The sequence below is a fragment of the Acidovorax sp. 1608163 genome (assembly GCF_003669015.1).
Taxonomy (GTDB): Bacteria; Pseudomonadota; Gammaproteobacteria; order Burkholderiales; family Burkholderiaceae_C; genus Acidovorax.
Genome location: NZ_CP033069.1, coordinates 4556957 through 4613054, shown reverse-complemented (window position 1 = coordinate 4613054; position 56098 = coordinate 4556957). Strand labels below are relative to the sequence as shown.

Below are 56098 nucleotides of genomic sequence, written 5' to 3'. Positions count from 1 at the left end.
CGATGGGGTGGGGCGCTTGTGCGCCGGGTGGCAGGGCGCTGGCCGCGCTGGCAATGGCCTGCAGCTGGTGCAGGATGCTGCGCACATCGTTGGGCGCGTGCTCGCCGTCCACCAGCAGCCAGTCGTAGCCGGTGCCCGCGAGGATTTCTGCGCTGTAGGCGTCGGCCAACCCGAGCCACAGACCGATCTGCGCCTGGCCTTGGGCCATGGCCTGTTTGAAACGGTTGATGGGTGTCTGCAATGTCAACTCCATGCGGTGCCAAGCCCGCCATCGTACGGGCTGTGGCGGTTGCGTGCAGGCGCGGCCGCTATAGTCGGCTGCCCCCGCTTGGGGCTCCTTACCGATACCTTCCATGGCCAAAGACAAAACCACCTTCACCTGCTCCGAATGCGGCGGCACCAGCCCGCGCTGGCTGGGCAAATGCCCGTCCTGCGGCGCCTGGAACACGCTGGTGGAAACCGTGGCGGAAGCGGGCGCTGGCAAAAACCGCCTGAGTACGCCGCAAGGCTACGCCGGTCTGGCCAACGCGCAGGCTGTGACGCCACTGGCCGCCATCGAGGCCCAGGACGTGGCGCGCACCCCCAGCGGCATCGACGAGCTGGACCGTGTGCTGGGCGGCGGCATCGTGGAGGGCGGCGTGGTGCTCATCGGGGGCGATCCGGGCATTGGCAAATCGACCCTGCTGTTGCAGGCCATGGACGCGCTGCAGCGCGCAGGCCTGCCCACCCTGTATGTGACGGGTGAGGAAAGCGGCGCCCAGGTGGCGCTGCGCTCGCGGCGCCTGGGCATTGAGGGCAGCCAGGTGCAGCTGCTGGCCGAGATCCAGCTCGAAAAAATTCTGGCGACGGTCGAGGCCACGCAACCGTCCGTGGTCGTCATCGACTCCATCCAGACGACCTATTCCGACCAGCTCACCAGCGCACCGGGCTCGGTCGCCCAGGTGCGCGAATGCGCGGCGCACCTCACGCGCATGGCCAAAGGCACGGGCATTGCGGTCATTCTGGTCGGCCACGTCACTAAAGAAGGCGCGCTGGCTGGGCCGCGCGTGCTGGAGCACATGGTGGACACGGTGCTGTACTTCGAAGGCGACACGCACAGCCAGTTCCGCCTGGTGCGCGCCATCAAGAACCGCTTTGGCGCTGTGAACGAGATCGGCGTGTTCGCCATGACCGAAAAGGGCCTCAAGGGCGTGAGCAACCCGAGCGCCATCTTTTTGAGCCAGCACAGCGATCCCGTACCGGGCAGCTGCGTGATGGTGACGCTGGAAGGCACGCGCCCCATGCTGGTCGAGATCCAGGCGCTGGTGGACAGCGGCGGGCCCAGCCCGCGCCGCCTGTCGGTGGGCCTGGACAAGGACCGCCTGGCCATGCTGCTGGCCGTGCTGCACCGCCACGCGGGCGTGGCCTGCATGGACCAGGATGTGTTTGTGAACGCGGTGGGCGGCGTGCGCATCAGCGAGCCTGCAGCCGACCTCGCGGTCATGCTGTCCATCACGAGCAGCCTGCGGGGCAAGGCGCTGCCCCGGGGCTTTTTGGCCTTTGGTGAAGTGGGGCTGGCCGGTGAAGTGCGCCCCGCCCCGCGTGGGCAAGAGCGCTTGAAGGAGGCCGCCAAACTGGGCTTCAGCGTGGCCGTGGTGCCCAAGGCCAACGCGCCCAAGAAGCCCATCGAGGGTCTCACCATCCACGCCGTGGAGCGGGTGGAAGAGGCCATGAACGTGGTGCGTGGCCTGGTCTGACTGGGGCGAGGGCGAGCGGCGGAGCAACCGCGACCAGGGAGCGACATGGTCGCGGCGCCCTGTACGCACTCTCCGCAGCAGGGGCATGGCCTGGGCATACGACAATGGCGCCCATGAATTTGCGCAATATTTTTGTCCCCATCGGGGTGATCGGATTGGTGCTGGTGGGTTATGCCTCTGCAGGCTGGCCCGGTGTGGCGGCTGTGGTGGGCGGCTTGGTCATGTGGGCGCTGCTGCATTTCACCCGGTTGATGAATGTGATGCGCAAGGCCGCCAAGCGCCCTATTGGGTATGTGGGCAGTGCGGTCATGCTCAATGCCCGGCTCAAGTCCGGCGTGAACCTGATGCACGTGATGGCGATGACCCAGTCGCTGGGCGAGCGCCTCTCGCCCGCGGACACCGATCCGGAGATCTACCGCTGGACCGACGGCACGCAGTCGCATGTGACCTGTGAATTTGCCAAGGGCCGCCTGCAAAAGTGGACGCTGGAGCGGCCGCAAGCGCAGGAACCCACCGCCGCTGAATAAGGCCCTGGCCGGGGTGGGCTGGTTTTGCGTGCGCGGCCCCTGCTGCCGCCCGTAAAATCAGGGGCTTGCTCAACCACAGCAACCCACAAAGGACACCCATGAGCCCCGTAGTTCCCTCGATGGCCGACCGTGACGGCAAAATCTGGATGGACGGCCAAATGGTCGATTGGCGCGACGCCAAGATCCATGTGCTGACCCACACCCTGCACTACGGCTGCGGCGCCTTTGAAGGCGTGCGCGCCTACAACACCGTCAATGGCCCGGCGATTTTCCGCCTGCAGGAGCACACCGAGCGCCTGTTCAACAGCGCCAAGATCCTGCGCATGAAGATCCCGTTCACCCAGGAAGAGGTGAACGAGGCGCAAAAAGCGGTCATCCGCGAAAACAAGCTCGAATCCGGCTACATCCGCCCCCTGACCTGGATTGGCGACAAAAAGCTGGGCGTCAGCCCCAAGGGCAACACCATCCACCTGATGGTGGCCGCCTGGGCCTGGGGCGCATACCTGGGCGAAGAGGGCATGAAGCGCGGTATCCGCGTCAAGACCAGCAGCTACACGCGCCACCACGTCAATATCACCATGACGCAGGCCAAGGCGGTGAGCAACTACACCAACTCCATCCTGGCCAACATGGAAGCCACCGATGAGGGCTACGACGAAGCGCTGCTGCTCGACAGCTCGGGCTTCGTGTCCGAAGGTGCGGGCGAGAACATCTTTGTGGTCAAGAACGGCGTGATCTACACGCCCGACCTGTCGGCTGGGGCTCTGAACGGCATCACCCGCAACACCGTCTTCCACATCGCCAAGGACCTGGGCCTGGAGATCGTGCAAAAGCGCATCACGCGCGACGAGGTGTACATCGCCGATGAAGCCTTCTTCACCGGCACGGCGGCCGAAGTCACGCCCATCCGCGAGCTGGACCGCATTGAGCTGGGCAAGGGCAGCTACGTGGGCAGCCGTGGCCCCATCACCGAAAAAATCCAAACTGCGTTCTTTGACATCGTCAACGGCCGCAACCCCCAATACGCCCACTGGCTCACCAAGGTTTGATCATGTCGCAAGCAGTTATTGAAGTTCTGGCCAAGGATCTGAACGCCCAAGGCGGCGTGTTCTGCCCCAACCCCAAGGCCGACATGAAGCTCTGGAACAGCCACCCCAAGGTGTACCTGGACGTGGCCCACCACGGCGAGGGCAAGTGCCCCTATTGCGGCACGGTGTACCGCCTGAAGGCGGGCGAAGTCGTCCGCGCAGGGCACTGAGCTTGCAGCGGCGCAGCCGGCTGCCGGGGGCGCCATGCGGGTGATGCATTTCGTCACCGGGGGGTTCTCTGGCGCCACCCAGGTGGCGGTAGACCTGTGCCTGGCCGCCCGCAGTGCGGGGCAGGACGTGGTGCTGGTGCTGCGCCGCAAACGCCGCACCACGCTGCCGGACAAGGTGGACGCCTTGCGCGTCCAGGGCCTGGATGTGCGCGTGGTGCCCGGCTGGACCCATTTCGCCACGGTGTGGGCCCTGCGCGCGCTGGCGCTGCAGTGGCGCCCTGACATCCTGGTTACCCATGGCTACAGCGAGCACCTGTGGGGCCGCTATGCAGGCCTGTGGGCCAAGGTGCCCCGCATGGTGCATGTAGAGCACAACTCGCGCGAGCGCTACACGCGCTGGCGCCTCAAGCAGGCACTGTGGCTGGCGGGCCGCACGGCGGCCACGGTGGGCGTGTCTGAAGGCGTGCGCGAGCAACTGGTGGCGCGCGGGTTTCCGGCAGAGCGCTGTGTGGCCATTCCCAACGGCATTGACCTGGATCGGTTCCCCGAGTCGGCCCTGGTGCCCTTTGCCCAGCGCGCGCCCGGCATCGTGATGGCGGCCCGCTTTGCCCGCCAGAAGGACCATGCCACCCTGATTGAAGCTGCGGCCTTGCTCAAGGCCCAGGGCGTGACTGCCCCCGTGTACCTGGCCGGCGGCGGCAAGGCAGGCATTCAAAAGCGCATGCGCGCCCTGGCCGAGCAGCGTGGGGTGGCCGATCAGGTGCACTTTTTGGGACCCGTGGCCGACCTGCCCCAGCGCCTGATGCAAAACCAGATTTTTGTGCTTGCCACCCACTACGAGGGCATGCCCCTGGCCTTGGTCGAAGGTATGGCCGCAGGCTGCGCCTGTGTGGCCTCGGATGTGGTGGGGGTGCGTGGCGTGATGCAGTCCGGCCGCACCGGCCTGCTGGTGCCTGAGGGCGATGCCCCCGCCTTGGCGCTGGCGCTGGCGGGCTTGCTGGCCGACCCGGCCCGCGCAGCCCGCCTGGGTGAAGCGGCACGGTCGCAGGCCGTGCAGGAGTACAGCCTGGCAAAGATGCACACCCGCTACCAGCAACTGCTGGAGCGCGTGCATGCGCTTGGGACTCCCTGAGGCAGGTTCTCAGAGCTTGGGCAAACGACGGCGGTGCCAGGCATTGCCCACGGTCAGTGCCAGCTTCATCGTGAACTTGCGCCAGCGCTGGCCGGGGGTGAGGGTGTCGCGGGTGTCCCAGATGCTGCTGACCTCGCTGGTGTCGTCCAGGGCAATGGCCGAGGGCGAAACGCCCAGGATGCGCAGCTGATCGCATTCCCACCAAAAGCGCAGGTCCACATCGATCGGCCTGCCAAAGGGCTGGCGGTGGGCCAGCAGCTTGGCGGCCCCGGCGCGGCTGACCACATAGCCCGCCGTCATGCTGGGCACGCGGCTGTAGTCCACCAGCGTGGTGCCTGGCACCAGGGGGCGTTCAGACCGCACCTTCTCGCGGTCGCGGCCCAGCAGTTTCACCATGTCCCAGGGCTCCGGCAGGGCAGCGATGGCGTTCACTACTTCGGCAAACTGGGGTGTCAGGCGCACGTCGTCTTCCAGCACCACCAGCGCGGGCGCGTCGCTGGCCAGCAGCTGTTGCCAGGCGCCGATGTGGCTGGCGTAGCAGCCCTTTTCGCCATTGCGCAGGGGCTTGTAGTACTGGCGTGCATTCAAGGCGTCGCTGTACCAGCGGCTGGTTTGTTCGGGGGGCACGTCTGCCCACCACACCGCAGGAAAGCGCTCGCTGGGCATGTCGATGGACTGCAATGCGGCCAGCAGCCGCGTGCGGCGCTCGGCGTCGCGGTCCAGGTTGATGAAGACGATGGGCAGGCTCATGGGTGCGCTCAACCCAGCAGGCGGCGCCACCAGCGGCGCTTCTTTTTGACCGGGGTGCCTTGTTGCAGGGCAATGGCAGCCTCCAGGTAGCAGGCAAACTGCAAGGGGCGCTGCGCGATGGCGTCGTCGGCCACGGCCACCAGCAATTGCTCGTACGCGGGCTCGCGCGACTCGAACAGGTGAAAGAAGTCGTTGTCGCCGTAGAAGGTGCCAATGCCAAACACCCCTTCGTTGCCCAGGGCAAACTTGGAAATCAGCGTGGAGGTGGGTTTGTGCAGCACCAGCGGCACGCCTTGCTGGCGCGCCAGGGCCGACAGGCCTTCGGCCGCGTCAAAGGCCGACGATGATTTGAGGTCGGGGCTCCCCAGCCGCTCCCACACGCTTTTGCGAAACGCCATGAACATGGGGCCCGCATAGGTTTCAGTGGTTTTCTTGTGGTTGGAAAACTGCGACAGGCCGAAGATGGCGCCTTGCTCTGCGTGGGCCACGGCCAGGTCGTAGGCCGAGCGCTTGAGCGGGAAGGCGTCAATGTCGCAAAAGATGACGATGTCGTCGGATGCCATGCGCTCCACCACGCTGTTCATCCAGGTGCCATGGGGGATGCGGTGCGCAGATTCCTGCTGCAGCGGAACGTCCAGGGCGGCAAAAACTTCACGCTGCTTTTGCAGGATGACACTGGGGATGTTGTCCCAGTGCATGGTGTGAACGATAGGTTGGGGCATGGGCGCGAAGCACGCAGGCGCAGGGGCTGCCGCCGTGCAATGGATAATGTGAGGCTCTAATTATCGCGGCCTGGGCACCAGTGATGTGCTGGCCTGGTGTCAATGTTGTTGCCGTTGTGGCGACAAGGTCTATGCAGTATCCCCACGTTTTCCTGCGCTCGGCGGCTGTTTTCAGTGCCATCGCAGCCTTCTTTTCCATCCCGTGGACGCTTGCGGGGGCCAACATCTCGCTGCTGTGCCTGGTGCTTGCCTGGTTGCTGGCGGGCGACTGGCGCCAGCGTTGGGATGCTGCCCGCGGCAATGCCGTCTCCCTCCCATTGCTGGTCCTGTACGCCATCATTTTGCTGGGGGCTGTGTACACCACCGCCCCCTGGCGCGTGGTGCTGGACCACTGGCTCAAGTACGACAAACTGTTGCTCATGGTCATCGCCATCTCGCTGCTGGCGCAGGATGAGAAAACCCGCGAGCGCTGCTGGACGGCTTTCACCATCGCTGCCCTGTTCACGTTGGCCAGCAGCTACCTCAGCATCTGGTGGCGGCTGCCCTGGTCGCGCGCCCAGACGCTGGGCTGGGGCGGCGACCATTCTGTGTTCAAGGACTACATCACCCAAAGCGTGCTGATGGCCCTGCTGATGCTGCGCGGCCTGTACTTGGCGCTACGCGCCAACGTGGCTTGGCAGCGGGGTGCCTGGCTGGCCGTGGCAGCGTTGGCTTTTGTGTGCAACACCCAGCTGCTCTACGGGCGCACGGGCTATGTGGCCACGGCGGTGGCCGTGCTGGCCTTTGTCTTGGCGCTGGTGCCGGTGCGCCGGTGGTGGATGGCCCTGGCACTGGTCGCGGTGCTGCTGGCGGGCGCCGTGCTGTTGTCGCCCACCATTGTTCCGCGTGTGGCACTGGGCCTGAAAGAGCTGGGCGAGGTGCCCGAGACCACGACCTCCATCGGGCCGCGCCTGTATTTCTTGCACTATGGGCTGGATCTGTTCTGGCAAAAGCCCTGGTTGGGTTGGGGCACCGGGGCTTACCACGGCGAGTTTTGCCGCATTGCCACTACGCCCGAGTGGTGCGCGGCGGGCTCGTTCCATCCGCACAACCAGTTCTTGTTTTTCATGATCGAGCACGGGATTCCGGGGCTGCTGGCCTTTGCGGCCGTGTTTGCTGCCGCCCTGTGGCAAGCCGCACGCATGGAGCGGCTGGACCGCGCCGTGGCTTTTGCCTTCGTGGGGGTGGCCTGCGTGGGCAGCCTCACGCACAGCGGCATCTGGCTGGCCAACGAAGGGCTGGCCTACAGCTTTGGCCTGGTGCTGGTGCTGACGGCGCCGCTGCGGCCGTGCGCCAAGGCGCAGGCTGGTGTGCTGGCCTGATTGGCCCGTCAGGCCCGCGCTGGGTCCGTGATGTGGTCGAACTGCTGCACCCAGTGTGCAAAGTCGTACGGCTGCAAGTCCCCAGGGGGCAGCGGCGGCATGGGGGCTTGCAAGAACGCAGGGAGGGCCTGGGGGTCATCCTGCCCCAGGATGAAAAAGCGCGCGGGGTTGTAAAACGGCAGCGTGCGCACGCATGGGTTGTTGGTGATGAGCTTTTTGTCAAAGAACAGCGCCTCCAGGCAGCGCACCGTCAGCCCGCTCTGGTTGGCCTGGGTGATCTCCAGCAGGCAGCGGGCGTGGTTGATGCTGTCGATGTTGCTGAGGTAGTCGATGCTGTGCGCCAGCACTTCCAGGCCGGGCACCGGAGCGTAGTTTTGGCCCGGCTCGGGCACCATGCGCAGGCAGGTGCGCAGGCCCAGGCTGTGCCATTGCTCGGCCAGCGTGCGCAGGGTCTCGAAACGGTGCTTGTCCTGCCCCAGAAAGTAGATGTCAAACGCCTCGGGCAGGGGTTGGCGCAAACCCTCGACAGACCGGTACACCTGCTGCGTGAGCGTGAGGCCGTAGCGCTGCGCATCGCCCGGGTCGAACGTGAAGATGTGAAACCCCAGCCCCTTGAGCTGCTGGATGTGCAACTGCCGCACCCGGTGGTTTTGCTGGTAGTCGATGACCGGATTCCAGGTGAACACCGCGATGCGCCGGGTGCGCAGGTACTTGCGCAGAATGCGCAGGTCCTTGATGTTCTCGATCCCGAAAATCAGCACCGGCGCTTGCTCAGGAATGGCCTGCAGCGCCTGCAGGTAAGCCTCAGGAAACGGGCGAAACCCCGGCAGCCGAAACGGGCACCACGCGTCCAGCGCCTTCAGCAGTGAATAGGCCACGCCCTTGATGCGCTTGGGGTGCGTCAGCACACCGGCCCGTTGCGCGGGGGGCAGGCTGTCGAGCAAAAACTCCGTCAGCGTGAAAGGGTTGGCGATGATGTGGGGCATGGGCAATCGGGGTTCGGGCCGATTGTAGGCAGGGGCACGCAGGCTGCGGCCTTGCACCCCGTGCGCCCTCGGGCTTTCGCTCGGCAGCGTGCTCAGTGCGCGGTGGCCGCGCTGAGCTGCCTGCAAGCCGCCCGCCATTCCTCGGCCAGTGCTGCCACCAGCTGGGCTGCAGGCTGGGGCCGTACGGCTGCCACCCCCTGGCCAGCCCACAGCGACAAATGGCTGGAGCGGCCCTGGGCGGCTGCGGCGCGGCGCAGGGCGCCGGTCAGCGCGTTTTGCACGGGGTAGGCCGGCACATTCGCCTCGTCGGCCGCCATGGCTTGCATCATGGGGTTGACGATGCCGCGCGCGGGGCGGCCTGAGAAGATGCGGGTCAGCCGCGTGTCGGTGTCCTTGGCCTGCACCAGGGCCTGGCGGTAGGCGGGGCTGATGCTGGACTCGGGGCAGGTCAAAAAGGCCGTGCCCATCTGCACTGCTTGCGCGCCCAGGGCCTGGGCGGCGGCAATGCCGCGCCCGTCCATGATGCCGCCCGCTGCAATCACCGGGATGTCCAGCGCATCCACGCACTGGGGCACCAGCGCCAGGGTGCCCACCAGGCTTGACCGGAAATCGCCCAAAAACGTGCCCCGGTGGCCCCCGGCTTCCATGCCGCTGGCGCACACCGCATCGGCCCCCACTGCAGCCCAGGCCTGGGCCTCGGCCACCGTGGTGGCGGTGCCCACCACCAGGCTGCCCACTGCTTGCAGGCGCGCCACTTGCGCGGCGGTCAGGATGCCAAAGGTGAAGCTGGCCACCGCCGGGCGCAGCGCCACCAGGGCGTCCAGCTGGGCGCCAAAGTCTTCGCACCACTGCGCGGGCACCTCGGGCGTGAGGCCCAGCTCGGCATACAACGGCGCCAGGCGCTGCAGCGCGGCCTGCACCGTGGCCGCATCGGGGGTGGGGGTGGCTTGCACAAAGAGGTTCATGCCAAAGGGCCGGTCCGTCAACTGCCGTACGGCGGCCGCAGCCTCGGCCATGGCGGCGGGCGAGCGCATGCCGCAGCCCAGCATGCCCAACCCGCCCGCAGCCGAGACGGCGGCGGCCAGCGCGGGGCTGTCAGCCCCCGTCATGGGGCCCTGGACAATGGGCAGGGTGATGAGCAGGCGCTGCAAAAGTGAATAGCTCATGGGTGCGGGCTCCATTTCAGGTCGAGGAAATCCAGGTGGGCACGGCGGGGCCGTGGCCCTGCCGCAGGCTGAACAAGGTGTCCAGCAGGGCATCGAGCGCGGGCGACTGGTAGCCGCGCCGGCGCACCAGCACGGTGTCGCAGTGCTGCAGCGGCACCAGGCGCAGTGCGGGGGGATCACGCATCAGGTCCCACACGGCCTGGGGCACTACGCCCGCGCAGCGGCCTGCGGCCACGCAGGCCAGGATGGCGTGGTACGACGCCAGCTCGAGCACCTTGGGGGGCTTGCCTGTGCCTATGGATTGGGCCGTGCCAGGGGCCTGCTGCATCCAGGCCTCGCCCAGGTGGCGGTAGGTGCAGCCGGTGCCGAAGGCTGCCAGCGTGTGCAACTGCAGATCGGCCGGGCTGTGCACCGGCGGGTGGTCGGCGGGCAGGGCCAGCAGCAAAGATTCCTGGTACACCGTGGTGCGTTCCAGCGGGGCATCGGGCGCTAACCCCTGCAAAGGCCAGGCCACCAGGGCGGCGTCCAGGGTGTGGGCCAGCACCTGCTCTGCCAGGGGGCAGAGGCGCCGGTGGTCAGCTCCAGCTCCACCTCGGGCCACTGCGCATGCAGCCGTGCTAGGGGCTGCGGCAGGCGTGCGGCGGCGGTGCTTTCCATGGCGCCCAGGCGCAGGCGCCCGCTGGGGTGGGTGGGGTGCACCGCCTGGCGGGCCTCTTCGGCCAGCGCCAGCAGGCGGTCGGCATAGCCGCGCAGCGATTCACCCGCGGGCGTCAGCAGCATGCGCCGCCCTTCGCGCAAAAACAGCGGAGCGCCCAGTTGCTCCTCCAGTTGCTGAACGCGCGTGGTCACGTTGGACTGCACGCGGCCCAGCCGCTCGGCCGCCCGGGTCACGCTGCCTTCGGCGGCGACGGCGCGAAAGATTTCCAGTGCAGCAAGGTCCATGAATATTCTCTTTGTGAGATGATTTATAAAAAATAAATCTCAATTCAGAATAATACGCCAGGTGGCCGCCACTGCTCAGCAGGCGCTCTCTGGTGGCCTGGAACCTGCCCTCATGTCCTCTTCTGCCTCGGCCTCTTCGTCTGCCCCCGTCGCCCTGTTTGACCGCCCCTACACCGTGGCCCTGGCGGGCATGGCAGCGCTGGCGGCGGCCATGGGCATTGGCCGCTTTGCCTTTACCCCGCTGCTGCCCATGATGCTGCACGACGGGGTCGTGTCGCTGGCCGGTGGCAGCTGGTTGGCCACGGCCAACTATGTGGGCTACCTGCTGGGGGCGCTGGCCTGCATGGCCTTCCCGTGGGTGGCGCCGCGTGCGCGCCAGCGCTGGCATGCGGCGCGGCTGGCGCGCTGGGGGTTACTGGCCACGGTGGTGTTGACGCTGGGCATGGCCTTGCCTTGGCCGTGGGCTTGGCCTGCGCTGCGCTTTGCCGCAGGGGTGGCCAGCGCCCTGGTGTTTTTGAACGTCTCGGCCTGGTGCATGTTGCGCTTGGTGGCGCTGGGGCAGCCCGCGCTCGGGGGCTTCATTTTTTGTGGGCCGGGGCTGGGCATTGCGCTCACGGGCTTGTCGGCCAGCGCCATGGTGGCCTGGCACTGGCCCGCAGCGGCGGGCTGGGCTGTGTTTGGCCTGCTGTGCGTGGGGCTGTGCGCCTTGGTGTGGCCGGTGCTGCAGGGCTTGCCCCAGCCCAACGCGGCCAGCACGCAGGCCCCTTTGGCTGCGCCCGCCGGGCTGGGGGTGGCGGCCCGCAGCCTGCTCACGCTGGCCTACGGGTTGGCGGGGCTGGGGTACATCGTCACGGCCACGTTTTTGCCGGTGATTGCGCGCTCTGCCTTGCCTGCGGGTTCGCCTTGGCCTGATTTGTTCTGGCCGCTGTTTGGCGCGGGTGTCGCCATGGGCGCGGCGCTGTCTACCCGCACCCCCGCCCGGTGGGACCGCCGCTGGCTGCTGCTGGGGGCCTATTTGATGCAGGCGGCTGCCATCGCCTTGACCCTGGTGTGGCCCGGCGCCGCAGGGTTTGCGCTGGGCAGTTGGCTGCTGGGGCTGCCCTTCACGGCCATCACCTTTTATGCCCTGCAAGAGGCACGCCGGGTGTGGCCTGCGGCGGGGGACAGCTTTACCGGCCTGCTGACGGCCGCCTATGGCGTGGGGCAAATTGCAGGCCCACCCATGGTGGCGTGGCTGCTGCACGGCGCCGCTACGCAGGGGCAAGGTTTTGCGCAGGGGCTGGGAGCTGCTGCCGGGGCACTGGTGCTGGGGGCGGTGCTGTATGCCGCCATGGTGTGGCGCTGGCCCTTGAAGCCCCCTGGCCTTTGAACTCACTATGGCGTGTGAGGCCCTGCAACGGGCTGCGCCAGCGGCAGCCGCAGCACAAAGCAGGCACCGCCGCCCGCGTGGTCTTCGCAGTGCACGGTGCCGTTGTGGCGCCCGGCAATCGACCGCACCAGTGCCAGCCCCAGGCCCACGCCGCCCGAGCGTTCGCTGGCGCCGGGCAAGCGGTAAAACGGCTCGAAGATGCGTTCGCGCTGCGCAGGTGGCACACCGGGGCCCCGGTCGCACACGCGCACTTCGGCCATGCCGCCGGCGCGTTGCACCACCACGGTGATCTCGCCCGTGCTGTAGCGGCGGGCGTTCTCCAGCAGGTTGCGGATGGCGCGGCGCAGCAGTTTGGAGATGCCGTGCGCCTCCAGCCCCTCGGGCACGGCGCTCACGTCCAAGTCGGCGTCCACGCGGGCGCATTCCTCGGCGGCCAAGCCGATCAGATCCACTTCTTCCACGGTGCCCACATCGGCCTCGCGGGCGTCCAGGCGGCTGGCCAGCAGGATTTCATCCACCAGCTGGTCCAGCTCGGCAATGTTGCGCAAGATTTCTGCGCGGAAGGCGGGCGAGGGCTGGTCGCCCCCCATCAGCTCCAGCCCCATGCGGATGCGGGTGAGGGGTGAGCGCAACTCATGCGAGGCATTGGCCAGCAGCGACTTGTGCGATTTGACCAGGGTCTCGACCCGCGCGGCCGCCGCATTGAACTGGCGTGCCAGGTCGGCCACCTCGTCTTGCCCGGTCTCGGGTACGCGCACTGACAGGTCGCCTTCGCCAAACTTTTTCACGCTGCGCTGCAAGGCCTCCAGCCGCAGGGTCAGCCGGCGAATGACGGGGTACACGCCCAGCGCGGCCGCCAGGCCCATGATGGCCAGCATCCAGACGAAGCCAAACGGGGGGCGCAGCCAGAAGGCGCGGTCAGCCCCTCCGGGTGGGCCACCCGGAGGGCCGGGCGGGCCCACGGCACGCCGCCGCTCGCCGCCGCGTTCATCGGCGCGCTCGCCTCGCCGGTCTTCACGCGGGGCTTGGGCCCCAGCTCCAGGGTGAACTTCTCGCCGTTGTCCGTTTCAATGCGGAAGTCGATGCCTTCACCCGGCGGGCCGGGCTCGCGCACCGCATAGCCGCGCATCACGGTCTGCCCGTCGGCGCTGCGCAGCAGCAATTCCCGTCCATGCGGTGCGGGCTGCGCCATGTTGCCTTCTTCCACCGCCACCCGCCAGGCCCAGCCCACGGCCAGCGTCAGCACGGCCATGCCGGCCACCACGGCCAGCCAGATGCGCAGGGACAGGCGCTGGGCAAACGGGTTGGAGAGCTTCACGGCGGGGCTCAATCCTGCTGCTTGGCAAACACATAGCCCACGCCGCGCACGGTGAGGATGCGGCGGGGGTTCTTGGCGTCTTGCTCGATGGCGGCGCGGATGCGGCCCATGTGCACGTCAATGGAGCGGTCAAACGCGTCCAGCTCGCGGCCGCGCACGGCTTCCATGATCTGATCGCGCGTCAGCACGCGGCCTGCGCGTTCGGCCAGGGCCACCAGCAGGTCGAACTGGTACGAGGTCAGGTCGGCCACCTGTCCCCCCACGGTGACGGTGCGCGAGTCGCGGTCGATCTCCAGCGAGCCAAAGCGCAGCGCCTGCGTGGCGGCTGCGGCGCCGCCGTCGGTGCGGCGGCGCAAGATGGCGCGGATGCGCGCCAGCAGCTCGCGGGGCTCAAACGGCTTGGGCAGGTAGTCGTCGGCGCCCAGCTCCAGGCCGATGATGCGGTCCATCGGGTCGCCCTTGGCGGTGAGCATCAGCACCGGCACCTGTGCGGCAGAGCCCTGCAGCGAGCGGATGCGGCGGCAGACCTCCAGCCCGTCCATGTCGGGCAGCATCAGGTCCAGGATGACCAGGTCGGGCAGGGCGCCTGCCTCGGGGCCCTGCAACTGGGCCAGGCCGCTTTTGCCATCGGCCCGGTGCGTCACATGCAGGCCCGACTGGCCCAGGTACTCACCCACCATCTCTGCGAGGCGGGTGTCGTCTTCGATCATCAGCAGTTGCGAGCTCATGGATTCAGTGTAGTGGTGGTCTGCGGCACGCGCCCAGGCGCGCCAGCTCGCTCTATCGTGCCCCGCAGGCGTGCAGTGCGCTTGTCGCTTGTGTAAAGCTGCCGTAAATGTCCGTGGCGGTCTGGCAAATATTTGCTATATAAATAATAGCTGCTAGCGCTTTTATATCAAGCGCTAGGTGCCGTTTTTATGCTAGATGCCAGCCACACCAGCAGCAGCACCGGCAGCCCCAGCAGCGCGGTGGAGGTGAAGAACTGCGCATAGCCATAGGCGTTGACAAAGTCGCCCGAGAAGCCCGCCAGAAACTTGGGCAGCAGCAGCATCATGGAGCTGAACAGCGCGTACTGCGTGGCCGAGTAGCTCACGTTGGTCAGGCTGGAGAGGTAGGCGATGAACGCGGCCGAGGCCACGCCACCCGCCAGGTTGTCGGCCGAGACCACCGCAATCAGCGCTGTCACGTCATGCCCATGCCCGGCCAGCCAGGCAAACAGCAAATTGCTGCCCGCGCTGAGAATGGCCCCCAGCATCAGGATGCGCATCACCCCAAAGCGCATCGACAGCGCCCCGCCCACAAAGGCGCCCAGCAGCGTCATCACCACGCCGTAGATCTTGGTGACAGTGGCCACCTCGGCCTTGGTGTAGCCCATGTCCACGTAAAACGGGTTGGCCATGATGCCCATGACCACGTCGCTGATGCGGTAGATGGCGATGAGCGCCAGGATGAGCGCTGCATGCCAACCATAGCGGCGCAAGAAGTCGGCAAATGGCTCCACCACCGCGCCTTGCAGCCACACGGCCAGGTTTTTGGCGGGGGGCAGTTGCAAGCGGGCGGGCTCGCTCGAGAACAGCACCGTCACCATGCCCACCACCATCGACACCGCCATCACCAGGTAGGCCATCATCCAGGCGTGGTTCTGGTAGCTGGCGGCTTGGCCCAGTGCGGGCAGAACTTCCGAGCGGTCGGCAATCCACAGCACCCCGGCGCCCGCCCAGATCATGGCCAGCCGGTAGCCCGTCTGGTACGACGCGGCCAGCGCCGCCTGGTGGTTGGCGTCGGCCGATTCAATGCGAAAGGCATCGAGCGCAATGTCCTGCGTGGCCGAGCCAAAGGCCACGGCCAGCGCGCACCACGCGATAGGGCCCAGCGCATCGCGCGGGTCGCACACGGCCATGCCCACCAGCCCGGCCACCACCAGGCACTGCGACAGCAGCAACCAACTGCGCCGCCGCCCCAGCCAGCGGGTCAGCAGCGGAATCGGCAGCCGGTCTACCAGCGGCGCCCACACCCACTTGAAGCCATAGGCCAGGCCCACCCAGCTCAGGTAGCCAATGGTGCTGCGGTCAATGCCCGCCTCGCGCAGCCGAAAGCTCAGCGTGCCCAGCACCAAGAGCAGCGGCAGCCCCGCAGAAAACCCCAGCGTCAGCATGCGCAGGCTGGCGGGCTCCAGGTACACGCGCAGAGTTTGCAGCCAGCTGGGGCGTGGTGGGGCGGGTTGTGCGGATGGGGCGGTGCTGGAAGCTGGAGGGGTGGCGTCTGACATGGGTGGGTGCGGGTTTTTGTCTATTATTCCTGCATGTGCTTTTTGTGCCCCACCCCCTTTGGTTCTGCCCCTGTGGCGCCGTCGTCCCCCTGGTCGGCGCGCCGCGCCTTCTTGCTGGCGGCGGGCAGTGCAGTGGCCGTGCCCGCCCTGGCCCAGGTGGACGTGGGCTCAGCCTCCACCCTGCGCAAGCTGGTGCCCGCCGAAACGCTGGAGCGCTCGGCCGCGCAGCAATACCAGCAGATGCTGGAGCAGGCCCGTGCCAAGCGCGCCCTGGCGCCGCCAGAACATCCCCAGCTGCAGCGCCTGCACGCCATTGCCAAGCGCCTCATCCCCTTTGCCATGCCCTGGAACGACCGCTCGCGCCAGTGGCGCTGGGAGGTGAACCTGATCGGCAGCCAGCAGATCAATGCCTTTTGCATGCCCGGCGGCAAAATTGCCTTCTACACCGGCATCCTCGACAAACTGCAGCTCAGCGACGACGAAGCCGCCATGATCATGGGCCACGAAATGGCCCATGCCCTGCGCGAACACGCCCGCGAACGGCTGGCCAAGACGCAGGCCACCAACCTGGGCGTGCGCTTGGGCGCACAGCTGTTGGGCCTGGGTGACCTGGGCAACGCCGCAGCGGGCTTGGGCGCGCAGCTGCTCACGCTCAAGTTCAGCCGCTCTGATGAAACCGATGCCGACTTGGTCGGGCTGGAACTGGCCGCCCGCGCGGGCTACAAACCCGATGCCGCTGTGAGCCTGTGGCAAAAGATGGGCAAGGCCTCGGGCAGCCAGCAGGCGGGGCTGGCGTTCTTGTCCACGCACCCCTCGGGGCCCGACCGCATCCGCGAGCTGCAGCAAAACGTGCCCAAGGTGCAGGGGCTGTACCAGGCTGCGAACAAGCCAGGCTAAGAACCTGTTCCAAGGCCCTCAGCCCAAGTCCACGCTCACGCAGTTGCGCCCGGCGCGCTTGCTGGCATACAGTGCCTGGTCTGCGCGGGCCGTGGCCGCTTTCAGATCCTGGGCATCCTGCACCAGCGTCACTCCAAACGACAGCGTCACGCGCAAGGACTGCTCGTCCTTGCCCATGTCCAGGCTGCTGTCCTGCACAGCCTGGCGAATGCGCTCAGCCACTTGCCTGGCAGTGGCTGCGTCGGTGTAGGGCAGCAGGGCCAGAAACTCCTCGCCGCCCCAGCGGGCGAGCAGGTCATCCTCGCGCAGGTGCTCGGCCATGGTGCGAGCCACCGCCTGCAACACTTTGTCGCCCACGGCGTGGCCGTGGGTGTCGTTCACCCGTTTGAAGTGGTCCACATCGCACAGCCACAGGGCCACAGGCGAGCCCTGCCGAGCGCACTTGTCCAGTGCCGTGCTGGCTTGCTCCTGAAAATGACTGCGGTTAAATAAGCCCGTGAGCCCGTCCAGCGTGGCCAGTCTCAGCAACCGCCTCTCGGCAATCAGGATGGTGCGGCGATAGAAAGCGGCCAACGCCGCCGACAGTGCAAACGCGATGCAGATGTGGATCCAGTTGACAAGCTGCATGCCATTGCCAGGCAAGGGGTCCAGCGGGCCGATGTAGTCGCACAGCACCCGCAGGCCTATGTAGTAAGACAGCAGCGCCAGCACGATGGGGGCGGCATACCGCCCCGCGTTGGCAATCACGATGGCCGGGACGAACAGCAGCAGGTAGTAGTGAAAGCCGCTGTCCCAGCCAATCAGCAGCGACCCCAGGGCCGAGTGGCCGATGACCTCGGCCCAGATCAGCACCAGCCCCGGCACATTGCGCCGCCGCTGGATGAGCGCATACGCCCCCAGGTACAGCGCAATGCTGCCCAGATTCACCAGCGCCAGCGGCACCGAGCCCAGCCACAGGAACAGGCCGATGTAGCCCAGGTCAATGCACGCCGCCGTCAGCGCCACCCGCTGCACCATGGCCCAGTAGGCCTTGCCAGCCAGGCTGGAGCCGCGCTGGGCAATGGGGCGGGGAGGCTTGTGGGACTGCGTTGGCATGGATCAGGGCGGGCAGTGGGCTGTCAGCGCCTGCGGTGCAGGCCAAAGCAATGGGGGTGAGTGGTTTACAAAGTGATACATCGTAACCACTGCGGCTGCCCATGGTCTGCCAAACAGGCAGGGGAAAGTGACTTGTTTAAGCCCGTGGCTTGTCCGACGCATTCGTCACCGTCATGGTCGGGGCCGAAGCGGCGCGCAGCGGATGCGCCGCTTGGCTCTGCAGCACATTGAAATCTAGCCCCTGCGTAAGTGCATTAAGCGCTAGAAGCTATCAAAAATATAGCAATTACCAGCCTGGGCCAGATCGCGGTGTAAACCCGTGGCTCACAGCGCTACGCACCGGCACCCGCCCATTTGCTAAGGGATGATGCCCAGAATTCGCTGGGGCGTATGTTCGTAGTGGGCGGTGTTATGGCTTCGCGCATTTGGCGTGCCTGCAATCGGCCAGGAGCAGTCTGTGGCGACAGATAAAAGCGGGCACTCAACAGACAAAGTAAGCGGCCTGCTTTTGATGCGTCAGCTTTACTGCCAGGTCAAGTTGGCTTTTGTGAAATTGCCAGTCGCACTTCGCTAAATCGCATTCTTCTTAAGTCTCCCTGCGCTTCCAGGATGCCTTTCTGAACCAGCAGATCCACGCGCTGGGCGTAGTAAACATCCGCAATCCCGCTCGGTTTGTTAGGCCAGTTGCTCGTCATTACCTCTGCGACCAAGCGGGCGACTTTTTGCCAGTGAGGTGCCGCTGCACTCATGAGCGCATCGTCGGCCGCAGCTACTTGGCGCTGCGATAGCGCTTCAATGCGAGCTTGCTGTCCCGCACTTAGCGGACCGTCAGGCTCTTGGTTGTCAGATTCTCCACCGACACAGCGTATGTCTTCATGCAACTGGAAATCTGAGGTTTTCGTTCGTGACATAGAGCGTGCTCAATTTTTGGGGGACTTTACCCACCTTCTGCTGAGTGCTCGTTAACGTCCTTATACCCGGGGCAGAATTCGGCCAGGAGCGATCTGTGGAAGTCAATGAAAGCGGACGCTCAACGTAGAGGTGCCCGGCGGTCGACAGGAGCGATCGCAGGGAGCGTACGAAGTTGGGCGTCCGCGTCGACGGCCGTGTTAGACCTCACCCCCGCTTACGGTTGCTGGTCGAATTACGTACCCGCTGCCACGCCCCAGATAGCTATGCGACAGCGTGGCCAATGCCATCATTCCAACAGCCACCCACCCGAACGAGGCTCCGGACTTCCGCGCTCCGAAAACGAGGAGTGCAGTTCCGCCGATGACCACCGCACTTTGCAGCCATCTGTTGCGCGCGACGTATTCGGTCTCCAGGACAGCAACTGCGACTCCGTCTTGGCGTAACACGCACTCAAAGACGCCTCGCCGAAGGTTCCTGGTCGTGAGCTCCAACGAATATGTCGCTTCGCCCACGGCCAGTTCGTGCACCGAGGTCAGAGCGATCTTGCGTCTTACGGCCACTAAGACGCCGTTTAAGTAAACCTCCTCCTTCCCAGTCAGAGATGACGTCCAAAGTGCAAAGCGGTGACCGGCATGTTGGAATACAAACCAGAGCCCGTGAAGAGCGCTTGCGGACGGTGTGGAGGGAATGATGCGCGACATGTTAGGGGCTAACGTTGGCGCTCAGCGGGCGGCGAGGCCGTCCGATGCAGCAAAGGGTTAAGTCTCATCATCCCAACCGCTCCTTAGTGCGACACCATGCAAACTCCATGAGCCCACCCAACTCTGGGTCAGGTTGTTGAAGCACAAGGCTAGCGATCGCTTCTTGGAAGCTCCGCTCGCAGACGCCCCCAAGCGACTGAACCAAGCAGGCCAAGATTCTGTGCTGGATCTCATTGACGCTGCGCAATTGGCTGGGCTCGTCCAGTTCTTCGGTTTGTGGTCGATAACTGTTGCGGGCGACAACAGTGAGATCGTGAGCCAACGCAGCAAGGAAAAGTACTTTGCTCTCATGTGGCAATTCGGCGAGCCAATGACCCTCCTGTTTAACGCTTTGCATGTGGGTGACACTTAACGTCGGCGCTGTACGGCGGGCAACACCCGCCGCGTAGCGGCCTCATTTTGTTACCTGTCCGCTTCGAGCAAAGGGTTAAACATCACGTTTTACCCCTGCGAGGCGAACCTCTGAAAATCGCATTGCCATTGGATCGCCTTGCACCTCAAGCGCACCGCTTTGTTCCAATTCAATGATGCGGACCGGCATGTAAACATACGGAAGATGAGGAAACTTCGCGTCGAATTCTTTCAATGAAGTTCCGACGACCATCGCCACCTTGCGCCAGCGCTCTGTGCAACTTTGCAGGATAAGTGCATCAACCGCTGCAGCGTCCGCGGCTGTCGCTTGCCGCATCTGCGCCAATTCCTCCGGCGTCGGTTCGTCGTCATTCTCTTCGTCGTCAGCGTCAAGTGGTTCTATTTGATCTGGCATGGTTTGATGGCGATGGGTGGCAGTGAGGTTTAACGTTCAAACTCAGCGGGCGGCGAAGCCGTCCGCTGGAGTGCAGGGTTGGGCATCACGACCGCCATGATGGAAGGCCGTTACGCGGGACCAGAACATGCAGGCGTAAATCGGCGCTATTGATGCCCTGCCAGCTTCAAACTCGAAGCTAACGAACTCTTTGGTTTTTAGAGAAGTCACTTTTGCAACCTCTGTCTTCGGCGCGCTTGGGCACTCGCTGCGCTTGATGCCCTTGAAGTTTCCGAATACATGCTCAATTCCGTACCGAGGATCCAATTCACGTCGCGCTCCGTCGTGCTGACTTACAACTCTCTGGGTACTTATGAGCCATCAGCTTGTTTGAGAGAAGAAGCCGCTAACAATCGGAAGCTCGCCTGGCAGGAAATCAAATGAAAATGCCAATTTGGGGTGAACACAACCAATGACCGTGTGCTCCCATTGATCTGGCGTCATGGAATGACGACGAACGCTCGCGACGGCGATGTTCTGAGCAGTCTGGTCGTTCGGGGACTCGGAACTCATGATGCTCAACGTGATGTATCCCGCAAAACTTGCGGGATAAACTGGACCTTGCAGGATATTCTGGACACTGATTCCTCCTGAAAATGGCTTGCAGATTGGGCTTGCGGTCAGTGTGCTGTTCAACAGCACAGATATAAAATTTCCGACAAACCCGGCAGGCATCAACTCAGCAAACTATAGCTTGCCAGTAGGCAGGCACCGTGCACTGAGACAGCGCGGTTTGGACGTCAAGCCAGTGGGTAGTGAGTCAACGGCAGCTTTGCGGTAGTTTCGTCCACCGGCTGCTTAGGGCTCGCAGCATTCTCTCGTCACCCATCCCTCACCCCTTCTCCCCCAACGTCTGCAGTCCCCCCGCAATCGTCTGCGCCAGCACCTCTGCGCTGGCGCGCAGGGCTGTGGCTTCATCGTCCGCCAGCGGCGGCAGGTAGGGCGTGGAAGCGCCCGTGCGCCCGATCACATGGGGCAGGGAGACGCAGGTGCGTTGCACGCCCAGCAGCTCGGGCAGGTAGGTGGAGACGGTGAACACGCTGCGCTCGTCGCCCACGATGGCGCGCACCAGGCGCGCGATGCAGCCGCCGATGCCGAAGTTGGAGACGCCCTTGCCTGCCTTGATGCGGTAGGCGGCGGTGCGCACGTCTTCGGCCATGGTGCGCTGCAGGGCGGTGTCGATGGGGCGGCCGCTTTGCTGGGCAAAGTCCAAGAGCGGCAGGCCGCCCACCTGGGCGCCGGACCACAGCAGCACTTCCGAGTCGCCGTGCTCGCCCAGCACGTAGGCGTGCACCGAGCTGGGCGACACCTCCAGGTGGTGTGAGAGCCGGTCGCGAAAGCGGATGGAGTCGAGCGTGCAGCCGGTGCCGATGGCGCGGCCCGGGGCCACGCCCCAGCGCTGCACGGCAATGGCGGGCATCACGTCCACCGGGTTGGTGGCAAACAACAAGATGGCGCCCGGCGCGGCGCGCAGCACCTGCTCGGTGATGTGGTCCACGATGCGCAGGTTTTGCTGCAGCAGCTCCAACCGCGTCTGGCCGGGCTTGAGGCTGGCGCCTGCGGTGATCACCACCACGGCAGCGCCTGCCAGGTCGGCGTAGCTGCCCTCTTGCACCCGGGCCGCAGTGCCAAAGGCGGCGGCGTGGCCAATGTCGGCGGCCTCGCCCGCAGCGCGGGCGGGGTCTACGTCCACCAGCACGATGTCGCTGACGCCGGGCGTGGACGAGAGCAGGTAGCTGGCTGCGGCGCCAACCTGGCCCGCGCCGATCACTCCGATGCGTGCGCCCATGTCACAGCACTCCCATCATGGGCCACAGCGTGGCCGACAGCAGCAGGATGAGGCCCAAGCCCGCCAGCGTGAGCAGCAGGCCCACCTTGGCAAACTGGCTGGTGCCAAAGGCCCCGGTGCCGTAGCACAGCATGTTCTGCGGCGCGTTGGTGGGCAGGATGAAGCCGAACGAGACGACGAAGCTCTGGATCATGACGATGCCAAAAGCGGTTTCCTTGGACACAGGCAGCGACTGCGCAAACGCAATGAAGATGGGGATGAGCGTGCTGGCCAGCCCGGTGGCCGAGGCAAAGCCCAGGTGCAGCACGATGCTGAAGAGCGAGAGCGCACCGATCACCGCCACCACGGGCAGGGCCGACAGGCCCATCTGCCCCAGTGTTTGCTGTGCCAGCCAGCCTGCGGCGCCGGTCTTGGACAGCAGGTTGCCCAGCGAGATGGACGCAGCAAACAGCACCACCGTGCCCCAGGGCACGAGCTTTTCGGCCTGCGACCAGTGCATGACGCCGATCTTGGGCATGAGCAGCAGGGCAATGCCCAGTTGCGTGGTGGTGGTCGTGTCAAACGGGTGCAGCATGCCTTCGGTGGACCACATCACCAGCAGCAGGAGGGCCACGGCGATGAGGCGCTTTTCGGGGGCGGTGACGGGGCCCAGGGCCTTGAGCTGCTCGCGCAGCTTTTCGGTGGCGTTCTCCGTCGATTCGACCGAGGGCTTCAGAATCCACAACGACACGAAGAACACCACCACGCTCATGCCCAGGGTGAAGGGCAGGGCCGTCAGGAACCACTGGCTCCAGGTCACGGTGTGGCCAAACGTGGTCTGCATGAAGTTCAGGCTGATCAGGTTTTGCGCAGCGCCGGTCTTCACGGCCATGTTGAAGATGGAGCAGGCCTGCGCGGTGACGATCATCAGCGCTGCGCCCAGGCTGCTGCCCACGGGCAGGCCCAGGGCGGCGGTGATGCCCACCATGATCGGGATCACCGCGCCCACGCGCGCCGTGGCCGAGGGGATGAACAGCGCCAGCACAAAGCCCACCAGCATCGCGCCCACGGTGAGGCGCGCGGGCGAGATGCCCACCCGGCTCATCACGATGAGGGCCACGCGCTTGTCCAGCCCCGTGTGCTTGAGCGCCACAGCCAGAAACAGCGCGGCGGCCACCAGCAGCACGGCGGTGGACGAGAAGCCGCCCAGCATGGTGGTCAGCGCATCGGCCGAGCCCATGGGCTTGGCGCCGGGCGTGAGCGGCTTGCCCATCAGTCCCACCACGGCCATGCCGGTGAGGATGACGGCGCTGTTGGCGGGCGAGACGCATTCGCTGATCCACAGCGTGATGACCAGCGCCAGCAGCGCCAGCGCGACTTGCCCGGAGGCCGAGAGGCCTGCGGGCGTGGGCAGCATGAGCACGATGCCGTACAGCGCAATGGCCAGCAGCAAAAAGCCGAACTTGCGGTTGGAGCTGGGCTCGGGGTGCGAGGTGATGGAGGGGGTAGCGGGGAGGGGGTGCGCAGCCGCATTGGCTGCTGGGAGAGGTGTGTGTGAAGCAGGAGCGGTCGACATGAGAGAACACTTTCTTGTTGTGGTCCGGCAACTCCAGCGCGCAGGGGGGATCGCCCGCCAGGCACGCCGTTGCTGCCGAAAGGGCAGCCCATTCCGTGCCGCCCTGTGCCACAGCATGCGCCTGCTGTGCGGGGGCGGTGTTGATGCGCATCAAGACCTGGGCGCATCTGCCCGCCAGTGTTTTGCCCCCGTGTGGCCCTAGTGTCAAAGCGCAATATGCTATTGATTTGATAGCTGTTTGCGCTTATTGCATGGGCGCTAGAGGGTGTTTTTGCTTAAAACATTACCCCATCAGCACCCAGTGGTTGTCCAGCGCCATGGGTTCGGGCCAGGGCAGAAAGGCGGGCTTGGCGCTGGGGTGCCAGCGCACCAGGCCCGGGGCGGTGGCCACCAGCACGCCGCCGCCGGGTTGGGGCCCGGCCCAGGCGGTCAGGGCGTAGGCCTCTTGCAGTTGCACGATGGCCGAGAGCTTGTCGGGCATGCTGGGGTGCCACAGTTGCGCCAGCCCGGCCTTGTTGCTCGACACCGCAAAGCCGCCGTTGTAGGCCGGGGTGATGTCGCCCGCGTAGCCGTGGCCGTCGTTCACACGGCTGGGCACGCTCAGCTGGTCGCCCTCCAGCACGGCCAGGATGGGCGCGGCGGCGCGGCGGGCGGGGTCTTCGTGCTCGGCCTGCATGGCCACGCCCAGGCGGCGGGGGGCATCCGAGGTAGCGGCCGTGGCGGACGTGCTCCAGGCGATGTGGCGCATGCTCAGGCGCGGGTCGTCCAGCACCCAGCGCTGGGCGATGCGGCCCGTGTGGGTGTCGATGCGCACCAGGGCCGATTCCATGCGCTGCAGGTCGTACTTGGCGTCGGCCAGGTTGCGCAGCACGCCGCCGTTGGCCACCAGCAGGTGGCCTTGCGTGTCCAGCACGGGTTGGTGGGGGTCGATGCCGCCGCTGTCCCACTCGTCCTGTTTGCGCAAGGTGGTGGCATCGCGCACGCCGATGTGGCCGCGCCCGGTGCGGTAGTTGATCTCGGTGGTGTAGAGGGTGGCGCCGTCGGGCGATGGCACCGTGTGGCCGCTGAGCAGCACGGCGTCCTGGTCACGGTCGAGCTTGATGTGCTCTGCCACCTTGCCCGCGCCATCGCAGCGCAGCAGCCAGGTGCCGGGGCGTACGCAGTTGGCGAGCAGGCCGCCGTCTGCCTGCGGCACCAGCCCGTGCGGGCGCGAGGGCAGGGCCACGGCGTAGCGGATGGTGAGCTGCTTGCGCTCCCAGTCGGCGGCCAGCACGCCCGCGTAGTGGGTGTCGGTGGCCTTGGGGCCGCGCCAGGCGGCGCCGATCAGCGTGGTGCTGGCATCGGCGCCCAGCGCCAGGGCGCGCCCGGGGGCCAGGCCCAGGGCCCCCGCAGCGCCCAGGGCGGCCATGGCGGTGCCAGAGAGCAGGGTGCGGCGGTTCATGGAGGGGAAGGTCATGCGAAGGGCTCCGCAAAGAGATGGGTCAGAAAGGGCGGGAGGGGCGGCATGCCGCTGTGGGGGCAGAGCCTGTCGCACGCCCTCGGGGGCGGTGTGTGTGCTGTGGTGGGGTGGGGCACACCGGCCTGAGGGGGTGAAGCAGGCCCCGGTGTCCCTAGTCCTGCGTTGTCGGCCAGTGCAAGGGATGGGGCCATGGTGCGGCCCGCTTGGGCACACACCTTGCCCGCGTGGGGCGGGTTCAGCGTCGCCTTAAAACAAGAACTCTGCCGTCAACGACGCCGAGCGGGGCGCGCCCAGCACCATGCGTGCGCCGTTGTTGTTCAGCGTGCTGATGTATTCCTTGTCGAACAGGTTGTAGATGTTCAGTCGCAGGTTGACGTTGCGGTTGACCTTGTAGGCCGCCATCAGGTCGGTCACCCAGTACGAAGGAATCTTGGGCATGTTGGACACATTGAGTGCCGTGCCAGCGGTGACCACGCGCTTTTGGTCAGACACGTAGCGCGCGCCGCCACCCAGGGTGAAGGCGCCCCAGGTGTACGAGGTCCAGGCGGTGGCCGTGAGGTCGGGCGACCAGCGCACGCTGTCGGTGTTGGTCACCGTGGTGCCGCTGATGCTGTTCTGCCCCAGGGCCTTGGTCTGCGTTTTGGCAATGCCTGCCGACACCTGCCAGAAGTTGGTGATCTGGCCCACGGCGGCCAGCTCGATGCCCTGCACGCGGGTCTTGCCGTACTGGGTGTAGATGCCGGTGACCGCGTCGTACGAGATCTGCTTGTCGTTCTCGGTGCGGAACACGGCGGCGCTCAGGTTCAGACGGTTGTCCAGCAGTTCCCACTTGGTGCCCAGCTCGATGTTGCGGGTCTCTTGCGGGTCCAGCGCGGCGTTGTTCTGGTTGGTGGAGGTGGACGACAGCGCGAAGTTGGAGCCGCCAGGCGGCGTGAGCGAGTTGGCCAGGGAGGCGTAGATGCTGCCGTTGGCCGCAGGCTTGTACAGCGCGCCCAGCTTCCAGCTGGTGAGGTTGCCCGAGGTGCTCAGCGCCGATGGCGCCAGCGAGCCTGCAGCGTAGCCGGGGTAGCTGGTCAGGTTGCTGGTGGTGACGATGGTGCTGGCGTCGGTCTTGGTGCGGTAGTGCTCAAAACGCAGGCCACCATTGAGCTGCCACTGCTCGTTCAGCTGCAGCGTATCGAAGGCGTACAGCGCGGCCGTGTTGGTGCTGCCATCGGTGTCGGCGCCGGTGCGGTAGGGCACGCCCAGCGCGTCGCTGGCGTTGGGGGCGTACAGGTTGGCGGCCGGTGCGTTCACGGCGGCGTAGGTCACGCCGTTGATGGTTTGCGCGGCGGTGCCAAAGCCCAGATTCTTCTGGCGCTCGTGCATGAACTCCAGCCCGGCCGACAGGGTGTGTTTGACGCTGCCGGTGCTGAACTGGCTGGTCACGTTGGTCAGGTTGGCCAGCACGTCGTTGGTCTGGTCGGTGCGCTGCAATGACCGCGCCGCCGTCCAGCTGCTGGGGTTGGCCAGATTGGTGGCGGTGATGGCGCCCACGCTGGTCAGGCGGCGGTCCATCTGGGTGGTGCCCGCGCGCGCAATGTTGCGCACCACGGTGCCGCCGCCCAGGTCGTGCTCAAACTTGGCCGTCACCATGTCGGCGTCGACCTTTTCGTAGTTGTCCTTGCTGCCGTAGAAGTTCTCGCGGTTGACCCTGGCGCCGGCGTTGACCTGGGCTGCAGCGTTGTAAAAGCCCGGCATGCCGATGGTGGAGATGCCGCCATCGGGCACGTTGTCCTGGCGCACGTGCTGCGAGTACAGGTAGATGCGCGTGGGTGTGCCCAGGCCCCAGGCGAACGAAGGCGCGATGGCGTAGCCGTTGTTCTCCACCACGTTGCGGCCTTCCACGCCACCGGCCTGGCCCATGAGGTTCAGGCGCGCGGCCGATGTCTCGCCCAGCTGCTTGTTCAGGTCTGCCGTCACGCGCTTGTTGTTGGCGGTGTTCACGGTGGTGGTCACCCCGTACTGGTCGGTGCGGGTGGGCAGCTTGGAGATCAGGTTGATGTAGCCCGAGGCCGCGCCCCGGCCAATGTCGGTGCCTGCGGGGCCCTTCACCACTTCCACCTGGTCGATGTTGAAGATGTCGCGCGTGATGGCGCCCAGGTCGCGGATGCCGTCGATGAAGGTGGCGGTCTGCGTCGAGAACGCCCGCAGCTGGAAGGTGTCACCCGCTGAGGTGTTGCCGCCTTCGCCCAGCTGCATGGTGATGCCGGGGGTGTTGCGCAGCGCGTCCATCAGCGATGCAGCGCCTTGCTCGCGAATCACTTCGGAATTGATGACGGAGATGGTTTGGGGGATGTCCACCAGCGGCTGCGTGAGCTTGGGGTTGGCCAGCCGGTCGGTTTTGTAGGGGACGGTGGCCTCGGAGCGGATCGTCGTCTCCGGCAGGCTTTTTTCAGCCGTCTGGGCCTGGATGACGCCGGGCAGGGCCGCAATGGCAAGTGCCAGCAGATGCAGTGGAACGGTGTGATGGGGGCTGCGGATGCGCGCCATGGTTTCTCCTCGATGTTGTTTGCGGAACTGGCTGACGTTCCGCAACGCGCGAGGTCAAGGCGCTGTATCGAGCAGGTGGCTGGCTGGACAATGATTGTAAGTAATTGAGAATCATTACCAAATAGAGTTGAGGCGGATGTAGCCGCCGCGCCACAAAGCAGGGGCTACGTGCTGTGGGCTCTGTGCCCCAGCCTGTTCAGGTGTTGCCCACGTAGGGGTTGCTGCGGCGCTCGCGCCCGAAGGTGCTTTCGGGGCCGTGGCCTGGGATGAACACGGTCTGGTCGCCCATGGGCCACAGGCGCTGGGTGATGCTGTCGATGAGTTGCTGGTGGTTGCCCTGGGGGAAGTCCGTGCGGCCGATGCTGCCGGCAAACAGCACATCGCCCACAAACGCCCGGTCAATCTGCGGCGCATGGAACACCACGTGCCCTGGCGTGTGGCCGGGGCAGTGGCGCACGTTCAGCGTCTCGTGGCCCAGTTGCACCGTGTCGCCGTCGTGCAGCCAGCGCGTGGGCGTGAAGGGCTGCGCGGGCGGAAAGCCAAACATCGCGCTTTGCTGCGCCAGCCCGTCAATCCAGAACTGGTCACCCGGGTGCGGCCCCACGATGGGCAGCTGCAGGCGCTGCGCCAGCTCGCCCGTGCCGCCTGCGTGGTCGATGTGGGCGTGGGTGAGCCAGATCTGCGAGAGCGTGAGGCCCAGGCGCTCGACCTCGGCCAGCAGCACATCCAGGTCGCCGCCCGGGTCGATGATGGCCGCCTGGTGGGTGGCATCGCACCAGAGGATCGACGCGTTCTGTTGAAACGCCGTCACAGGAACGGTCAGGTAGTGGAGCATGGGCAGCGAGTCAGCGTAGGGGCAGAAAATTCAGCGCAGCCGGGCAGCTGCGTGGGGAGCGAGCACGTTTTTTGGGGACTCACAGGCCCAGTTCGTATTCCACGGTGATGGGCGCGTGGTCCGAGAATTTCTCGCCCTTGTAAATGGATTCGGTGCGGGCGAGGGCGGCCAGGGCTGGCGTGGCCAGGTGGTAATCCAGCCGCCAGCCCACGTTGTTGGCATAGGCCTGGCCCCGGTTGCTCCACCACGTGTAAGCGGTGTCGGTGGTGGCAGGTTGTAACTGACGGTAAACGTCTACCAAGGCGCCGCCTTCGCCACTTGTGTCTAACAATTTTGTCATCCAGGCGCGTTCCTCGGGCAGGAAGCCGCTGTTCTTTTGGTTGCTGCGCCAGTTCTTCAAGTCAATGTTTTGGTGGGCGATATTGACGTCGCCACACAGGATGAATTCACGCCCGGCCTTGAGCTGCATGAGGTGTGGGTAGAACTCGGCCAGGAAACGGAACTTGGCCTGCTGGCGCTCCTCGCCAGAAGAGCCACTTGGAAAGTAGGCGCTCACAATTGACAGCTTGCGCGCAGGCGTGTCAAAGCGCAGCTCTACATAGCGGCCCTCCAGGTCAAACTCGGGCGAGTTGTAGCCCACGATGACGTCTGAAGGCTCGTGCCGGGTGTAAATGCCTACCCCTGAATAGCCCTTTTTCTGCGCAAAATGGAAGTGCCCCTTCAGGCCCGCCAGCACCTCGAAGCGGGTGGCAATGTCGGCGGCCTGGGCCTTGACTTCCTGCACGCAAATACAATCCGGCCGCGTGGTGGCGATCCAGCTCTCCACGCCTTTGCTGGTGGCCGAACGGATGCCATTGAGATTGAGGCTGGTTAATTTGAACAAGGAATTTCCCATGGTGGATGTTGGCGCGCAAGCCTTGGACGACGGCGCTTTGGCGCAGGATTTTGTACGTTTTGCCGTGGAATCGGGCGTCTTGCGATTCGGGGAATTCAAGACCAAAGCCGGTCGGATGAGCCCGTATTTCTTCAACGCCGGTCTGTTTGACGACGGGGCCAAGATCGGTCGTCTGGCCGAATTCTATGCAAAAGCCCTGCTGGCCAGTGGTATCGAATTCGACATGGTTTTTGGCCCTGCTTACAAGGGCATTCCGCTGGCGGCGACGGTGGCGGTGGAACTGGCCCGCCTGGGCCGCAATGTGCCGTTTGCCTACAACCGCAAAGAGGCCAAGGACCATGGCGAAGGCGGCACGCTGGTCGGCGCTCCGCTCAAGGGCCGGGTGTTGATCGTGGACGATGTGATGTCCGCAGGCACTGCCGCACGCGAGTCCATCGCGCTCATCCAGGCCGCAGGGGCGACCCCCCACGCCTTGGCCATTGCGCTGGACCGCCAGGAAAAAGCCACAGAGAATGGCGTGGACGTGGAGCACAGCGCAGTGCAGTACGTACGCAACCAGTTGGGCATGCAGGTGTGCGTGATTGCCAAGCTGGCAGATTTATTGCTTTATCTCTCTCAAAACGGGGGGGCGGAGATGCGCATCCATCACGAGCGGGTCTTTGCATATCGCCAAAAATATGGCGTCACAGAAGGATAAGGAACTTGAAAAAATGGGCGGCGAGTGCAGTGGGGATCACGCTTTGGGCGGGCATCACTGCGCTTGCCTCTGCCCAGGGCATCTACACCTGCGTTGACAAGCATGGCCGCCGTTTGACGGCCGATCGCCCTATCCTTGAATGCTTGGATCGCGAGCAGCGCGAACTGAGCCCCTCAGGGGTCACCCGCCGCCAGATTGGCCCCTCGCTGTCTGACACCGAGCGTGCGGCCCAAGAGGCCCAGCAACGCAAAGAAGCCGAAGAGCGCGTGCGTGTCACGGAAGAGCGCCGTCGCGAGCGCGCATTGGTCGCGCGCTACCCCGACAAAGCCACCCACGACATCGAGCGCAACGCCGCCTTGCTGATGGTGGACGAAGTCACCGCCACGGCTGAAAAGCGCATTCTGGACTTGCGTGATGAGCGCAAGAAGCTGGACCAGGAAATGGAGTTCTACAAAAAGGACCCCAACAAAGCGCCCATGACCCTGCGCCGCAAGATCGGAGAAAACGAAGACAGCATTGCAGAGCAGCAGCGTTTCATCCTCGGCCAGGACCAGGAAAAGCGCAAGGTGAACCAGCGGTTTGATGTGGAGCTGGCCAAGCTCAAGGTGCTGTGGGAGGCCTACAAACCCGTGAGCCTGCCTGCGGCTTCGGCCACGCAACCTGCGGCGGCATCGGCGGCCCGCTGATGGGTAGCAGCAATAAAAAAGCCCCTCTGGGATAGACCCGAGGGGCTTTTTCAATGGGGCGGCAGAACCGGCGCTTTTCAGCGATCCAGTCTGCCCTTTGCGCTTCAGGCCGACAGCTTGGCCCGCAGCAAATCGTTGACCTGCTGCGGATTGGCCTTGCCCTTGCTGGCCTTCATGATCTGGCCCACCAGCGCATTGAATGCCTTGTCCTTGCCCGCGCGGAACTGGCTCACGTTGTCTGCGTTGGCGGCAATCACTTCATCGATGATGGCCTCCAACGCGCCGGAGTCGTTCATCTGCTTGAGTCCCTTGGCTTCGATGATGGCGTCCACATCGACAGACTCGCCTGTCCACAGGGCATCAAACACCTGCTTGGCAGCGTTGTTGGAAATGGTGCCGTCGGCGATGCGCGCGATCAGTGCGCCCAACTGCGCTGCAGGCACCGGGGCCGCTTCAATGCCGGACTCGCTGGCATTCAGGCGGCGCGACAGTTCGCCCATGATCCAGTTGCTGGCCAGCTTGGCCTGACCGCAGGCTTTGGCAGCCGCTTCAAAGTAGGCCGCCATCGCCTTGCTCTGCGTCAGCGTGGTGGCGTCGTACTCGGGCAGGCCGTAGTCGGCCACAAAGCGTGCGGCCATCGTGCGGGGCAGCTCCGCCATCTGGGCGCGCTGCTCGTCAATCCAGGCTTGCGAAATCTGCAGCGGTGGCAGGTCTGGGTCGGGGAAGTAGCGGTAATCGGCCGCATCTTCCTTGGTGCGCATGGCGCGGGTTTCGCCCGTGTCGGGGTCGAACAGCACGGTGGCCTGCTGGATGGCATGGCCGTCCTCGATCTGCTCGATCTGCCAGCGGATTTCGTAGTCAATCGCCTGTTGCATGAACTTGAACGAGTTCAGGTTCTTGATCTCGCGGCGTGTACCCAGCGGCTGGCCGGGTTTACGCACCGACACATTGGCATCGCAACGGAAGCTGCCTTCCTGCATGTTGCCGTCGCAGATGCCGATCCAGGTCACGATCTTGTGCAGCTCTTTGGCGTAGGCCACGGCTTCTTCGCTGGAGCCCATGTCAGGCTCGGTCACGATTTCCAACAGCGGCGTGCCGGCACGGTTCAGGTCGATGCCGGACTGGCCCCCACCTCCGAGTGCTGAGTCTTCGTGCAGCGATTTGCCCGCGTCTTCTTCCAGGTGGGCGCGTACCAAGCGCACGGTCTTCTTCTCGTCACCCAGGAAGAAGGAGACCTCGCCGCCTTGCACCACCGGGATTTCAAACTGGCTGATCTGGTAGCCCTTGGGCAGGTCAGGGTAGAAGTAATTCTTGCGGGCAAAAATACTCTCTGGCGCAATGTGGGAGCCCAGAGCCAGTCCTAATTTGATAGCGCACTCAACGGCCTTGCGGTTCATCACCGGCAGTGTGCCGGGCAATGCGAGGTCTACCGGGCTGGCCTGGGTGTTGGGCTCGGCACCGAAGGCGGTGGGCGAGCGGCTGAAAATCTTGCTCTGCGTGGCCAGCTGGGTGTGGGTTTCGAAGCCGATGACGACCTCGTAACCGTGGATCAATTTGCTCGTCGTCATAAATCAAAGCCCTCCGGGCTGGCGGAGGTGGAAGTCGGTGGCTTGCTGCAGGCGGTGCGCGGTGTTCAGCAACTGGGCTTCCTTGAAGTAGTTGCCGATCAGTTGCAGGCCCACGGGCATGCCGCCTTCGCCAAAACCTGCAGGTACGCTCATGCCGGGCAGGCCCGCCAGCGATGCTGGCAGGGTGAAGATGTCGGCCAGGTAATCGGCCAGCGGGTCGCTGCCGTGCTCGCCCAGCTTCCAGGCTACGGTCGGGGCCACGGGGCCAGCAATCACGTCGCATTCCTTGAAGGCGTTCTGGAAGTCGTCGGCGATCATGCGGCGGATTTTTTGGGCCTGCAGGTAGTAGGCGTCGTAGTAGCCGTGCGAGAGCACATAGGCACCGATCATGATGCGGCGCTTGACTTCGTCGCCAAAGCCTTCGGCGCGGGTCTTCTTGTACATGTCCACCAGGTCGGTGTAGTCCTTGGCGCGGTGGCCAAACTTCACGCCGTCAAAGCGGCTGAGGTTGGACGAGGCCTCGGCCGGCGCAATGATGTAGTACACCGGGATGGACAGCTCGGTGCGCGGCAGCGTGATGGGCACGAGCTTGGCGCCGAGCTTTTCGTATTCCTTGAGCGCCCCATCGACGGCGGCGCGCACATCGGGCGCGAGCCCTTCGCCAAAGAATTCGGCGGGGATGCCGATGCGCAGGCCTTCGATGGAATCATTGAGCTTGGCGCTGAAATTTTCGGCGGGCACATCCAGCGATGTGGAGTCGCGGTCAGGGTCCGGGCCGCACATCGCCGACAGCAGCAGCGCGCAGTCTTCGGCGCTGCGGGCCATGGGGCCGGCTTGGTCCAGACTGGAGGCGAAGGCGATCATGCCGTAGCGGCTGGCGCGGCCATACGTGGGCTTGATGCCGGTGATGCCGCAAAACGAGGCAGGCTGGCGGATGGAGCCGCCGGTGTCGGTGCCAGTGGCCGCGGGGGCCAGGCGTGCAGCCACTGCCACGGCACTGCCGCCCGACGAGCCGCCAGGAATGCGGCTGGTGTCCCAGGGGTTGCGCACAGGGGCGGGGGCGTCAAAGCCCAGCGGGGCGATGGCCGAATTCTCATTGGCCGAGCCCATGGCGAATTCGTCGCAGTTGAGTTTGCCCAGTGTCACGGCACCGGCCTCGGCCAGCTTGCTGACCACGGTGGCGTCAAACGGTGACTGGTAGCCCGCCAACATCTTGGAGCCTGCGGTGCTCGGAAACTCTTTGGTAACAAAGATGTCCTTGTGCGCGATGGGCACGCCGGCCAGGGGGCCTGCGGTGCCCGCAGCAATGCGCGCATCGGCCGCTTGCGCCTGGGCCAGGGTGGCGTCTTCGTTCAGGGCCACGTAGGCGCCCAGAGTGGGGTGGGCCTTGGTGCGGTCCAGGAAATGCTGGGCGGCTTCCACGGCGGAAACTTGGCGGTTGCGCAGCTGGCTTGCCAGCTCGGTCACACTCAGGTCGTGCAGTGCGGTGGGGTTCTGGGTCATGGGGCTTACTCGATCACTTTGGGCACGAGGAACAGGCCGCGCTCCACGGCTGGTGCACTCTTTTGGTTGGCTTCGCGGTTGTTGGGCTCGCTGGCGATGTCTTCGCGCAGGCGCAAGGCCACTGCCTGGATGGCTGCCACGGGGTGGGCCAGGGGCTCAATCCCTTGGGTATCCACAGCCCGCATTTGCTCCACAACGTCGAAAAAACCGTTCAATTGCGTGAGCATGCGCTCACTTTCTGAGGGTGTGAGCTCCAGTCGCGCCAGATTGGCGATGCGACCAATGTCCTGAGGGGTCAGTGCCATAGGGAAAATATTTCTCGGGATACCAGATGTAAAGCTGTGATCCGGGTCATGCCGGAGGGAGTTATTCACAGGGGATGGGGTATTATCCCGGCTTTGCCGCAATACCCTCTTTTCAGCCGGTCATTGTGCGAAAAAAGTGATATTTGACTCCCACCCACTCCCTGACACACCTGGCGATGGCAGGCCGACGCGCATGCCGTGCCTGAGAGGATTTTTGAATGTTCGGAGCTTTTCGTCGGTACTTCTCCACCGACCTTGCCATTGACCTTGGCACCGCCAACACCCTCATTTTTGCCCGTGACAAAGGCATCGTTCTGGACGAGCCCTCAGTGGTTGCTATCCGCCACGAAGGCGGCCCCCACGGTAAGAAGGTCATCCAGGCGGTAGGCCACGAAGCCAAAGCCATGCTGGGCAAGGTGCCCGGCAACATCGAAGCCATCCGGCCCATGAAGGATGGCGTGATCGCCGACTTCGTGATCACCGAACAGATGATCAAGCAGTTCATCAAGATGGTGCACCCCCGCACGCTGTTCACCCCCAGCCCGCGCATCATCATCTGCGTGCCATGTGGCTCCACCCAGGTCGAGCGCCGCGCCATCAAGGACGCCGCTGAAGCGGCAGGCGCTACGGCGGTGTACCTGATCGAAGAGCCCATGGCGGCTGGCATCGGCGCTGGCTTGCCAGTCTCCGAAGCCTCGGGCTCCATGGTCGTCGACATCGGCGGCGGCACGACCGAAGTGGGCGTGATCTCGCTGGGCGGCATGGTCTACAAGGGCAGTGTGCGCGTGGGCGGCGACAAATTTGACGAAGCCATCATCAACTACATCCGCCGCAACTACGGCATGCTGATTGGCGAGCCCACGGCCGAAGCCATCAAGAAGAACATCGGCTCGGCCTTTCCAGGCTCTGAAGTGCGCGAGATGGAAGTCAAGGGCCGCAACCTGTCTGAAGGCGTGCCGCGCAGCTTCACCATCTCCAGCAACGAAGTCCTGGAAGCCCTGACCGACCCGCTCAACCAGATCGTCTCGGCCGTGAAAAACGCGCTGGAGCAAACCCCCCCAGAACTGGGTGCCGACATTTCCGACCGCGGCATGATGCTGACCGGCGGCGGCGCGCTGCTGCGTGACCTGGACCGTTTGCTGGCCGAAGAAACCGGCCTGCCCGTGCTGGTGGCCGAAGACCCGCTGACCTGCGTGGTGCGCGGTTGCGGCATTGCGCTGGAGCGCATGGACCGCCTGGGCAGCATCTTCACCAGCGAGTAATGTGCAAGCCTGGGGCCTTCTTTCGCAGGGGGCTCCGGGTCAGAACCGCGTGATCGCTGATGTCTCCATGCTTTGTGAATCCACTGCAGTGACCCAGCCCCTGCGCGACCCTTCCTGAAGTACTGCCCTCTATGCCCCTGGGAACCCTAGACCGCAGTGCGCCACCTTTCTTCAAGCAGGGCCCTTCGGCCCTGTCGCGTTTGGCCGCGTTCAGCGCGCTGGCGCTGTTCTTGATGGTGGCCGATGCCCGCTTTCAAATCACCGGGCCCGTGCGCCAGGCCATTGGCTCGGTGCTCTACCCGGTGCAGTGGTTGGTGTTCAAGCCGGTGGAGTTGGCACGCCACGGCTCGGGCTACTTCCAATCCTTGCAATCGGCCCAGGCCGATGCCGATGCCGCCGCGCAAAAGCTGGTGGTGGTGTCGCAGCAGGCGCACCAGGCCGAGCAATTGGCGCAAGAGAACGTGCGCCTACGCAAGCTGCTGGCGCTGCGCGATCGGCTGCAAACGCCCGCCCAGGCCGCCCAGGTGATTTACGACACCGCCGACCCCTACACCCGCCGTGTGGTCATTGACCAGGGGCAGTTGCATGGCGTGGAGCAGGGTGTGCCCGTGATGGACGAAGGTGGCGTGCTGGGACAGGTGACGCGGGTGTTTCCCCTGGTGAGTGAAGTCACGCTGCTGGTGGACCGAGATCAGGCCATCCCGGTGCTGAACCTGCGCACCGGCGCCCGCGCCGTGGCGTATGGCGACCCGATGGCCGAGCATGGTGGCGGCATTGAGCTGCGCTTCATCCAGGCCAATGCCGATGTGCGCGAGGACGACCTGCTCACCACCAGTGGGGTGGACGGCGTCTATCCCCCAGGCCTGCCTGTGGCCCGCGTGACCCATGTGGAACGCCGTGCCGACTCGGCCTTTGCCCGCATCTATTGCAAGCCCCTGGCCCAGGTGCAAGGCGTGCGCCATGTGATGGTGCTCAAACCCCTGACCGACCACCTGCCGCCCCGGCCTGAACCCGCCCCCACCGTGACCAGCAAGAGGGTGCGCAAATGATCATGCCCCGTGGCCAGCAGTTGCTGCTGCCTGTCAACCCGGTTTTCATCGTCATCAGCCTGCTGCTGGGCCTGGCCGTCAACTTGGTGCCCTTGGGGCGCTGGGTGTGGATGCCGGACTTGCTGATGGTGCTGATTGTGTTCTGGAGCGTGCACCAGCCCCTGCGGGTGGGCATGGGCGTGGCGTTTGCGCTGGGGCTGTGCATGGACGTGGCGCAGTCTGCGCTGCTGGGCCAGCATGCGCTGGCCTACACCGTGCTGTCCTTCAGCGCCACGGCCATGCACCGGCGCTTGCTGTGGTTCAGCGTGCCCTCGCAGGCCCTGCAGTTGTTGCCCATGTTTGCCATGGCGCATGGCATCGAGACCTTGCTGCGCGTGGTCACCGGCGGCATCTTCCCGGGCTTCTGGGTGCTGCTGGCCCCGGCGCTGGAAGTCGCTTTGTGGCCCCTGGCCAGCTGGGTGCTGCTGGCCCCGCAGCGCCGCCCGCCCGACCGCGACGAGAACCGCCCCCTGTGACCATGGTGAGCGCAGGAACGTTACGACTGCCCGCAGTGCAAGCCTGGGGGCGCGGCACACATGACTGAAATCCGCAACGTTGCCGCCGATGCATCGCGCCTGCGAGTGCGCGTGCTGGTGGTGGCCGCCGTGGTGTTTTTTGCGTTTGGCCTCATCGTGGCGCGGCTGCTGTATTTGCAGGTGGTGCGCCACGAAGATCTGGCCGCCCAGGCCGAGAGCAACCGCACGGCCGTGGTGCCCATCGTGCCCAACCGGGGCCTGATCCTGGACCGCAACGGCGTGACGCTGGCCACCAACTACGCGGCCTACACGCTGGAGATCACCCCCTCGCGCGCGGCCCCTCTGGACGACACCATCGACGCACTGGCCAAGGTGGTGGACATCCACCAGCGCGACCGGCGGCGCTTCAAGCGCTTGCTGGAAGAGTCGCGCAACTTCGAGTCGCTGCCGATTCGCACCCGCCTGAGCGACGAAGAGGTGGCGCGCTTTGCCGCGCAGCAGTACCGCTTTCCGGGGGTGGAGATCAAGGCGCGCTTGTTCCGCAACTACCCCCTGGGCGAGATCGGCAGCCACGCCATTGGCTACATCGGCCGCATCAACCAGAACGAGAAGCAGCGCATTCAGGACGCGGACGACGAGGCCAACTACCGGGGCACCGAATACATCGGCAAGCTGGGGGTGGAGCAAAGCTTTGAATCCGACCTGCACGGCATCACCGGCGTGGAGCAGATGGAGACATCGGCCGGTGGGCGTGCCGTGCGCAAGCTGGCCAGTCGCCCTGCCACGCCGGGCAAGAGCGTGATGATTTCGCTGGACATCAAGTTGCAGAAGATGGTGGAAGACCTGTTTGGCGACCGCCGTGGCGCCCTGGTGGCCATCGATCCGCGCAACGGCGAAGTGCTGGCCCTGGTGAGCAAGCCCACGTTTGATCCCAACCTCTTCGTCGAAGGCATTGACGTGGAGAACTGGACCGCGCTCAACGAATCCATCGACAAACCCCTACTCAACCGCGCCCTGCGTGGGCTGTATCCGCCGGGCTCCACCTACAAGCCCTTCATGGCGCTGGCGGCGCTGGAGCTGAACAAGCGCTCGCCCAGCATGATCGTCAATGACCCGGGCTTTTACAACTTCGGTGGCCGCACCTTCCGCAGCCACGAAGGCGGCCTGGGCGCGCTCGACATGCACCGCGCCATCCAGTTCTCCAGCAACACCTATTTCTACTCGCTGGCCGTGGACATGGGCGTGGACACCATCCACGACTTCATGAAGCCCCTGACGTTCGGGCAGTCCACCGGCATTGACCTGAACGGCGAAGTGCGCGGCACCCTGCCCAGCACCGAGTGGAAGCGCAACACCTACAAGCGCCCGGAAATGAAGCGCTGGTTCCCTGGCGAGACGGTGTCGCTGGGCATTGGCCAGGGCTACAACAACTTCACCATGCTGCAGCTGGCAGTGGCCGAGGCCACGCTGGCCAATGGCGGCACGCGCTACGCGCCGCACCTGATCAAGGCCGTCAGAGACACGGTGACGGGCGAGCTGACACCGGTGCCCCAGCCGCCTGGCACAGACCTGGGCTACAAGCCCAAGAACGTGGAGATCGTGCGCAACGCGCTGGTGGCTGTGAACAAGGGCGGCACGGGCACCCGCGTGTTTGCCGGTGCGCCGTACACCTCGGCCGGCAAAACGGGTACCGCCCAGGCCGTGAGCCTGGGCCAGAACGTCAAATACAACGCCAAGGCGATGGAAGAGCACCAGCGCGACCACTCACTCTTTGCCGCGTTCGCACCCGCTGAGTCGCCGCAAATCGTGGTGGCCTTGATTGTGGAAAACGCGGGCTTTGGTGCCGCCGCCGCCGGGCCCATTGCACGGCGCGTGTTTGACTACTGGTTGCAGGGCGAATACCCCAACGAGGAAGACATCCAGGCCGTGCGCAAGGGCCAGGCTGCAGCGCCGATTGGCAAGCCGCGCCGGGCAGACGAAGTCACCTTGCGCTGAACCTGAAGCAGGCCGCAGCCGCCTGTGTGTCGTCTCTGCGGCCGATAGTGGCAGCCGCGTTGCGCCAAAGCGATTGCTAGGGATGTCCTGCATAACCCTCGCGAGGCGGTGGTAGTGCGGAGCGGGAGGGGCCGCAAGGCGTCTTTTAGCAGCCAATAGCCAGGCTATTGGCAAGAAAAGCAACGCAGCGGACGGCCCGAGGCCGCGCTATCACAGGCCGCAGGGAGTTATGCAGGACATCCCTAACACCTGCTCACAGCATGCGGGCGCTGTTGGCATCACAATCCGGCCGCTTTCGCCATTCGGAGGAGAGCACCCGATTGCTAGCTGCCGGAGAACACCATGCAACGCCAACGCCGCCGGGCCCTGGGAGCCCTTCCTGTTTTGCTGCTCACGGCATGTGGCGGAGGCGGTGGGGGCGATGCTCCGACCAGCCCGACCAGCCCGACCAGCCCGACCAGCCCGACCAGCCCCGGCACGCCTTCGGTGCCTCCCTCGGGCGTCACGTACGGCAACCTCTCGCGCGCCAGCCTGGGCGCTGGGGCCGCGCTCAATGGGGCCATTCCGTTCCCTGCCGACAACCCCTGGAACACCGACATCAGTGCCGCCGAAGTGGACCCGAACTCCGAGCGGCTGATCGCCAGCGTGGGTGCCGACACGGGCCTGTACCGCGACTTTGGCTCGGGCCTGTGGGAAGGGGCGCCCATCGGCATTCCGTACCGCGTGGTGTCCGGCCAGCAGGCCAAGGTGGCGATCGAATACCAAGCCTACGGGGACGAAAGCGACCCTGGCCCGTTCCCCATCCCGCTGGACGCGCCCGTGGAAGGCGCGCCGGGGCAGGACGGGGACCGGCATGTGCTGGTGATCGACCGGGACAACCAGCGCCTCTACGAACTGGGACGTGCCTTTGCGAAAGGCGACCGTTGGCAGGCCGATGTAGGGGCCGCGTTCCACCTCGACAGCAACAACGTGCGCCCCAGCGCAAAGACGGGCTGGACCAGTGCCGATGCCGCCGGGCTGCCGATCTTTCCCGGTCTGGTCCGGTACGACGAGGCCTCGCAGGGCGCGGGGGGCATTCGCCACGCCTTGCGCTTCACGGCAGCGCGCACGCGCAAAGCTTTTGTGCCGCCCGCCACGCATTACGCATCCTCCAGCTCCGACGCCAATCTGCCGCCCATGGGCATGCGGGTGCGGCTGAAGGCCAGTTACACCATCCCCGCCACCTTCAGCCCCGAGGCCCAGGCCATCCTCACAGCGCTCAAAACCTACGGCATGCTGCTGGCCGACAACGGCTCGAACTGGTACCTCAGCGGCGCCCCAGATGAGCGCTGGAACAACGACCGCCTGCGCACCGAACTGGCCTCGGTCAAGGGGCGTGATCTGGAGGTGGTGAAGATGACGGGCCTGGTCACGCAGGTGTAGGCACGGGCTGCGCTGCTGTGTTCCGTGCAGCACTGGCCTCTATTTGCTATTGTTTTGGTAGCTTCTGGCGCTTATTCAATAAGCGCTAGAGCCTGTTTTTATCTAAAAATATCGCGGCGGCGCACCTGTTCAGGCCGCCTGTGCCTTGCTGGCAGGCTGCAGCTGGCTCACCACCAGGGCGGCCACGATCAGGGCTGCGCCGCCGCTGCCTGTCCAGCCCAGGCTTTCGCCCAGCAGCACCCAGGCCGTCAGTGCCGCAAACACGGGCTCCAGCCCGAAGACGATGGCGCTGCGCATGGCGTCCACCCGCTGCTGGCCCCAGGCCTGCAGCGTCACCACCACCACGCTGGCCAGCAGGCCCAGGTACACCAGGGCAATCCAGGCGGCGTTGTCCAGGCGGGTCAGTTGGGGCAACCAGTCCATGTGGCCATCGCGGCCCCACAGCAGGGCCGTGGCTGCGGCGCACATGACCAAGGCCTGCGCAGCGGCCATGCGCGTGGCGCGCAAGGGGGCATTGCTAGTGCGGCGCGCGCATTCTTCCAGGGCCAGGATGTACAGCGCATAGAACAGCGTGCTGGCCAGGGTGAGCGTGTCGCCCAGGTTCCAGGGCTCGTTTTCATGGAACATCAGTGCCATGCCCGCAAACGCCATGGCGCAGGCCGCCCACAGCTGCCAGCCATAGCGGCGGCCCAGCGCCAGCATCGCAATCAGCGGCACCACCAGCACGTTCAGCCCCGTCACAAACGCATTGCGGTTGCTGCTGGTGCGCGCCAGCCCCTCAATTTGCAGCCAGAACGCCAGAAACAGCAGCAGCCCCAGCGCACAGCCCCAGCGCCGCTCATGCCGGTGCATGCCGCGCCACAAAGGCAGCAGCACCACCAGCGCAATCGCAAAGCGCAGCCAGATGATCTGCAGCGCATCGAGCTGCGCAGACAGCAGCTTCATGGCGGGGAAGGTGGTGCCCCATACCACGGTGACGATGAGCAAGGCCATCAGGCCGGAACGTTCGGTGCGCATGGGAAGACCTCTCCAGAACCAAAATCCAAAACAAAACCTGGACTTCACCCGGTTTCGTAGACATATTTCAACTTCCGTTTCGAAGTTGTTCGAATGCCAGCGGACTCAGTTGGTCTAGGTGACTGTGCCGACGGATTCGATTGTAAAAACCTTCGATGTAGTCAAACACATCTGACTTGGCGTCTTGCCTGGTGGCATAGATATGGCGTTTGATTCTCTCCTTCTTCAAGCTGCTGAAGAAGGACTCTGCTACCGCGTTGTCCCAACAGTTTCCACGTCGGCTCATGCTTGGCACCAATTGGTTGTCCTTGCACCAGCGGGCGAAGTCGTCACTGCCAAACTGACTTCCTTGGTCGGAATGGATCATCACTGGACCCGTTGGGCGCCTGCGCCACACTGCCATCGTGAGCGCATCCAACACCAACTCTGTAGCCATGCTGGAGTTCATCGCCCAGCCGACCACCATGCGCGAGTACAGGTCAATTACGGCCGTTAGGTACAACCAGCCCTCATGGGTTCGGATATAGGTAATGTCGGTGACCCACACTTGGTTCGGTAGCGTGACCGTGAACTCACGTTGCAACCGGTTCGGTGCGGCAGTCGCAGGAAGACCGACTCGGTAGCGTGGCCGCTTGTAACCACGCACTGAGCGCAGTTGGGCCTGGCGCATCAGGCGTGCTACACGTTTTTGACCGCACGCCATACCGTCCTCTCGCAAGTCCCGCAGGATGCGTGGGCTTCCATAAATCCCGTGGCTGTCGTCAAAGGATTGCCGAATGCTTGCCAGCAAGACATCGTCGGCTAAGGCGCGTTTGGACTTTGGATTGGCCTTCCAAGCGTAATAGCCACTGCGCTGTACGCGCAGAACGCGGCACATGCTGCTGAGCCGGAACTGGCCTTTATGTTCGGCCATGAATGCGTACTTCACCCGGACAGCTTGGCAAAGTACGTTGCGGCCTTTTTTAGGATGTCGCGCTCCTCATTGGCCCTTTTGAGCTCCGCTTTGAGCCGGGATACCTCGGCCTTGAGCTGGCTTGTCTCTGCCCCCCCTGCGCTCGATTGCTCTTTGGCAAGCCGCACCCACAGGTACAGGCTTTTGTCCGACATGCCCAATCGCTTGGCTACATCCACTACCCCATGACCACGCTCGGTCACCTGTTTGACGGCTTCTGCCTTGAACTCAGCCGGGTATCGCACTCTCTTCATTTCTCACTCTCCAGTTCAATTTCGACCTTGATAGGTGTCTATTGAACCGGGTGAAGTCCAACCCGGCCCGCAAACAAAAAGGGCCCCCGGTTGCCCGGCGGCCCTTTGAACAGTTTCATAGGGAGCCTAGGCTGCCAGCCTCAGTGGCTGACCCGGCCCAGAAACGCACGGATGCGGTCGTTGGCCGGGTTGTTGAAAAACTCCTGCGGCGGCGCGTCGTGGGCGATGCGCCCCTGGTCGAAGAACATCACGCGGTCGGCCACTTCGCGGGCAAAGCCCATTTCATGGGTGACCACAATCATCGTCATGCCGCCGCGTGCCAGCTCGCGCATCACGTCCAGCACTTCCTTGACCATCTCCGGGTCCAGCGCCGAGGTGGGCTCGTCAAACAGCATCACCTTCGGTTGCATGGCCAGCGCGCGCGCAATGGCCACCCGCTGCTGCTGCCCGCCCGACAGTTGCCAGGGGTACTTGTGCGCATGGTCTTGCATGCCCACGCGGCGCAGCAGCTGCATGGCGTCCTGGTTGGCCTGGGCGCGGGGCGTGTGGCGAATGCGGCGGGGGGCCAGCGTCACGTTGTCCAGCACGCTCATGTGGCCAAACAGGTTGAACTGCTGGAACACCATGCCCACCTCGCAGCGCTGGCGTTGCAAGGTGGTGTGGTCGTCGCACACGTCCACGCCATCGATGGTGATGCGCCCGGCATCGTGCGGCTCCAGCCGGTTGATGGCGCGCAGCAGCGTGCTCTTGCCCGAGCCAGAGGCGCCAATGATCACCGTCACCTCGCCCGTGTGGAACACGGTGGACACTTCCTTGAGCACCTGGTGCGTGCCAAACGACTTGCAAACGCCTTCGGCAACGATGTAGGGCTTGGGGTGGGGTACAGGGTTGAGGCTCATTGGTTGCGCCCTTCCACGTCAAAGCGGTACTCGACCGCGTTGGAGATTTGCGTGACCAGCGTGGTGAGCAGCAAATACGTCACCGCCACCGTGGTCAGCGTGGCAATGGGCTGGAAGGTGGCCGACTGGATGCGGTTGCCCACGTTGGTCAGCTCCACCACGCCAATGGCATAGGCCAGCGACGAATCCTTGAGCAGCGCCACAAAGTTGCTCACCAGCGGCGGCAGCGAAATCTTGAACGCCTGCGGAAACACCACGTCCAGGAACACGTGCACACGCCCCAGACCCAGCGCCCGGGCGGCTTCGGTCTGGCCGCGCGGCACGGCCAGCAGGCCCGCGCGCAGCGCCTCGGCGTTGTAGGCGCCCACGTTCAGCCCCAGGGCCACCACGGCGGCGGCAAAGTCGGGCAGGTTCAGGCCCGGCACCAGCACTGGCAGGGCAAAGTACACAAACAGAATCTGCACCAGCAGCGGTGTACCGCGAATCGCCCAGATGTACAGGCTGGCCGCCCAGCGCACGGCCACCCAGCGGGCGGTGCGGGCCAGCGCGGCCACGGTGCCCAGCACCAGGCCCACAGCGCCGCTGATGAGCGTGAGCCACAGCGTGGTGCGGGCGCCTTCAGAGAACGCCTGGGCGTTGGAGCCAATGGGTTCGGGCAGGAAGGAGAGCAGTTCGCCCAGCAGCGACAGGGCCAGCACCATGAGCACCACAGCGGCGACCAGGGTGGCATTGCTGCGCTGCTGGCGCGTCCAGGTTTGCGGCCAAAGGGCAATAAGCATGAATGAAATGACCGGTCGGTCTCAGTTCTGAATCAATCCAGCCGCAGAGGCTGGGGCATCCACGGCGCCAAAGGTGGCGAGTGTGCCAGCAAAAACAAAGGGTGCGCAGAGGGCATGTACCCTCTGTGCACCCTGGGGGCTGCAGGGGGGGCGGCCAGCTTGGCCCGCCTCAACCCCTCTCGCCCCTGGCGATGGCAACTCAGTTGCAGCGCACGTCTTCGTTGAAGTACTTCTTGGATACGGCGGCGTAGCTGCCGTCGGCCAGCACTTCGGCAAAGGCCTTGTTCCAGGCATCGGCCAAGCTGGTGTTGCCCAGGGCCATGGCGGGGGCAATGCGCTCGATGAACAGCATGTCGCCCAGCTTGAAGCCGGCCTTGGCGTTCTTGGCAGCGGCTTCCTTGGCCACGAACTTGTCGCTCACCCAGGCGTCCACGCGCTTGGAGATCAGAGCGCGCTGGGCGTCGGTGTCTTGCGGGAAGTTCTTCACTTCCTTCACGCCTGCGAGCTTTTGCACGTTCGTGAGGTAGCTGGTGCCGGTTTGCACGGCCACGACCTTGCCGGTGAGGTCCTTGGCGTTGCGGATCTTTTCATCCATGGCCACGATCATGCCGCCCGAGCAGTAGTGGGGGTTGGCAAACGTCACGGCCTTGGCACGCTCTTCGGTCACGCCGTGCGAGGCGATCACGGCGTCCCAGCGGTTTTGGGCCAGGCCGGTCAGCAGAGCGTCAAAGCCCAGGGTCTTCCACTCCAGCTTCAGGCCCATCTTTTTGACCACGAGCTCGGCCACTTCCACTTCAAAGCCCGTCAGCTGGGTGCCCTTGAAGTAGTTGAAGGGGGCAAACTGGCCCTCGGTGGCCACGATGATCTTGCCGTCTTTTTTGACTTCGTCCAGCGTGCGGGCTTGGGCGGCAAAGGCAGCGCACAGCGCCACGGCGGTAACAACGGTCTTCAACAGTTTCATGGCAAGGTCCTGCTAGGGGTGTTTCAGGTACAAAAAAATCCGGCATGCAGGTAAGCAAGCCGGAGCGGGGGAGACGAGGCATCGCCAAAAGCGATGGGGTGCGTCATCAAATAGAAATAAATTATAGGATGCCCGTGCTTTTTCAGGCCACGCAGGACAACCCTAGTGTTGCGCGGATGGTCAAGGTTTTTTTGACCCTCCTCAAACCCCTTCTAGCAAGCGCGATGCCAGGGCAAGTACAGGGCCACCGCCGGTGGCGGCCCCATGGCGCGGCGCTGTGCTCAGCGCAAAAACGCGTCGTAGCCCGTCTTCAGGATCAGGCTGCTCACCACCACGATGAAGATGCCGCGCACAAAACCGGTGCCGTGCTTGAGCGCCATGTGCGTGCCCGCCATGCTGCCCACCACGTTGGCAATGGCCAGCGTGACGGCGTAGTGCCACCACACATGGCCCTTGAAGGCGAACAGCGTGATGGCCGCAATGTTGGTGGCGCAGTTGAGCAGCTTGGCGGAAGCCGATGCGTTCAAAAAGTCATAGCCCAGCAGGCGCACAAACAAAAAGACAAAGAAGCTGCCGGTGCCGGGGCCAAAGAAGCCGTCATAAAACCCAATGCCCAGGCCCACCAGGCAGGCCACCCACACTTCGGTGCGGCCCGCAAAGCGCGGGGCGTGGTGGCGGCCCAGGTCTTTTTTGGCCAGCGTGTAGGCCAGCACGGCCAACAGCACCAGGGGCAGCACTTTGCGCAAGAAGTCGGGCGACAGGGCGGTCACCGTCCAGGCCCCGGCAAAGGCGCCCGCAAAGCCCGCTCCCGCAGCAGGCAGCAGGGCCCGCCAGCGCATCTCTACCCGGCGGCTGTATTGCCAGGTGGCCATGGCCGTGCCCCAGACCGAGCCGGCCTTGTTGGTGCCAAACAAAGTTGCCGGGGCGGTGCCCGGAAAAGCGGCAAACAGCGCAGGGGTCAGAATCAGGCCGCCCCCACCCACAATCGCGTCGATAAAGCCTGCGAAGAGCGAGGCCAGGGTAATAAAAATCCATTCCATCGCCCGATTTTGGCATGCAGCCTGTTATGGCTGTTATGGTTTTTATAGCGCCTGGGCCTCGTCGGCATGGGTGCTTGAGGAGGACAACCCCCCTGGCCGTGGGCCCGCAAGGACAAAAAAAAGCGCTGGGATCGCCAGCGCTTTGAAAATTTTGCGCACCTCGTTGGGTGCTTATCTTGGTAGTTGGTTTACGGGTTGTCTCCTCGGTCCCCTCATCTGGGAACACCTTGGCGCCCCGTTGAGTAACTGCAATGTAACTCCTGCCCTGTGCTGGTGCATTGGGGGTTTCCCGAGGATTGTGCAGTGCATCAAATGGGGCCAAGAACCTGTTCAAAGAGCTGGCACGCCTTGTGCAAACACCCGCTGCGTCTGCCCCCCTGTGGGGCATATCCGAAGACAACGGAGGCAGCGACACATGAACCACAGCGAGAAACTCGCCATCGCCGCGCACCTGCATGTGCTGCTGCGTCGCAAGACGGGCCGCGTGACAGACACCGAGTGGATGGCGAGCAACGGCAGCTACGCCCGCGAGATCGTCCGCTTTGCCCGCGAACGCGCCGTGCAAGACCAGGCCCCTGAGCTGGTCGAATGGGCCGTCCGCCTGGAGCACTGCATGCAAGACACCCTGGCCGCCGAGCTGCGCCGCAGCGCCCGCGAAGCCGTGGGTGCCCGGACTGCCGAACAGGCGGTGGCCCCTGCGGTGCACGCCATGGCCTCGGCGCACCCGCAGGCGCGGCGTTATGTGGGTGGCATCCGCTGATCTGGCGCTGGGCTGAACAGCCCGGCCGTGGGCAGGCGGCCCTGTAGCTGCTCGTCGCCGTAGGTGCGCAGCACCTCGGCAATCACCACCTGGTAACCGGCCAGCCAGCGCGCCTGCTCGGCCTTGGCTTGCAGGTGCGCTGGGTGCTGCATCAGGGCCTGCAGCGCCGCCAGAGACTCCCAGTAATACACATTGGAGACCAGCCCGTTGCGCGTGTCCTCCCACGACTCTTCGCCCAGGTAGCCGGGCAGGGCGCGGGCTGCCGTGGCAATGGCCTCGTCCAGGCGGTGAAAGGCCTCGTCAAACTGGCCCGCCGCAAAAATGAAGGTGGATGTGTACATGCCCGCGATTGTGCGGTGGCTTGTGCGGTGGCATGTGGCCCGTCGCGCAGCCCGTCACGTCAACTCGTCGCCTCAACTGCCCGCGCGCTGCGCTTCCACCATCCACTGCGCGGCGCGCTCGGCCATCATCAGCGTGGGTGAATTGGTGTTGCCGCTGGTGATGGTGGGCATGGCCCCGGCGTCCACCACACGCAGGCCGTGCACCACGCCGCCGCGCCCATCGCGCACGCGCATCTGGCTGTCCAGCACCGCCATGGGGTCCTGGTCGTGCCCCATTTTGGTGGTGCCCACGGGGTGGAAGATGGTGGTGGCAATGTCGCCCGCTAGCCGCGCCAGGTCTGCGTCGGTCTGGTACTGCACGCCTGGCTTCCACTCTTCGGGCCGGTATTTGTCGAGCGCGGGCTGGGCCACGATGCGGCGCGTCACGCGCAGGCTGTCGGCGGCCACCTTGCGGTCTTCGGGGGTGCTCAGGTAGTTGGGGGCAATGGCCGGGGCGGTGCGGAAGTCTGCGTTCTTGATCTGCACTGTGCCCCGGCTGGTGGGGTTCAGGTTGCACACGCTGGCCGTGAAGGCCGGGAAGCTGTGCAGCGGCTCGCCAAACGCATCCAGCGACAAAGGCTGCACGTGGTACTGGATGTTGGGGTGTACATGCTCTGCGCTGCTGCGGGTGAAGGCGCCCAGCTGCGAGGGCGCCATGCTCATGGGCCCGCTGCGCTTGAGCACATATTCCAGCCCGATCTTGGCCTTGCCCACCAGCGAATTGGCCATGGTGTTGAGCGTGGGAACGCCCTGCACCTTGAAGACCGAGCGGATCTGCAGGTGGTCTTGCAAATTGGCGCCCACGCCAGGCAGGTCCACCGCCACATCCAGCCCGTGCTGGCGCAGCAGCGCCGCAGGCCCGATGCCCGAGAGCTGCAGCAACTGCGGCGAGTTGACGGCGCCCGCGCTCAGCACCACCTCGCGGCTGGCGTGGGCGGTCACCATCTGCTGGCCGTCCCACACCTTCACGCCGGTGCAGCGGTGCTGTCCGTCGGGCTGCGTCTCGATGATGAGCTGCGCCGCCTGCGCGCTGGTCCACATCTCAAAGTTGGGCCGCCCGTAGCAGGTGGGCCGCAAAAAGGCCTTGGCCGTGTTCCAGCGCCAGCCGCTTTTCTGGTTCACCTCAAAGTAGCCCACGCCCTCGTTGGTGCCCCGGTTGAAGTCATCGGTGGCGGCAATGCCGGCCTCCTGCGCAGCCTGGGCAAAGGCGTCCAGCACGTCCCAGCGCAGGCGCTGCTTTTCTACCCGCCACTCGCCCGTGCTGCCGGTGGCCTTGTTGCCGTGCAGGCGTTTGAAATTTTCATTCACGCCCTCGGGCTGGTCCAGCCGCCAGTGATCCTCGTGGCGGCGGAAGAAGGGCAGGGCGTTGTCCCAGCGCCAGCTGTCGTCGCCCGTCAGCTGGGCCCATTGGTCGTAGTCGCGGGCCTGGCCGCGCATGTAGATCATGCCGTTGATGCTGCTGCAGCCGCCCAGTGTCTTGCCACGCGGGTAGCGCAGGGTGCGGCCGTTCAGGCCCGCGTCGGGCTCGGTGTGGTACAGCCAGTCGGTGCGCGGGTTGCCAATGCAATACAGGTAGCCCACGGGGATGTGGATCCAGTGGTAGTCGTCCTTGCGGCCCGCCTCCACCAGCAGCACGCGGTGGCGGCCGTCTGCGCTCAGTCGGTTGCACAGCAGGGCACCCGCAGTGCCGCCGCCAATGATGATGTAGTCAAACTGGGTGTCGCTCATGGATAGGGAAAGGGCGGAGATGGAACGGATGGGTTACCCGCCCCATTGTGCTGAGCGCCCGTTGCCTGTCGATGGGGTAAATGCCTGTTGCTATCAAATAAATAGCTACTCGCGTTTGTCAATCAAGCGCCAGAGGGTGTTTTGATAAAAATTGCATGCGCGGGCCGCAAGAATGTGCCAAGGGGTTCCGTCCGGCTCCGCTACCATGCCTGACTCTGTCGTTTACCCCCATTGCCCTGCCCGGTGGCTTGTGCCGCCCTTCCACATGACCACTGACAGCGCCGCCCCCTGCATCGTCCGCACCGACACGCCCGAGGGACCGTGCGCGCAGCCGCAGGGCCGCTGGGGTGCTGCCGAGCTGGGCACCCGCTCGCAGTGGAAGCTGCTGCGCCGCCAGCTGCAAGACAACGCGCCCGCCGCCGCCCTGGGCTGGGACCTGCGCGCCCTGCAGTGGCTGGACCATGTCGGCGCCCAGCTGCTGTGGAACCACTGGGGCCGTGCCTGGCCCGCGCGCCTGGCGCTGACGGACGTGCAGCGCACCCTGCTCGAACGCGTGGCCCAGTTCACCATTGCCAACCCGCCCGCCCCAGCGCCCTGGCGCCTGTTTGACCAGGTCGACCACCTGGGCGTGCTGGTGCTGCACGGGCTGGACCACGCCCGCCATGTGGTGCAGATGGTGGGCCAACTCGTGCTGGACCTGCTGCGCCTGGCCCGCAACCCGCGGCGCGGCCCCTGGCGCGATGTGTCGGGCCACCTCTACCGCATGGGCGCCACGGCGCTGCCCATCACCGCGCTGGTGGGCTTTTTGATTGGCGTGGTGCTGGCCTACCTGATGAGCCTGCAGCTGCGCCAGTTCGGGGCCGAATCGTTCATCGTCAACATCCTGGGCATCTCTCTCATCCGCGAGCTGGGGCCCATGCTGGCGGCCATCCTGGTGGCGGGGCGCTCGGGCTCGTCCATCACCGCGCAGATTGGCGTGATGCGCGTGACCGAAGAGCTGGACGCCATGCGCGTCATGGGCATCCCGCACGGCTTTCGGCTCGTCATGCCCCGCACCATCGCCCTGGCGCTGGCCATGCCGCTCATCAGCGTGTGGACCACGCTGGCCGCGCTGGCCGGGGGCATGCTGGCGGCTGACATCACGCTGGGCATCTCTTCGTCGTACTTTGTGCAGGCCCTGCCTGCGGCTGTGAAGGTAGGCAACCTCACGCTGGCCATGGCCAAGTCGGTGGTGTTCGGAGGACTCATCGCCCTCATCGGCTGCCACTGGGGCCTGCGCGTCAAGCCCAACACCCAAAGCCTGGGCGAAGGCACCACCGCTTCGGTCGTCACCTCCATCACCATGGTCATCATCGTCGATGCGCTCTTTGCCGTCGCTTTCCGCAACGTGGGGATCTGAGCCATGACCGCTGCTCTGCACCCCCCGTCTTCCGCCCCCAGTCCGAAACCCCTCTTCGTGCCCGCCCACACACCTGTCCACGAACGGCCCATCGTTGAAGCCAAAGGCCTGTGGAGCGTGTTTGGCAAAGGCAGCGAAGCCTTTGCCGTGCACCAAGACTTGGAGTTCATCGTGCAGCGCGGCGAGATGCTCTCGCTCGTCGGGGGCTCGGGCACCGGCAAAACCGTGCTGCTGCGCCAAATACTGGGCCTGGCCCGGCCCACGCGCGGCAGCGTCACCGTGCTGGGCCGCCCCGCGTCTGAAATGGGGCGCGAAGGCGCCGCCAGCCGCGTGGGCATGCTGTTCCAGCACGGCGCGCTGTTCTCGGCCTTCAACGTGCTCGACAACGTCGCGTTTGCCCTGCGCGAGCAAGGCACCCTGCCCGAAGAACTCGTGCGCGCCGCCGCCCTCGTCAAGCTGCAGATGGTGGGCCTCAAGCCCGAGCACGCCACCCGCATGCCGGCTGATCTGTCGGGCGGCATGGTCAAGCGCGTGGCCCTGGCCCGCGCCCTCATCATGGACCCGCCCCTGTTGCTGCTCGACGAGCCCACCGCCGGGCTGGACCCGAGCAGCTCCGACGACTTCTGCGCCCTGGTGCGCGAGCTGCGCTCGGCCCTGGGCCTCACGGTCATCATGGTCACGCACGACCTGGACACCCTCTTTGCCCTGAGCACCCGCGTGGCCGTGCTGGCCGATAAAAAAGTCATCGTCACCGGCCCACCGCACGAGGTGGCCCACTTCAAGCACCCGTTCATCGAACATTTCTTCATGGGCGAACGCGGCCAACGCGCCATGGCCCCGCTGCAGCCCACCGCTGTTGCCGATGCAGCGCCGGCCACCACCGCCGCACCCACGCCCGCATCTGTGCCCCACAAGGACCTCTGATGGAAAACAAATCACACGCCCTCGCCGCAGGCACCTTCGTCATCGTCGTGGCCGCCCTGCTGGCGGGCCTGGCCATCTGGCTCACCCGCGACAACGCCAACTATGAGCAATACGAGCTCTCCACCCGCGAAGGCGTCAGCGGCCTGCAGCCCCAGGCCACCGTGCGCTACAAAGGCGTGGCCGTGGGCAAAGTCACCCGCATCGGGTTTGACCCGCAGATCAGCGGCAACGTGCTCATCCGCATCGCCGTCAACGACAGCGCCCCCATCAGCCCCACCACCTTTGCCACGCTGGGCTACCAGGGCGTCACCGGCCTGGCCCACGTCCTGCTCGACGACTCGCCACAGCCCCTGACCCAACTGCCCCCCGGCCCCAGCGGCCTGCCGCGCCTGACCCTCAAGCCCTCGCCCTTTGGCCGCCTGGCAGAGCAAGCGCCCAACATCCTCGCCCAGGTTGAAGAGGCCACCCGCCGCATCAACCAACTGCTGGGCGACGAAAACCAGCAACGCATCACCCAGGCTCTGGGCAACATCGGCCAGGCCGCAGGCAGCGTCAACGCCCTGACCCAACGGATTGATGCCACCGTGCAAAACCGCCTCGACCCCGCCCTGGCCGCACTGCCGCCCCTGGCCACCGATGCCCGCCAGACCATGAAAGCCCTGCAGCAAGCCAGCAACAGCGTCACCGTCATGGCCAACGACATCCGCAGCACCACCCAGCGCCTCAGCGCCGAAGGCGGCGCCATCGACCAGCTCACCCACGGCACCCAGGTCATGGCTGCAGCGGCCGACAACTTCAGCCGCTCCACCCTGCCCAGCATCAACCGCGCCGCCGACGAAACCGGCCGCGCCGTGCGCCAAATGGGCCTGGCCGCCGCCCGCGTCAGCGACAACCCCCAACTCTTCATCTACGGCAGCGGCCGCCTGCCCCCCGGCCCAGGCGAGCCCGGCTTTGCCCCACCCCTGGCCAACCCCTGACCCACAAAGGCCCGCGCCATGCACACCACACCCGCCCACCCCTGCGCCCACCTGTCAGCCAGCTCTGCATTGGATGCTATTAAAAACATAGCTTCTGGCGCTCGATTGGCAAGCGCTGCAGGCACTTTTTGCTTGGTATTGCTGGCCGGCTGCAGCGCCCTGCCCGCAGCACCCAACCGCCCCGTGTCGTACGACTTCGGCCCCGGCCCCACCCAATACACCCCGGCCGACCGCCGCGCACCCCTGGCCCCCATCGCCCTGGCCGACGTGGAAGCCACCGGCCTGGTCGAAGGCAGCACCGCCGTGCAATACCGCCTGGCCTACACCGACGCGCAGCAACTGCGCCCCTACACCCTGGCCCGCTGGACGCAGCCCCCCGTGCAACTCGTGCAGCAATCCCTGCGCGCCCAACTGGGCCAGCGCCGCGCCGTGCTGCAAGACGCCGACGCCGCCGCCCAGGCCCGCGACACCGCCCGCGGCGGCAAACTGCCCGCCGTGCTGCGCATCGAGCTCGAAGAGTTCAGCCACCTCTTCACCAGCCCCACCGAAAGCACCGGCCTGCTGCGCCTGCGCGCCACCCTGGTAGACCCCACCCCCGCAGGCGAAACCCTGCTGGGCCAACGCATCTTCATCGTGCAAAAGCCCGCCCTGACGGCAGATGCGGCAGGGGGCACCCGCGCCCTGGCCGAGGCTGCGCGGCAGGTGGCGGTGGAGGTGGATGAGTGGGTGGGGGCGGCGGTGCGGTGAGCAGTGCTGCGCTGGGCAAATCAACGGGTGCCCGTACCGTCAGGGATTGCAACCACTTGAACATCACGCCGCCTGACCAATACACAGGGGCAAGCGGTGTGGCCGTGACCCATCACCGGATGGGCTGAAGTCGCCCCCACTGCCGGGGCTATAGGCTGCGCATTTGAAGCGTCGCAGTTAGGGCCGATAACAGCAGAAGTGACCTTCGAGCGGTGCTACCTGGGGCAGGCGTGGGACGAAGAGACCGGGCTGAGCTACAACCCGAACCGGTACTGCCACCCGTAGAAGAGTGGAACGCGCAGGCCAGGTTTGAAGGCTGGGACGTCGTACTCCAGCTCGCTAGGGCGCAATGAGCTCACCAACGACGGTGCTCCCGTCGCCAAGCACCACCCTGACGAATAGCCGACTGCGGGGCTTGAAGTGGGCGAGCTTGCCCGTCATGCTGTTGCCGCCAGCGCTGCGGAGCGCACCGATCTTCTTACCGGTTTCACTGCCCAGCAGCAATTCGCCCGTTGCGTCTTGGGTCGGTATCGGCTTTCCGTGGTCTTCCAAAAAGAACGTCATCGTTGACGGGGTCACAACCATCTCGAACGAAATTTCTCCCCCGACATCCACGACGCCGCCGTGTTTGGGCTTGGGGATTCCGTGTGCCGATGCGGCGCAGGCAAATAGCGCAATGAGCAAGCTGGTTGAGAGGTTACGTAAGTGGCGCATAGAGGTTCTTGGTCCCGCTGTGGGCCCTTCAAGGCAGCGGCAGGTTGGATCAGAAAGTTCGCAGGATGCGCTGCATGTCCTTTCGTTTGGCTTTCAGCAAGATGAATGGGTGTCGTTTGGCTGCAGAGGGTTGTTTGAGCCATTCGTTTGTGGAGTGTGCAGTGGCCCATGCGGCGCAACGGCCTCGTTGAAAGCTGTTTGACAGCTTGCTGTCGATAGCCTGCGGCTCCAGCGGTGATCTTGCCGCGAATGGAGACAAAATGAAATTCACTGCCTATAAGAAGTTAGTCCACGTTGGCTTAGGTGTAGGCCTGTCAACCGCTGTGCTTATTGCCTGTGGAGGCTCAGGCAATGACCAGCCCAAAGATATTCGAATGACTTGGTTCGGCATCACGAACTGGCACTATCAGATCGGTGATGCGGGTATCTTGGTCGATGGGGAAACCATCTCGGATTTTTCTGCCCAGCCCACGCCCAATGTTGCGTCGGTCACCAAGGCTTATCAAACCATCAAAAAGCACGGAAGCATCGACATTGTGTTGGTAGGCCACGAGCATGGTGACCACGGCGTGCAGGTCCCCGAGTGGGCCAAGCAGACAGGAAAGCCTGTCTACGCCCCTGCCGCAGTGTGCGCAGAGGTTTTGAAATACGGCATGCCGGCCAGCCAGTGCACATCGTTGAAGGGCGGCGAGACGATCAAGGTGAGTGACTCAACCACGGTTCGCGTTGTGCGCTGGGTGCACAGCGTCTCGGGCTGCACTGCCTTTAGCAATGGTACGGGGGGGCCAGAGACGTTCGGGTTCTTGATCTCCACCCAAACTTCTCAGCGAACAGATCCATTGCAGCTGTTCGTCTCGGACAGTGGCGCCGGTGGAAAAGAGCTGACTACACCCCGCGTTGCCAATGGCATCACCTATGGCTCGCCGCTGGACAATCTCAGGGCGGCCATGAAGGCTGCTGGCGCGAGCAGCCTGGACCTCTGGCAAGGTGGGCCTGAGTCTCGCGTCGTGACCCAGGCCCGCATCGTGGTACCTGAGTTCAAGGTGAAGACTTTCATGCCTCACCACTTGGGGGTGCGTGCCAATTCCGTGTCGGAGTTCAAGCTCGAGTATGGCCTTCACTTTCCGTACGATGCCAATGAACAACCTCTGCTCAGGGACTTCCTAAAAGCTGCCAATGTGCCTCAGATTGCCCCTGTCAATTATTGGGATGCATGGGTGCTTAATGCCCAAGGTGTGACCGTTGTAGACAGCGCAGATCAAAAAATGGTCTATGGCATCCCAGCCACGGGGCCAGGCCCTGGCAAGCAAGGCGAGAACCCGAGAGCTGGTCAGTTGGAGTGTGCGGGAGACTGATTCTCAGAGCTTGTCGGTGCACATCTGAGAAGGCAAGCAGAGTGCGAAATCTGCTTGCCTTCTTTTATGCCTGCGCACTTTTGCGGCCATGCTTTTGCTCGCCCCAGGTGCATGCATCAAACCTGCATTGCTTGTAGTGCCCGCATGGCCCAGAGCTCTGGTGGCCGCTCTATCTCAGCTCCGCGCGACCACAATGGCGCAGCTATCGCATTCCTACCAAACAAGGTGAGTGAATGCTCTTCGCTTGATAGGTGCTGACGCTTGTGGTGACTGCGCTTCGGGGTTGATTTGCAGAACTTAGCACTCGCATTCTTCATTCGGATGGCAACCCATCAAACTTCCCCACCAAAAAATCCACCAGCGCCCGCACCCGCGCTGGGATGAAGCGGCCGCTGGGCAGCAGGGCTTGCAGGGGGTAGGGCGGGGTGTCCCATTCGGGCAGCAGGCGCACCAGGGGGCTGTGGTGCAGTTCGTGGTGCAGGTAGGGCACGGATTTGTAGATGATGCCGTGGCCTGCGATGGCCCAGTCGCGGGCCAGGGCGGCGTCGTCGGCGGTGCGGTTGCCTTTGACGCGCACTTCGGTCCATTGCCCGTCGCGGCCAAAGCGCCAGGTGCGGGCGGGGCGGCCTGCGATGTGGAAGGCGATGCAGTTGTGCTGCAGCAGGTCTTGCGGGGTGGTGGGCGTGCCGTGGCGCGCCAGGTAGGCCGGGGCGGCCCACAGCATGGGGCGGGTGGTGGTGAGGGGGCGGGCGATGAGGCGCGAGTCGGCCAGGGGGCCGTAGCGCAGGGCGACGTCGACTTCGTCGCGGGTCACGTCCAGGGGCTGGTCGCTGACGCTCAGGGCCAGTTCTACGCCGGGGTGTCCGGCCAAAAACTCGTCAAACCACGGTAGCAGCAGGTTGCGCGCCAAGTCGGACGGAGCGGCCACGCGCAGGGTGCCCACCAGGGTGCCGTGGTGGGCGGTGGCCATGCTTTCGCCTTCGGCCAGCAGGTCAAATGCGCGCTGGGCGTAGTCGAGCAGGATTTGCCCCTGGGCGGTGAGGCGCATGGCGCGGGTGGAGCGTTCGAACAGGCGCGAGCCCAGTTGCCCTTCCAGCCGCTTGAGTGCGGCGCTCGCGGCGGCGGGTGTCATGCCCAGG

At 65.0% G+C, this 56098-nt stretch carries 52 protein-coding genes and 2 pseudogenes (2 of these 54 cut by a window edge); 22 read left to right on the top strand and 32 right to left on the bottom strand.

The genetic code is table 11. The annotated features are described in order from the left end of the window. Positions 1-241, bottom strand: the start of a protein-coding gene (gene hpaI, locus EAG14_RS20595) for a 4-hydroxy-2-oxoheptanedioate aldolase (protein ID WP_099743710.1). Its footprint begins 590 nt before the window's first position; 241 of the gene's 831 nt are visible here — the first part of the coding sequence; the start codon lies at positions 239-241; the stop codon falls past the left edge of the window. A gap of 112 nt (positions 242-353) precedes the next feature. On the opposite strand from hpaI, the gene radA reads away from it, so the two are divergent. From radA to EAG14_RS20570, 5 genes are all read left to right on the top strand, one after another. Beyond that, positions 354-1736, top strand: a complete 1383-nt coding sequence (radA, locus tag EAG14_RS20590; RefSeq protein WP_099657509.1) for a DNA repair protein RadA — start codon at positions 354-356, stop codon at positions 1734-1736. A gap of 113 nt (positions 1737-1849) precedes the next feature. After that, positions 1850-2263: a glycerate kinase gene (locus tag EAG14_RS20585; protein ID WP_121730577.1), complete on the top strand. Its 414-nt coding sequence runs from the start codon at positions 1850-1852 to the stop codon at positions 2261-2263. A gap of 98 nt (positions 2264-2361) precedes the next feature. After that, complete coding sequence (locus tag EAG14_RS20580) at positions 2362-3312, top strand: branched-chain amino acid transaminase (protein ID WP_099657510.1); 951 nt, start codon at positions 2362-2364, stop codon at positions 3310-3312. A 2-nt stretch (positions 3313-3314) separates the two neighbouring features. Continuing rightward, positions 3315-3521 carry a zinc-finger domain-containing protein gene (locus tag EAG14_RS20575; protein WP_099657511.1) on the top strand — a complete coding sequence of 69 codons (207 nt, stop codon included), beginning with the start codon at positions 3315-3317 and terminating at the stop codon, positions 3519-3521. A 34-nt stretch (positions 3522-3555) separates the two neighbouring features. Next, a complete protein-coding gene (locus EAG14_RS20570; RefSeq protein ID WP_121729982.1) occupies positions 3556-4653 on the top strand; it encodes a glycosyltransferase in 1098 nt (365 codons plus the stop codon). Between the two features lie 9 nt (positions 4654-4662). Here the strand turns inward: EAG14_RS20570 and EAG14_RS20565 are convergent, their stop codons facing one another. Further along, on the bottom strand, positions 4663-5403 hold the full coding sequence (locus EAG14_RS20565; protein WP_121729981.1) for a glycosyltransferase family 25 protein: 741 nt from the start codon (positions 5401-5403) through the stop codon (positions 4663-4665). A gap of 8 nt (positions 5404-5411) precedes the next feature. Next, positions 5412-6125, bottom strand: coding sequence for a hypothetical protein (locus EAG14_RS20560; protein WP_240456859.1), 714 nt, complete (start codon positions 6123-6125; stop codon positions 5412-5414). Between the two features lie 131 nt (positions 6126-6256). Here EAG14_RS20560 and EAG14_RS20555 point away from each other — a divergent pair, with 131 nt between their 5' ends. Next, positions 6257-7486: an O-antigen ligase gene (locus tag EAG14_RS20555; protein WP_121729979.1), complete on the top strand. Its 1230-nt coding sequence runs from the start codon at positions 6257-6259 to the stop codon at positions 7484-7486. Positions 7487-7494: 8 nt separating this feature from the next. Here the strand turns inward: EAG14_RS20555 and EAG14_RS20550 are convergent, their stop codons facing one another. The 3 genes and pseudogenes from EAG14_RS20550 to EAG14_RS20540 all read right to left on the bottom strand — a co-directional run bounded on the left by EAG14_RS20550 (position 7495) and on the right by EAG14_RS20540 (position 10580). Next, entirely contained in the window at positions 7495-8472 is a 978-nt protein-coding gene (locus EAG14_RS20550; protein ID WP_162996048.1) for a hypothetical protein, read from the bottom strand. A gap of 92 nt (positions 8473-8564) precedes the next feature. Next, complete coding sequence (locus EAG14_RS20545) at positions 8565-9638, bottom strand: nitronate monooxygenase family protein (RefSeq protein WP_121730576.1); 1074 nt, start codon at positions 9636-9638, stop codon at positions 8565-8567. Positions 9639-9654: 16 nt separating this feature from the next. Next, positions 9655-10580, bottom strand: a pseudogene (locus EAG14_RS20540) (LysR family transcriptional regulator). 112 nt (positions 10581-10692) lie between these two features. On the opposite strand from EAG14_RS20540, the gene EAG14_RS20535 reads away from it, so the two are divergent. Next, positions 10693-11949 carry a YbfB/YjiJ family MFS transporter gene (locus EAG14_RS20535; RefSeq protein ID WP_121730575.1) on the top strand — a complete coding sequence of 419 codons (1257 nt, stop codon included), beginning with the start codon at positions 10693-10695 and terminating at the stop codon, positions 11947-11949. Positions 11950-11954: 5 nt separating this feature from the next. Here the strand turns inward: EAG14_RS20535 and EAG14_RS20530 are convergent. The 3 genes and pseudogenes from EAG14_RS20530 to EAG14_RS20520 form a co-directional block, all read right to left on the bottom strand. After that, positions 11955-13267, bottom strand: a pseudogene (locus tag EAG14_RS20530) (ATP-binding protein). Positions 13268-13275: 8 nt separating this feature from the next. Beyond that, entirely contained in the window at positions 13276-13995 is a 720-nt protein-coding gene (locus EAG14_RS20525; RefSeq protein WP_099743714.1) for a response regulator transcription factor, read from the bottom strand. 167 nt (positions 13996-14162) lie between these two features. After that, a complete protein-coding gene (locus EAG14_RS20520) occupies positions 14163-15536 on the bottom strand; it encodes an AmpG family muropeptide MFS transporter (RefSeq protein WP_121729977.1) in 1374 nt (457 codons plus the stop codon). Between the two features lie 33 nt (positions 15537-15569). On the opposite strand from EAG14_RS20520, the gene EAG14_RS20515 reads away from it, so the two are divergent. Then, on the top strand, positions 15570-16433 hold the full coding sequence (locus EAG14_RS20515; RefSeq protein WP_121729976.1) for a M48 family metallopeptidase: 864 nt from the start codon (positions 15570-15572) through the stop codon (positions 16431-16433). 18 nt (positions 16434-16451) lie between these two features. Here the strand turns inward: EAG14_RS20515 and EAG14_RS20510 are convergent, their stop codons facing one another. Together EAG14_RS20510 and EAG14_RS20505 are read right to left on the bottom strand one after the other, a co-directional pair. Next, positions 16452-17528: a GGDEF domain-containing protein gene (locus tag EAG14_RS20510; RefSeq protein WP_121729975.1), complete on the bottom strand. Its 1077-nt coding sequence runs from the start codon at positions 17526-17528 to the stop codon at positions 16452-16454. A gap of 533 nt (positions 17529-18061) precedes the next feature. Next, entirely contained in the window at positions 18062-18439 is a 378-nt protein-coding gene (locus tag EAG14_RS20505) for a DUF3658 domain-containing protein (protein ID WP_121729974.1), read from the bottom strand. Between the two features lie 922 nt (positions 18440-19361). Here EAG14_RS20505 and EAG14_RS20495 point away from each other — a divergent pair. Further along, positions 19362-19553 (top strand): hypothetical protein, encoded by a 192-nt coding sequence (locus tag EAG14_RS20495; protein ID WP_162996047.1) that lies wholly within the window; start codon positions 19362-19364, stop codon positions 19551-19553. A gap of 75 nt (positions 19554-19628) precedes the next feature. Here EAG14_RS20495 and EAG14_RS20490 read toward each other — a convergent pair whose 3' ends face one another. The 8 genes from EAG14_RS20490 to EAG14_RS20460 all read right to left on the bottom strand — a co-directional run bounded on the left by EAG14_RS20490 (position 19629) and on the right by EAG14_RS20460 (position 29059). After that, positions 19629-19967 carry a DUF3658 domain-containing protein gene (locus EAG14_RS20490; protein WP_121729971.1) on the bottom strand — a complete coding sequence of 113 codons (339 nt, stop codon included), beginning with the start codon at positions 19965-19967 and terminating at the stop codon, positions 19629-19631. Between the two features lie 360 nt (positions 19968-20327). Next, positions 20328-20642 carry a hypothetical protein gene (locus EAG14_RS22975; protein ID WP_162996046.1) on the bottom strand — a complete coding sequence of 105 codons (315 nt, stop codon included), beginning with the start codon at positions 20640-20642 and terminating at the stop codon, positions 20328-20330. Between the two features lie 196 nt (positions 20643-20838). Next, entirely contained in the window at positions 20839-21795 is a 957-nt protein-coding gene (locus EAG14_RS20485; protein ID WP_121729970.1) for an L-lactate dehydrogenase, read from the bottom strand. Between the two features lies 1 nt (position 21796). Beyond that, positions 21797-23350 carry a DASS family sodium-coupled anion symporter gene (locus EAG14_RS20480; protein ID WP_121729969.1) on the bottom strand — a complete coding sequence of 518 codons (1554 nt, stop codon included), beginning with the start codon at positions 23348-23350 and terminating at the stop codon, positions 21797-21799. Positions 23351-23633: 283 nt separating this feature from the next. Further along, on the bottom strand, positions 23634-24806 hold the full coding sequence (locus EAG14_RS20475; protein ID WP_205603437.1) for a DUF1513 domain-containing protein: 1173 nt from the start codon (positions 24804-24806) through the stop codon (positions 23634-23636). Between the two features lie 249 nt (positions 24807-25055). Beyond that, the gene (locus tag EAG14_RS20470) at positions 25056-27341 is read right to left on the bottom strand and encodes a catecholate siderophore receptor Fiu (protein ID WP_121729968.1); all 2286 of its coding nucleotides are present in this window, start codon (positions 27339-27341) and stop codon (positions 25056-25058) included. 196 nt (positions 27342-27537) lie between these two features. Then, positions 27538-28176 (bottom strand): MBL fold metallo-hydrolase, encoded by a 639-nt coding sequence (locus tag EAG14_RS20465; RefSeq protein ID WP_121729967.1) that lies wholly within the window; start codon positions 28174-28176, stop codon positions 27538-27540. Between the two features lie 79 nt (positions 28177-28255). Next, the gene (locus tag EAG14_RS20460) at positions 28256-29059 is read right to left on the bottom strand and encodes an exodeoxyribonuclease III (protein ID WP_099742784.1); all 804 of its coding nucleotides are present in this window, start codon (positions 29057-29059) and stop codon (positions 28256-28258) included. A 10-nt stretch (positions 29060-29069) separates the two neighbouring features. Between EAG14_RS20460 and pyrE the strand changes: the two genes are divergently transcribed. Together pyrE and EAG14_RS20450 are read left to right on the top strand one after the other, a co-directional pair. Then, positions 29070-29768, top strand: a complete 699-nt coding sequence (gene pyrE / locus EAG14_RS20455) for an orotate phosphoribosyltransferase (protein WP_099743723.1) — start codon at positions 29070-29072, stop codon at positions 29766-29768. Positions 29769-29797: 29 nt separating this feature from the next. Continuing rightward, a complete protein-coding gene (locus EAG14_RS20450) occupies positions 29798-30454 on the top strand; it encodes a DUF4124 domain-containing protein (RefSeq protein WP_099742785.1) in 657 nt (218 codons plus the stop codon). Positions 30455-30558: 104 nt separating this feature from the next. Here the strand turns inward: EAG14_RS20450 and gatB are convergent, their stop codons facing one another. From gatB to gatC, 3 genes are read right to left on the bottom strand one after another with little or no spacing between them, the layout of a single operon-like run. Next, the gene (gene gatB, locus EAG14_RS20445) at positions 30559-32022 is read right to left on the bottom strand and encodes an Asp-tRNA(Asn)/Glu-tRNA(Gln) amidotransferase subunit GatB (protein WP_121729966.1); all 1464 of its coding nucleotides are present in this window, start codon (positions 32020-32022) and stop codon (positions 30559-30561) included. A gap of 3 nt (positions 32023-32025) precedes the next feature. Beyond that, positions 32026-33525 (bottom strand): Asp-tRNA(Asn)/Glu-tRNA(Gln) amidotransferase subunit GatA, encoded by a 1500-nt coding sequence (gene gatA, locus EAG14_RS20440; protein WP_121729965.1) that lies wholly within the window; start codon positions 33523-33525, stop codon positions 32026-32028. Between the two features lie 5 nt (positions 33526-33530). Then, on the bottom strand, positions 33531-33830 hold the full coding sequence (gene gatC, locus EAG14_RS20435) for an Asp-tRNA(Asn)/Glu-tRNA(Gln) amidotransferase subunit GatC (protein WP_121454030.1): 300 nt from the start codon (positions 33828-33830) through the stop codon (positions 33531-33533). Positions 33831-34048: 218 nt separating this feature from the next. On the opposite strand from gatC, the gene EAG14_RS20430 reads away from it, so the two are divergent. The 5 genes from EAG14_RS20430 to EAG14_RS23490 all read left to right on the top strand — a co-directional run bounded on the left by EAG14_RS20430 (position 34049) and on the right by EAG14_RS23490 (position 40073). After that, on the top strand, positions 34049-35092 hold the full coding sequence (locus tag EAG14_RS20430) for a rod shape-determining protein (protein WP_099657536.1): 1044 nt from the start codon (positions 34049-34051) through the stop codon (positions 35090-35092). A gap of 131 nt (positions 35093-35223) precedes the next feature. Beyond that, positions 35224-36141: a rod shape-determining protein MreC gene (gene mreC, locus EAG14_RS20425; protein WP_121729964.1), complete on the top strand. Its 918-nt coding sequence runs from the start codon at positions 35224-35226 to the stop codon at positions 36139-36141. Beyond that, positions 36138-36656: a rod shape-determining protein MreD gene (gene mreD / locus EAG14_RS20420; protein WP_099657538.1), complete on the top strand. Its 519-nt coding sequence runs from the start codon at positions 36138-36140 to the stop codon at positions 36654-36656. The genes mreC and mreD overlap by 4 nt, the downstream gene beginning before the upstream one ends. Positions 36657-36716: 60 nt before the next feature. Next, positions 36717-38651 carry a penicillin-binding protein 2 gene (gene mrdA / locus EAG14_RS20415; RefSeq protein WP_121729963.1) on the top strand — a complete coding sequence of 645 codons (1935 nt, stop codon included), beginning with the start codon at positions 36717-36719 and terminating at the stop codon, positions 38649-38651. A gap of 342 nt (positions 38652-38993) precedes the next feature. Further along, complete coding sequence (locus EAG14_RS23490) at positions 38994-40073, top strand: hypothetical protein (RefSeq protein WP_162996045.1); 1080 nt, start codon at positions 38994-38996, stop codon at positions 40071-40073. A 129-nt stretch (positions 40074-40202) separates the two neighbouring features. Here EAG14_RS23490 and EAG14_RS20405 read toward each other — a convergent pair whose 3' ends face one another. From EAG14_RS20405 to EAG14_RS20380, 6 genes are all read right to left on the bottom strand, one after another. Further along, a complete protein-coding gene (locus tag EAG14_RS20405) occupies positions 40203-41090 on the bottom strand; it encodes a DMT family transporter (RefSeq protein ID WP_099657540.1) in 888 nt (295 codons plus the stop codon). 67 nt (positions 41091-41157) lie between these two features. Then, a protein-coding gene (locus tag EAG14_RS20400; protein ID WP_371414366.1) for an IS3 family transposase occupies positions 41158-42296 on the bottom strand; the annotation gives its coding sequence in 2 pieces (ribosomal slippage) (positions 41158-42047 and positions 42047-42296; 1140 coding nt in all). 140 nt (positions 42297-42436) lie between these two features. Then, positions 42437-43195, bottom strand: coding sequence for an amino acid ABC transporter ATP-binding protein (locus EAG14_RS20395; RefSeq protein ID WP_099657541.1), 759 nt, complete (start codon positions 43193-43195; stop codon positions 42437-42439). Then, on the bottom strand, positions 43192-43974 hold the full coding sequence (locus tag EAG14_RS20390; RefSeq protein WP_099657542.1) for an amino acid ABC transporter permease: 783 nt from the start codon (positions 43972-43974) through the stop codon (positions 43192-43194). Before EAG14_RS20390 ends, EAG14_RS20395 begins: the two co-directional genes overlap by 4 nt. 199 nt (positions 43975-44173) lie before the next feature. Further along, a complete protein-coding gene (locus EAG14_RS20385; RefSeq protein ID WP_099657543.1) occupies positions 44174-44935 on the bottom strand; it encodes an ABC transporter substrate-binding protein in 762 nt (253 codons plus the stop codon). A 281-nt stretch (positions 44936-45216) separates the two neighbouring features. Next, positions 45217-45975, bottom strand: coding sequence for a TSUP family transporter (locus tag EAG14_RS20380; protein WP_099657544.1), 759 nt, complete (start codon positions 45973-45975; stop codon positions 45217-45219). Between the two features lie 415 nt (positions 45976-46390). On the opposite strand from EAG14_RS20380, the gene EAG14_RS20375 reads away from it, so the two are divergent. Continuing rightward, the gene (locus EAG14_RS20375) at positions 46391-46735 is read left to right on the top strand and encodes a hypothetical protein (RefSeq protein WP_121729961.1); all 345 of its coding nucleotides are present in this window, start codon (positions 46391-46393) and stop codon (positions 46733-46735) included. Here EAG14_RS20375 and EAG14_RS20370 read toward each other — a convergent pair. Together EAG14_RS20370 and EAG14_RS20365 are read right to left on the bottom strand one after the other, a co-directional pair. Then, positions 46714-47076 (bottom strand): antibiotic biosynthesis monooxygenase, encoded by a 363-nt coding sequence (locus EAG14_RS20370; RefSeq protein WP_121729960.1) that lies wholly within the window; start codon positions 47074-47076, stop codon positions 46714-46716. The genes EAG14_RS20375 and EAG14_RS20370 overlap by 22 nt on opposite strands. A 72-nt stretch (positions 47077-47148) precedes the next feature. Further along, positions 47149-48843 (bottom strand): GMC family oxidoreductase, encoded by a 1695-nt coding sequence (locus EAG14_RS20365; RefSeq protein WP_121729959.1) that lies wholly within the window; start codon positions 48841-48843, stop codon positions 47149-47151. A gap of 265 nt (positions 48844-49108) precedes the next feature. Here EAG14_RS20365 and EAG14_RS20360 point away from each other — a divergent pair, with 265 nt between their 5' ends. The 4 genes from EAG14_RS20360 (at position 49109) to EAG14_RS20345 (ending at position 52890) form a co-directional block, all read left to right on the top strand. Beyond that, positions 49109-50242, top strand: a complete 1134-nt coding sequence (locus EAG14_RS20360; RefSeq protein WP_121729958.1) for an ABC transporter permease — start codon at positions 49109-49111, stop codon at positions 50240-50242. Positions 50243-50245: 3 nt separating this feature from the next. Beyond that, entirely contained in the window at positions 50246-51166 is a 921-nt protein-coding gene (locus tag EAG14_RS20355; RefSeq protein ID WP_240456858.1) for an ABC transporter ATP-binding protein, read from the top strand. Then, positions 51166-52143, top strand: coding sequence for an MlaD family protein (locus EAG14_RS20350; protein WP_121729956.1), 978 nt, complete (start codon positions 51166-51168; stop codon positions 52141-52143). Before EAG14_RS20355 ends, EAG14_RS20350 begins: the two co-directional genes overlap by 1 nt. A 69-nt stretch (positions 52144-52212) precedes the next feature. Continuing rightward, positions 52213-52890 (top strand): hypothetical protein, encoded by a 678-nt coding sequence (locus EAG14_RS20345; protein WP_371414432.1) that lies wholly within the window; start codon positions 52213-52215, stop codon positions 52888-52890. A 339-nt stretch (positions 52891-53229) separates the two neighbouring features. Here EAG14_RS20345 and EAG14_RS20340 read toward each other — a convergent pair whose 3' ends face one another. Next, a complete protein-coding gene (locus EAG14_RS20340; protein WP_121729954.1) occupies positions 53230-53604 on the bottom strand; it encodes a hypothetical protein in 375 nt (124 codons plus the stop codon). A gap of 260 nt (positions 53605-53864) precedes the next feature. On the opposite strand from EAG14_RS20340, the gene EAG14_RS20335 reads away from it, so the two are divergent. After that, complete coding sequence (locus EAG14_RS20335) at positions 53865-54959, top strand: MBL fold metallo-hydrolase (RefSeq protein WP_240456856.1); 1095 nt, start codon at positions 53865-53867, stop codon at positions 54957-54959. Between the two features lie 313 nt (positions 54960-55272). Here the strand turns inward: EAG14_RS20335 and EAG14_RS20330 are convergent, their stop codons facing one another. Further along, positions 55273-56098, bottom strand: partial view of a LysR family transcriptional regulator gene (locus EAG14_RS20330; protein ID WP_121729952.1) — the 3' portion only. Its footprint extends 80 nt past the window's final position; 826 of the gene's 906 nt are visible here — the last part of the coding sequence; its start codon lies off the right edge, out of view — the gene reads right to left on this strand; it ends in the stop codon at positions 55273-55275.

Bases quoted from the DNA above. Each gene is read 5' to 3' on its own strand.
- gatB (WP_121729966.1), bottom strand. From the start codon at position 32,022: ATGACGACGAGCAAATTGATCCACGGTTACGAGGTCGTCATCGGCTTC.
- EAG14_RS20390 (WP_099657542.1), bottom strand. From the start codon at position 43,974: ATGCTTATTGCCCTTTGGCCGCAAACCTGGACGCGCCAGCAGCGCAGC.
- EAG14_RS20550 (WP_162996048.1), bottom strand. From the start codon at position 8,472: ATGCCCCACATCATCGCCAACCCTTTCACGCTGACGGAGTTTTTGCTC.
- mrdA (WP_121729963.1), top strand. From the start codon at position 36,717: ATGACTGAAATCCGCAACGTTGCCGCCGATGCATCGCGCCTGCGAGTG.
- EAG14_RS20490 (WP_121729971.1), bottom strand. From the start codon at position 19,967: ATGCCAGATCAAATAGAACCACTTGACGCTGACGACGAAGAGAATGAC.
- EAG14_RS20570 (WP_121729982.1), top strand. From the start codon at position 3,556: ATGCGGGTGATGCATTTCGTCACCGGGGGGTTCTCTGGCGCCACCCAG.
- EAG14_RS20365 (WP_121729959.1), bottom strand. From the start codon at position 48,843: ATGAGCGACACCCAGTTTGACTACATCATCATTGGCGGCGGCACTGCG.
- EAG14_RS20535 (WP_121730575.1), top strand. From the start codon at position 10,693: ATGTCCTCTTCTGCCTCGGCCTCTTCGTCTGCCCCCGTCGCCCTGTTT.
- EAG14_RS20525 (WP_099743714.1), bottom strand. From the start codon at position 13,995: ATGAGCTCGCAACTGCTGATGATCGAAGACGACACCCGCCTCGCAGAG.
- EAG14_RS20520 (WP_121729977.1), bottom strand. From the start codon at position 15,536: ATGTCAGACGCCACCCCTCCAGCTTCCAGCACCGCCCCATCCGCACAA.
- EAG14_RS20580 (WP_099657510.1), top strand. From the start codon at position 2,362: ATGAGCCCCGTAGTTCCCTCGATGGCCGACCGTGACGGCAAAATCTGG.
- pyrE (WP_099743723.1), top strand. From the start codon at position 29,070: ATGGTGGATGTTGGCGCGCAAGCCTTGGACGACGGCGCTTTGGCGCAG.
- EAG14_RS20465 (WP_121729967.1), bottom strand. From the start codon at position 28,176: ATGCTCCACTACCTGACCGTTCCTGTGACGGCGTTTCAACAGAACGCG.
- mreD (WP_099657538.1), top strand. From the start codon at position 36,138: ATGATCATGCCCCGTGGCCAGCAGTTGCTGCTGCCTGTCAACCCGGTT.
- EAG14_RS20470 (WP_121729968.1), bottom strand. From the start codon at position 27,341: ATGGCGCGCATCCGCAGCCCCCATCACACCGTTCCACTGCATCTGCTG.
- EAG14_RS20370 (WP_121729960.1), bottom strand. From the start codon at position 47,076: ATGTACACATCCACCTTCATTTTTGCGGCGGGCCAGTTTGACGAGGCC.
- gatC (WP_121454030.1), bottom strand. From the start codon at position 33,830: ATGGCACTGACCCCTCAGGACATTGGTCGCATCGCCAATCTGGCGCGA.
- EAG14_RS20335 (WP_240456856.1), top strand. From the start codon at position 53,865: ATGAAATTCACTGCCTATAAGAAGTTAGTCCACGTTGGCTTAGGTGTA.
- EAG14_RS20560 (WP_240456859.1), bottom strand. From the start codon at position 6,125: ATGCCCCAACCTATCGTTCACACCATGCACTGGGACAACATCCCCAGT.
- EAG14_RS20355 (WP_240456858.1), top strand. From the start codon at position 50,246: ATGACCGCTGCTCTGCACCCCCCGTCTTCCGCCCCCAGTCCGAAACCC.
- EAG14_RS20405 (WP_099657540.1), bottom strand. From the start codon at position 41,090: ATGCGCACCGAACGTTCCGGCCTGATGGCCTTGCTCATCGTCACCGTG.
- EAG14_RS20380 (WP_099657544.1), bottom strand. From the start codon at position 45,975: ATGGAATGGATTTTTATTACCCTGGCCTCGCTCTTCGCAGGCTTTATC.
- EAG14_RS20585 (WP_121730577.1), top strand. From the start codon at position 1,850: ATGAATTTGCGCAATATTTTTGTCCCCATCGGGGTGATCGGATTGGTG.
- EAG14_RS20505 (WP_121729974.1), bottom strand. From the start codon at position 18,439: ATGTCACGAACGAAAACCTCAGATTTCCAGTTGCATGAAGACATACGC.
- EAG14_RS20555 (WP_121729979.1), top strand. From the start codon at position 6,257: ATGCAGTATCCCCACGTTTTCCTGCGCTCGGCGGCTGTTTTCAGTGCC.
- EAG14_RS20350 (WP_121729956.1), top strand. From the start codon at position 51,166: ATGGAAAACAAATCACACGCCCTCGCCGCAGGCACCTTCGTCATCGTC.
- EAG14_RS20575 (WP_099657511.1), top strand. From the start codon at position 3,315: ATGTCGCAAGCAGTTATTGAAGTTCTGGCCAAGGATCTGAACGCCCAA.
- EAG14_RS20510 (WP_121729975.1), bottom strand. From the start codon at position 17,528: ATGCCAACGCAGTCCCACAAGCCTCCCCGCCCCATTGCCCAGCGCGGC.
- EAG14_RS20545 (WP_121730576.1), bottom strand. From the start codon at position 9,638: ATGAGCTATTCACTTTTGCAGCGCCTGCTCATCACCCTGCCCATTGTC.
- EAG14_RS20385 (WP_099657543.1), bottom strand. From the start codon at position 44,935: ATGAAACTGTTGAAGACCGTTGTTACCGCCGTGGCGCTGTGCGCTGCC.
- mreC (WP_121729964.1), top strand. From the start codon at position 35,224: ATGCCCCTGGGAACCCTAGACCGCAGTGCGCCACCTTTCTTCAAGCAG.
- EAG14_RS20340 (WP_121729954.1), bottom strand. From the start codon at position 53,604: ATGCGCCACTTACGTAACCTCTCAACCAGCTTGCTCATTGCGCTATTT.
- EAG14_RS20485 (WP_121729970.1), bottom strand. From the start codon at position 21,795: ATGGGCGCACGCATCGGAGTGATCGGCGCGGGCCAGGTTGGCGCCGCA.
- EAG14_RS20375 (WP_121729961.1), top strand. From the start codon at position 46,391: ATGAACCACAGCGAGAAACTCGCCATCGCCGCGCACCTGCATGTGCTG.
- EAG14_RS20430 (WP_099657536.1), top strand. From the start codon at position 34,049: ATGTTCGGAGCTTTTCGTCGGTACTTCTCCACCGACCTTGCCATTGAC.
- gatA (WP_121729965.1), bottom strand. From the start codon at position 33,525: ATGACCCAGAACCCCACCGCACTGCACGACCTGAGTGTGACCGAGCTG.
- EAG14_RS20395 (WP_099657541.1), bottom strand. From the start codon at position 43,195: ATGAGCCTCAACCCTGTACCCCACCCCAAGCCCTACATCGTTGCCGAA.
- radA (WP_099657509.1), top strand. From the start codon at position 354: ATGGCCAAAGACAAAACCACCTTCACCTGCTCCGAATGCGGCGGCACC.
- EAG14_RS20480 (WP_121729969.1), bottom strand. From the start codon at position 23,350: ATGTCGACCGCTCCTGCTTCACACACACCTCTCCCAGCAGCCAATGCG.
- EAG14_RS23490 (WP_162996045.1), top strand. From the start codon at position 38,994: ATGCAACGCCAACGCCGCCGGGCCCTGGGAGCCCTTCCTGTTTTGCTG.
- EAG14_RS20565 (WP_121729981.1), bottom strand. From the start codon at position 5,403: ATGAGCCTGCCCATCGTCTTCATCAACCTGGACCGCGACGCCGAGCGC.
- EAG14_RS20475 (WP_205603437.1), bottom strand. From the start codon at position 24,806: ATGACCTTCCCCTCCATGAACCGCCGCACCCTGCTCTCTGGCACCGCC.
- EAG14_RS20360 (WP_121729958.1), top strand. From the start codon at position 49,109: ATGACCACTGACAGCGCCGCCCCCTGCATCGTCCGCACCGACACGCCC.
- EAG14_RS20515 (WP_121729976.1), top strand. From the start codon at position 15,570: ATGTGCTTTTTGTGCCCCACCCCCTTTGGTTCTGCCCCTGTGGCGCCG.